Raw genomic sequence first — 57671 nt, 5'->3', positions numbered from 1 at the left:
GTCTTATTTTTTAATAAGTGTTAAATTATACTTTGATGATAAATATTTAAGAGACAGGTGAAATCTTTGGGAGTATATATTTTTTTATTTTCTCTAACCTCTATATTTTATTTAATTAGGAGATCAATTCCTCTAAAATTTCAAAATGGAATTTTGTTTATCTTATTCTTAGTGATATCTGCTATTGAAGGTTTCAGATATAAAGTTGGTACGGATACCCCAATGTATGAGGCAATTTATAATAATTCGTTAAATACAGAATATTCAAGTGCCTTTGTAGAAATTGGGTATCTTTATTTAAATAAATTTTTTGTAATGATGGGTCTTAGTTTTCAAGTATTTTTGTTGGTTACTGCACTTTTTATAAATTTTAATTTTATTAAAGGGTTTATCAAACTTAAACTTGATCCGTTTGCATCGCTTTTCTTTTATGTTACTACTGGCATTTATTTTTCTACATTTAATACATTAAGACAAGCAATAGCAATTTCTATAATTTTTTGTTCTTTAAAACTTGTTATAGAAAAGAAGTATATTAAATTCACTTCATTAGTATTTTTATCATTTTTTATACATAGAAGTGTTTTTGTAGCATTAATTATAATATTACTCAGTCGAGTTATTATTAATCCAATTATATTTATATATTTAATTACGTCATTATTTGTTGTATTAAACAGTCCTATTATTGATGAACTAATTTTATGGTCATTTAATTATTTACCAATAAAATATTCAATGTATATGGATGGAATATTAAATGATAATGGAGTAAAGTTTTTTAATTTAATATTACCTACATTTATTCTGATAATAGTAATATTGGGGTATAAGAAATTTATAAAGTTAAATGAAAATAATAAATTATTTATTAATCTATATTTTATTTTTTATTTATGTTTAATAATATCTACTAAATTCCTACTATTTTATAGGATTTCTAGTTATTTTGAAATCTCTCTCATATTGATATTACCATCAATTGCTTTATTATTTAATTATAAAGATAGACGCATTATTGATATAATTACTGTTTTAATTTTCGTTGTATATATAGTAGGTAAAATCTTGTTAGGTCATTATGGCGTTATTCCATACTCTGTTAACTTTAGTTTGTGAATTTAAGTGAATTTGGGTAAATATCATTTACGAAAAGTTATGACAAAGCTATATTCTTTCACTTTTTATAAGGGGAATACTGATCGCCTTACTAGATTCTTTTGAGAAAAATATCGTTAAAAATAAATGTGTGGAACTTTTAATGAATCTAAATAGTGAGGAGGCATTTTTGTGCACCATATTAAGTATAAAAAGTGGCTAGGAATCTTTTTGATTGTTTTATTAATAGGCGTTATATCTGTATATATGAAATTAGGTAATAATGATACATTAACTGAAGTCAATACATTTAAAACAAATAACAATTTAAGTGATCAAACTCCTATGCCTTATGGTATTGGAGTTGCGTTTCATTTTACCGGAAACCCTCCAGATATCATGATGATGAAAACTGCAGGAATAAATGTAGCAAGAACAGATTTATTTTGGTCAAAAATAGAAAAAGTGCAAGGGAAATATGATTATACAGAATATGACGAGTTAACTGACGGTTTAATTAAATCTGGAATCAAGCCTTATTATATTCTCAATTACAGTAATCAACTCTATGAAAAGAATTTTTCCATTGTAACAAAAGAAGGACAAGAGGCATTTGTAAATTATGTTGATGATGTTACAAAAAGGTATAAGGGGCACGGCATAGTGTGGGAGATTTGGAATGAACCTAATCTTCTTAAATATTGGGACACTCGACCTAACTATGAAGATTACTCTACATTAGTTATAAAGGTATCAAAAGTCATTCGGAAAAATGATCCTAGTGGAATTATTGTGGCTCCTGCTTTAGCAGGATTAAATGATGAAGCATTAATGTGGCTAGATGAAATATTAAAGAAAAAAGTATTGGATAATATAGATGCGATATCGGTTCATCCTTATCGCACCACTTCACCTGAAACAGTGATTCAAGATTACAAAACATTAAGGGATTTGCTGAAAAAATATAAAAAGGATTTTCCTATAATATCTGGTGAATGGGGATATTCAACAGGTAAAGAATGGTATAATTTAAAATTAACTGAAAAGCAACAAGCTCAGTATCTTGTTAGGATGTTCCTGATTAACGAATACCAAGAAATACCAATTAGTATTTGGTATGATTGGAAAAATGATGGCACTGATTCAAATGAAGGAGAACATAATTTTGGAATTCGACAGAATGATGTTTCAAAATCGAAAGAAGCTTTTATTGCTTTAAGCACTATGACTAATATATTGTCTGGTTATGTATTTTCTAATCGAATTGATGTTGGGAACCCAAACGACTTCGTACTTGAATTTTCAAATCTCAAAGGTGAGAATGTTACAGTATTTTGGACAACTGACATAGATCATCAAATAAAATTTTCCGGACAAGGAAAAAGGCAAATAATTTCTATGTATGGGGATAACCTAGGCAATTTTATTTTGGACAATAGTACCACGCTTGAAATTACTGCAAGTCCAAGATACTTAATTCTTCATTAATACCTTATAGCGGTTTTTTAGGTAAACCTTTCACAAAGTGAAAGGTTTAGTAAAATTAGCCGATGAGATGATGTATATTGGTGCAAGTAATATTTAAAATGGTTATATTTTGTTATTGTTAGAATAACTTGGTATAAAAATAATGAGTAGAAAATAATATAAATATTTACATAAGTGAATGAATTTCATCATTCCAATCCTTTGTCTCCCAGGCGTTTCAGACATGAAAAAAGGAGTACCTCCCCAAATTCTTGTATAATGTAAGTGACGAAACGAACAAGTTATATACTCATGACATTAAGAAAAACTTTAAGGAGAAGATAATGGAAGACAAAATGAGTCTCGATTTGGCGCCAATACCTAATGAATTAAAATTGTTGCTTGAAATTCTGAAGAAAGAAACTGACGATGATGTTATTTGGTTAAACCAATCGTTAAATGACATTGATTGGGAATATTTTCTCCAATTAGCAATGCATCATCGTATTTATCCATTAGTTTATTCAAATTTAAAAGAATTAGATAAAACATGGATTCCTCATCACGTAATTAATATTTTATCCCAGAAATATAAAAAAAACACATATAAAATGCTGCAATTATGCGGGGAAATGGATTATATAAGTAAATTATTCGCTGAAAATAAGATACGTCTTCTATTTTTGAAAGGACCGGTAATTGCTGATGATTTGTTCGGTGATATTTCACTACGAACTTCTAGAGATTTAGATATACTAATTCCTATAAATGATTTAGAAAAAGCAGAAAAGGTTCTTCTTAGTTCTGGATATGAAAGAATCGATTCTTATTCATTAAATAATTGGAATTGGAAGCACTACCATATATTATATTCCCATCCTCAGAAGCAAATTCAGATAGAAATTCATTGGAGATTACATCCTCGTCCCACAATAGAACCAAGTTTTCAGGATTTATGGGAGCGAAAAAGAATTAGTAATTTAACAACACATCCTATCTATCTATTGGGGAAAGAGGATTTATTTTTATTTCTTATTACTCATGGTGCCCGACATGGTTGGTCTCGCCTTCGCTGGTTAATAGATATCGATAAAATGATTAGGGATGGTATAGATTTACGGAAAACTACCTTGTTAATGAAAAATTTCCACTACAATCATATAGGGGGTCAAGCGTTTATTTTAGCATCTCAGCTCTTGAATACCCCATTTAACAAAGATAAACAATTTTTGTTAAATGGAGGTGAATCAAGAAAATTAGCTCAAAAAGCTATATACTTTATAAAGGATATCAATGAATTTAATTATCCAAAAGGTTATATGTTTTCATTGAAGTCTAATAATCAAAAAATTCTTTTTATTATGAATTTATTTTATCCTAATTATATAGATGCAGAAACACTTATATTGCCTAAATTTTTAAAATTTTTACATTTTCCTTTGCGTCCTTTTTTATGGATTTGGAGAAAAACAAGGAAAGCTTCCTAATATTTAATGGTTGAAAAGTTTATTGTCTTAAAAATTTCCCACTTGTTTTTATAGATGCTTCAATAGAATTGTATGAATCTATAAATCTTTAATCGATTGCTAACTCCTTGAGTGAGCATGATTTCTTTCTAATCAAACGGGTTTCCCCTTTATTTTGGGAGATGTTACTTGGAGCAGAAGGTTTTTCCTTTCTTCGCGTACTAAATCTCTTGGTTAAAGATTTTAGTAAGTAATCAACTGTTGCTTCGACTTCCTGAAAATGTTCTCTTATCTAACTTAAGCAGCTTGGCAATTCCTGAATCTACCCATTCAATCCAAGTCAGCTCCTTTCAGAACCTGATCATATTGCTGGAGACCTCCTTCAGCCTTCGGCATAGTTGGTAAATGGCATCTTGGGTACTGAGCAAATTCCTCCATCGTTAATGAGCTGGTAGAATAACTGTTTAATCAACTTAGCCGAAGGGTGATCATGATCGGAAGCGATGGTTAGTGCCTCTGTTATTCTTATCATCTTTTTGACCGAATGCCTAGGGAACCCGTAAGATTAAAGTCGAGCTGCACTACTTGAGGATCACTGTGCTCAGACGCCGTATTGGTCGCATTATGAGAACAAGGATTTGTTTCTTCGTATAGGACTGCACTGATAAAATCACAGAAAACTTCATTCAATGAAGTCATGCCAGGAAAAGAATCGAAAGGCAAGCTTCAGCAGGCAGAAGCGGAAAAAGTGATTGTGAGCGATTTATAACATATGTTATCAAAAACATCTGGCATTATGCCCCAAAGTCCACTTGCAGTGAACAAGCCACTGACCCAAGTGGTTAAACTGCCTGATTAGCCTTCATTTATTAGTTCTTTCTTTCGGGTTGATATATAGTTCCGGACCGTACGATCAGAACCTTTGAAATCAACTCTTTTTTTGATTGTTCCCACTTTATCTGGCCGTTCTACGAAACTTCCTTTTTTGTTTAAAAACCTCTAGAATCCATTCATCTAGGATATGTTTGATTAGATCCATTACTGTTATTAAAGAGATATGCCAGTGGCCGAGATTCAGTCAGCTAAAGACCAAACAAGAAAGAACTTCTCCAACTGAAGTGTAATTTCTTTAGGGTTGTTGGAAAGTGTTTTTTTAACCTGCAGCGCCCTACTATAAAAGTTATTGACATAGGCATAAATAAATGGTAATTTTAGCTTATATAATTCGTTATAAAGAACAAAATGTTCGTTAAAAACAAGTTAATTCAACATCTATCTATTTACATAATAGACATGTGTTAATAAAACAATACTATTTATTTTTATTCAAACTATTTAAAAGCATAACTACAAAAAACTAGAATATGTGAATAAAGGAATAATAAAATATTTATAAATTTTTTATTATTATTATTATATCAAAACTCCAAGAAACTTTGGTAGAGAGAGATTAGCAGGGGGAAGTCATGAGCGCTATCACCGGAATTTATGAGATAAATAAAGAATCAGTAAATCTCCAGCATGCCTATGGTTTAATGACGGCTTTACAGAAATACCCTGCTGACTCTATCCAAATATGGTATTCAGAAAAGGTTTTTCTCGGTTGTCACGCTCAATGGATTACTCCCGAATCTGTAGGTGAACAGCTCCCGTTTTACGATTTTGAAAGGCGATGTACAATCACTGCTGATGCTATTATTGATAATCGTGAAGAGTTATATCAGATGTTGCAAGTAAAACCAATACATCAAAAAGGCATGACTGATAGTGAACTGATACTACTTTCTTACTATAAGTGGGAGGAAGATGCCCCTAAGTTCTTAGTAGGAGATTTTGCTTTTGTGATCTGGGACGAAAAAAGACAGAAAATGTTTGGCGCAAGAGATTATGGAGGAAGCCGAACGCTTTATTATTATAGGGATCAACATAGATTTGTTTTCTCTACGACAATAGACCCTTTATTTTCTTTACCGTATGTCCAAAAGACATTGAATGACGATTGGCTTGCAGAACATTTAGCTATACCTGATATGGTCGATGCTGCGAATCCCTCATCAACAGTCTATCGATACATAGAACAAATACCACCTTCTCATACGATTTCAATAGTGGATAAAAGAGTGTCACTATCCAGATTCTCTGCTATAACGATGGGAAAACAGTTAAGACTAAAGTCTAATGGGGAATATGAAGAAGCATTCCGTGAAGTTTTTCAGAAAGCGGTTAATGCTAAAATACGTACACATAAAAACGTTGGTGCTCAACTTAGTGGCGGGTTGGATTCCGGATCTGTCGTCAGTTTTGCTGCGAATACACTTCGTAAAGAAAGGAAACGAGTACATACATTCAGTTATATTCCAACCGATGATTTTGTTGATTTTACACCCAAACATCGAGTGGCAGACGAAAGGCCGTTTATCCAATCCATTGTGCAGCATGTAGGTAATATTAACGATGACTATTTAGATTTTAAAGGGAAAAGCTCTCTTTCAGAAATGGATGAAATGCTTGAAATTATGGAAATGCCTTATAAATTTTTTGAAAACTCCTTTTGGTTAAAGGGTACTTACGAAAAGGCTCACGAGCAAGGAGTAGGCGTGCTTTTAAACGGGGCAGGAGGAAATTTCACCATATCCTGGGGACCGGCAATGGAACATTATGCAGTGTTACTAAAAAAAATAAAGTGGATGCGTCTTTATAAAGAAATGAACCTTTACTCTAAAAATACAGAAATAAAAAAATCTAAAGTTTTTTCTGCAATTAGAAAAACTGCATTTCCAAATTTAACACGAAAATTCCCACTTGAAGATCCATTTAGTTTCCCTATATTGATTAATCAAGATTTCGCAGACAGGACCAAGGTTTTCGCTAAATTAAACGAGAATGGTATTGATCATGTAGGTTCATCTTTAACAAACGCTTATGAAGCTAGGAAAGATTGGTTTGAAAAAGAGCATTTTTGGAATGCTTCTGGGACAGCTTCCGCCAAATTATCGTTGCGGTATGCATTATGGAATCGTGATCCTACCAATGATTTACGAGTGATTAGATATTGCTTATCCGTACCAGAAGAACAGTTCGTCCAACAAGGGTATAATCGATCTCTTATTCGCAGATCAACAAAGGATTATTTGCCCGATAACGTACGTTTGAACCAACGTGTCCGGGGTATACAAGCAGCTGATTGGGTTCACCGCATCACCCCTTCTTGGAAACCTTTAATGGATGAGCTTCAACAGTTGACAAAGGGTTCTGTAGTTGCTGAGTTTCTAAACATCGGATTATTGAATACATTGATTTCAAAATTTAAGGCAGAACCTAGAAGCGAATATGCATTTAATCCAGAATTCAGGGTGTTGATGCGTAGCTTAATCGTCTATCGGTTCATTAAAAACTTGACCTGAAAGGAGGTGAGAATATGAAAAAGGAATGGGAAAAGCCAGTATTAGAAGTACTAGATATTAATATGACAATGTTAGGTTCCAAAAACGGAGGCGTTGATTTTTATGTTAAAGATCCGTTTGATGGCGAAGAAGCAGTATTGCATAGTTAATTGTTTAGAGATATTACTTCCATGCCCTTGTACGGACTCAAATTAGTATAAGGGCTTTGTTAAATTTATTTTTAGAGTTAGGGTGTGAGGTAATGGTTGGAGTTCACAAAAAAGTCCTATACAAAGCTTTTGGGTTAAATGTAGATAGTTCCATCATTCTTCCGGAATTACCAATCATCAATAATTTCAATGACCGGGTGGATGTTGAGATAGAAGTGAAAGATTTATCAACGGTATGGAAAGAACTCGTACCTAAGTCGGATAAATATCTTGTGAAAGACAATATGGTCTTGTTTAGGATCATAAATACCGCCACTTTTTGTATACAAGACGGAAAGAAAATTACTGTTTCCCCAATGAAGGGGGCAGATGAAGATAAAATTCGGCTTTTTATCCTTGGAACTTGTATGGGGGCGCTCTTGATTCAAAGAAAGGTGATTCCTTTACATGGAAGTGCTATAGAAGTTGATGGTAATGCCTATGCCATTATCGGGGAATCAGGAGCTGGAAAATCTACGCTTGCCTCAGCTTTCATAAACATGCGATACAAGCTATTAAGTGATGATGTCATCGCTGTATCTTTTTCTGAAAATAACATTCCTTATGTAACTCCTGCTTATCCACAACAGAAATTATGGGATACAAGTTTAAAAGAGTTTGGAATAAATAGCAACAAATTCCGGCCTATCATTGAAAGAGAGTCAAAGTTTGCAATCCCGGTCCACTCCGAATTTTCTAAGGAAGCACTACCATTGGCTGGTATTTTTGAATTAGTAAAAACAGAGAGCGAATATATTAAACTTCAAAAGATTGAAGGGATTGAACGATTTCGCACACTATTTACCCATACTTACCGGAATTTTTTAATTGAGTTATTAGATGAAATGGAGTGGCACTTTATTTGTTCAACTAGGCTTGTCGAACATCTAGATATCTTCCAACTAAGTCGCCCTGTTTCAGAATTCACAGCAAATAGTTTAGCATCAACCGTTTTACAAACTATACAAAAGGAGAAGATAACATGCTAGATATTCAAAAGATTTCATTACATGCAACCATTGAACAAAGTAAAGGAAACGTTGCGAGCGATATGGACGGAGAAAAAGTTTTAATGAGTATAAAGAACAGCAAATATTATAATTTGGGTCGAATTGGCGGCGTAATATGGGACTTAATTGATAAGCCAATCTCTACTAGTAAGCTGATTAAAACTCTGATGTCCCAATATGCAGTTGAGCAAAGGAAATGTGAGGAACATGTATATTCTTTTCTTGAACTTTTACATAAGGAAGGTTTAATCCAAATCGGGGAGGAAAAATAAACCAACGACGTATTTTACAAAGATTGATCATGGAGGGGCTAATATAATTATGAAAAAAATAAAGGCATTTCTTTTATTGAATTGGGAAACTAAAAGGTTATTCATTGAGGCACTCTTTTTTTTAGGTTGGGCTCGTATCCTAAAGAGCGTACCATTTAACAAGGTTGCTCCATCCCTTGGAGAGCATCTGAGTGAGACTTCCTTTTCCAGCGTGAATGGAAATGTCGCCATTCTAAAGAGTGTATCAAAGTCCATCAATATTATGAGCCGTAATACACTATGGGAAAGCCAGTGTCTAGTTAAGGCAATTGCTGCCATGAAAATGTTGGAAAGGCGAAATATTGAAAGTACCCTTTATTTAGGAACGGGTAAGGATGACGACGGGAAGTTTGCTGCCCATGCTTGGCTACGCAGTGGCCCCTACTACATAACAGGAGCTGATGTTATGGAAAGATTCATTGTTGTAGGGATCTTCGGAAAAAATTCATCTGATGGAAAAAATGAAAACACTAAGGCTACTTGATAAAAGAATAAACTGACGTTAATGACCTTTTCCATTTTGAAAGGACAGTGACAAACTAGAAGTTCATTTTAAAAGGGGTCCTTATAGACTAGTCCATTGACTATGGGAAAATCATTAAGCACCTTTTTTGTTAATTACATACTGAATCTATCTAGAGTAATTGAAAGGCATCCAACGTTATTTATTGGCGAAAATGTCTTTATTTCAAAATTCTTTAATCACGATTAGTTTTTGAATCTTTTGATCCTAACTTTGAAAACTATCTCCTATTAAAAAACTTCATTTCTGCAATGTAGTTCTGCATCCCTAAATTCTTGAGAAAAAAATTGGAACCTTTTCATGCCATAGGAGGATATATATAAATGAAACATGTGTTATTTTTCACAAACAAAATTCATTCCTTTTCAGGTAAAACGCTTTATATCAATCTTTTAGGCATGATTTTAACCAGTTTACTCGAAGGGATTGGGATATTTTTATTGATTCCATTAATCAGCCTTTCCGGAATCATGGTGTTTGATTCAACAAATACCCCAACCATCTCATGGATTTCCTCTTTTTTTCTTAGCATCCCTGAAACACTGAGCCTATCACTCATTTTAGGCATTTATGTAATATTGGTGATCGGACAAAGCTTGTTTCAACGAAGTCAACTTCTATTAAATGCGAAACTTCAACAGAGCTTTGTCCGACATTTAAGGGAACAAACATATAAATCCCTTCTACAAGCGAATTGGAGTTTTTTCTTAAATAAACGAAAATCGGATATTATCAACCTCATGACGACGGAAATTACCCGTGTAGGTGGAGGCATACAACTTTTTTTACAGTTCTTGGCATCTCTTGTTTTCACGTTGATTCAGGTAGGAATAGCATTTTGGTTATCTGCAGAAATGACCCTTATTGTGTTGTTTTTTGGTGTGGCCCTTATGGTTTGTTCGCGGACCTTCGTTCATAAATCAAACTCATTCGGAAAAGAGACCGTTCTTCTATCAAAATCCTATTTAGCTGTTATAACGGACCATTTTAATGGAATAAAAGACATAAAAAGCAATTCTCTTGAAGAACCGCATTTGGACTGGTTTCAAATGTTAAACGAAAAAATTGAAGGGAATATCATGAAATTCGTAAAACTCAAAACCACCTCACAGGCCATTTATAAAGTGTCTTCTGCTTCATTGATTGCGGTGTTAGTATTCTTTTCGGTGAAAATGTTTCAAGCCCAGCCAACCCAATTGATCCTCATTATCGTCATTTTCTCAAGGCTGTGGCCAAAGTTTTCGGGGATTCAGTCGAATCTTGAACAACTGGGAGCCACTGTCCCAAGTTTTAAGGCACTCATGGATTTACAGGATGAATGTTTGGCGGCTAAGGAAATCCATGATAGAGAAGTAGAAGAAATAAAGCCTATGGTCATAAAAAAAGGGATAGACTGCCAAGGAGTCTTTTTCCGTTATAACCCTGAGCAACCTGATTTTGCACTGCAAAATATTAACATTCAGATTCCAGTCAATCAAATGACGGCTATTGTGGGACGGTCTGGAGCGGGTAAAAGTACGTTGATTGATTTATTGATGGGTCTGAATCAGCCTGAAAAAGGAGCCGTCTTGATTGATGGAAACCAATTGGGGAGTGAAAATTTATTATCGCTGAGACGTTCCGTAAGTTATGTACCACAAGATCCGTTTTTGTTTAATGCAACCATTAGGGAAAATCTATTAATCATTGAACGAAGTGCAACTGAAGAGGAAATCTGGGAAGCGCTCGAGTTCTCAGTTGCAGCTGACTTTGTAAGGAAACTTCCTCTAGGTTTAGATACCCTAATAGGAGATAGGGGGATAAAGCTTTCAGGAGGAGAGCGCCAAAGGCTCGTATTAGCCCGTGCTATTTTGAGAAAACCATCCATACTGGTTTTAGATGAAGCGACAAGTGCGTTGGATACCGAAAATGAAGCAAAAATACAATCTGCAATCGAAACATTAAAGGGAACTATGACAATCATCATCATAGCCCATCGATTATCTACCATCCGTAATGCGGACCAAGTGGTCGTAATGGATCAAGGGAAAATCATTCAGTTAGGTGGTTTCAATCAGTTGGCAGTAGAAAAAAAGGGAATGTTTAGGAAACTGCTAAATAACCAGATGGAATCAAGCATGTGAATGTAATAGGTTACCAGATATACTCTTTTCTGAGTTTTTATAATTACACTGGGTCGTATTATGAATAGAATACATCTTATGAGAATCAGCCAACCTAGAATTTTTAGCGAATTTGAGGGGAGGTGGTTTTTCGGTTACTAGTGGGTAAATAGAGCAAGGAAGTTGGGTGCTTAACAGGTTGTAAAATTAGATTAGGGGGTCCCTGATGGATCGGAACTTTGGAATGCGTTTATCTGGTAGTTTATTCGTGGTGTTGGTTTTGTTCATGATGATTCAAAGCGTCGTTTTTGGATCTGAACAGCCAAGCGAAAGTAGTAGGAAAGACACCCCATTCCCTACCCAAGCTCCAAGTAACAGAATGTCTTTGAACGCACTGTATGGTGGAAACATTGGAAATGACTTTGTTAAAGCTCAAGTAGGTTCCGACGGACGATTCAATGCTGGACTAAGAGCCATAGATGAAGAAGACGACTGGTTCAATCTCATCTACAGTTGGCCATCAAGCCCTAGTACGTCTTTTACCTCATTAAAGGTCGATGGAGCGGACCTGATTTATGGAAATCAACCAGATGGACATTTTATCCAAACTCCCACAAACAATGAGGAAAATACAAATAATGAATCCGTTTGGAAAACGGGCGATATTTCAGTCAAGCAAGTTTTGCAGGCTGGAATCAACCCAGCTACAGGGCAACCAGATGCCCTGCAAATTCGTTACATCATAACGAATACGGGCAATGAAAACCATGAAGTTGGCCTGAGAATGATGTTGGATACAATGGTGGATGGAAACGATCGTGCACCATTTAAAGTGCCCGGAGCAAAGGGTGTGGAATCCGTGGATGTCGAAAGAGATTACCGGGGAGAAGAAGTTCCCGCATTCTGGCAGGCTTTTAATAACTTTGATAATCCGGATATCAGTGCCCAATACAGCATGGGTGGACGTGACGCATCGACTCCAGACCGCTTTACGATAGCAAACTGGGGAAGGATAAATGGAACGAAGTGGGATTATAACATTTTGCCTGGGTCTGATACTGGTGACAGTGCAGTAGGCATGTGGTGGAATCCAAAAACACTTGCCCCTGGAGAGCAAAAGATCATCACCACTTATTATGGTAGACCTGGTGTCGGTGGAGAAGAGGCGCTTGTTCTAAGCGGAAGGCAGAAATTAACGTATGATGAATGGTCATCTGCTCCGTTTAATGTCATCTCTTATTTTACTAATAGTACAAGTTCAACGTTAAACAATGTCACACTAAAGATTGAAACGGATCAAGGGGTCTCTCTTGTTGATGCGGATACGGAACAATCTTTAGGAGTGGTTCAAAGTGGGGCAACTGCTCAATCCACGTGGAAGCTTAAACCTAACAGACATGGCAAACATAAGATAACGGTTAAAGCATTTGTGGATGGTTCTGATGAACCTTTTGCATCCGCAGAATATGAAGTCGAGGCACTAGAGCCTGTAATCCCGCCTAACATTACCTTGGGTGGAAGTTATGGAACATCTGCGGATGGAACCCCAATCGCGGGTCGTACAAGTCCTTTAACGGTTAATGCATCTTTTGATAAATCAAAAGCCATAGGGGTCACGTTAATCGCAACGGATGCGGACGGTGATCGTTATGAGAATGATATGAATTCAACGAATGCTGTGGATTGGAAACATACTTTTACACCGAGCGAGGAAGGACTTTGGGAATCACCAATGACTATTAAGGTAATTCCTCGTTATGAAGATGGAACGACGGGGCAAGCACAGGAATTCCCGATTATACTTATAGATCCAAGTGGGTATATCTATAATGAAGACAAGGGGACGGATTGGAAACTTCCTGGAGCAAAAGTGGTCCTTCAATACTTCGATCCACAGATTCAAACGTGGGTGAATATGAGTGAAGAGGCCTACCCAGGTAGAATGTCGCCGATTACTAATCCTCAAACAACTGGTAATGACGGCAAATATGCTTGGGATGCCGCAGCCGGAAAGTACAGAGTAGTTGTCAGCCGTCCTGGATTTGAAACCACAACGAGTCGTGAAGTGGTTGTTCCTCCTCCTGTAACAGATCTGAATGTTGCTTTGGAGCCGACGGACGATGTAAAACCTACTATCACGTCTGATGGAGTTACTGAAGGTCGCACTTATACAGACCCTGTCAGAATCACCTTCTCTTCAAGTGATAATGAAGCTGGAGTACGTTATGTCAGCTATAAAGTTGATGGGAAAGAGGCAGTCAAAACGAACGGGGATAGTGATAGTCTCCCGGCCGTTAATAGTTCGGGTCAACACACTATCATTTTGACTTCTGTAGATCATGCAGGAAATGAAGCTGTAAAGGAAATAAAATTTGAAATCGTAATTCCTGAGCCTGCTGAGGAAATGTTGCCTTTAGCTACTGCTGCTATTGATAAGAGCAATTCCGCTCAAACTAGTATCAAGGCTGCTTTGGATAAAATTAAGCTTAGCAAAGAGGACCTAAATAAAGCTATTACGGCAAATGCCGAAGAAAAAGCGAAAATAGCATCATTAAAAGAACTTCTGGCAGCTTATAATGGAGCGAATATACCTTCTAGCCAATTACAGGTGATTCGTAACTATGTTAAGACTGCAGAAGAACAAAATGCCTTAGCCAAGACAAAATTGGAGCAGGCATTGGCAACGGATTCATTGGCGACAGCTAAGGCCCGTATCGATGATGCACTAAGAGCAAATGGGTTATCGCTTAATTCCGTCACATTTGTTAAATCCAATCTAGTTGCCTATCGTACTGGTGCAGAGTTAGTGGATGCAGCTACTGTTGCGATTAATAAGAGCAATTCTACTCAAACGGGCATAAAGGATGCATCGGACAAAACGAAAGGCATACAAGAAGATGTAAATAAAGCGGTTACCACTAACAATGAAGCAAAAGTGAAAATAACTCGTTTAAAACAACAATTGTTTGTGTATAATGGAACGAAAATTCCCTCAAGCCAGTTACAAGTAATCCGAAACTATGTTAAGACTGCAGAAGAGCAAAACGTCATTGCCAAGACGAAGCTGGAACAGGCATTGGCTAGTGATTCCTTGTCTACCACTAAGGGACGAATTAATGAAGCACTTAGAGCAAATGGATTATCCATTAATTCCGTCACATTTGTTAGATCCAACTTAATTGCCTATCGTGTTAAGTAAAAAGTAACGGTGGGTTAAACAAAGGGAGCCTGAATTTTTTATTAGATTTAGGCTCCCTTGTTTGGATTTGTACTATTTATACAATAATTGCGTCAAACGTGGCGTTTATAATGGCCTTCTATTGCTCTTGAATTTACATGCTTGCACATGCGGATCTAATAACTCATTAAGAAAAACAATAAGGGAGTAAAATGAGTGTTTGCAATTTAATTGCAAAATGTATAAGATTCCTTCCATGATCTCATTATTTATACAAGGTCTGGATACACTCATCGGTGATCGTGGTGTCCGACTATCGGGAGGAGAAAGGCAGCGTCTAGTGTTAGCCAGAGCGATTTTACGCAAACCGGCCATCCTTGTTTTGGATGAAGCGACGAGTGCATTGGATACGGAGAACGAAGCGAAGATTCAATCTGCTATTGAAAGATTAAAAGGAAAAATGACTATCATCGTAATAGCTCATCGATTATCGACGATTCGCAATGCCGATCAAGTGCTGGTCATGGATCAGGGAGAAATTATTTAGGTCGGTGAATATAACCAGTTAGCGAATGAAAAAAGAGGGATGTTTAGCAATTTATTAGGTATCCAAATGGAATCAAGTGTGTAAATATTTATTGAAGTTCACGAACAGTCAGGTTACAGCCATATTATGGTTTGTAATGCTGGCTTTTTCTTAGGGGAAATATTAAAACTGATTCACTTAGTCCACTTGTTTGAAAATATTATTTTCTTGGAATAATAATTGTGGGATTATTATAGCGATTATATCTATATTTTCAATAAAAGTGTTCTAAATAAAATGCATAATACAAGTGTTTTTACATTGTAATGTCACTTTTTGATGAAAGATGTTGAAAAATGATAGAAATGAACGAATAGTATTAAGTACTATTATTACGTTTTAAAGTATAATTAACATTAATATAGTTTTAATTAAGGGGAAATGTTTTAGGGCAAGATGGTTTATTTAGTACCATGGAAATAGGATTCAAGAGATTTATTAATCTTGGTTAATAATAATGGCAAATATTCTTGAGAAAGGCAAACCTATTGAAAAGTAGGGACGCAAAATTACAGGTCTAAGGCTTAATGCTAAGACGGCTGTATTACCACAAGTTGGGTGGGGTTTATCATGGAAGCTAACAATGAACGGGAAGAATGGGTTTATCTAATTTTAGAGGCTAAAAATCTAGGATTATCTATTGAAGATGTGCGAGAGTTCATAAAAGGAAAATGAAATGGAAAACGCAAATCAGGGGATAAAAATTATGTTAGGGGAGGCTGTTATACAGTCTTCTTTTTTTGTTTTCATTAACGTAAAAGGTATCTAGAATATAGAACATGGCGATAATAATAAAAAATGCAACCTTATTGAGGGGGATTTTTATTATGGATGTATCTATTGCCTTTTTGAAGGGATTAATGTGGGGAACTTTATTCAGTGTACCGTTATGGTTGGCATTTTTCGGTTGGATCAAAATTATAATGAATTTTATAAGATAAGAAATTAAAGACTCGAATAAAAAGATGTTTTAACCTCTTCTGTATGGCGGGTAATTCCTTCGTAGTCATTGGACTCTTCCCCTTATAAGTAAAGTCTTTTACCCTTTTATAAATAGTAACTTCTAATACTCCATATTCGCCGCGTAATTCTATCAATTACCCAAGTGATAAAATTACAATGGTCTGGAATTCATTATTATTTCTTCCCTGTATTTTTACGTTCCAAGACGGATACATCCTCTCACAAAACATTGTTAGGACTCAACTAAAATTTATCCAAACTATACTAACCCCATATTGTTGCTTTTTTGTCTGAAATCCGCTCTCTGACGCAATTAAATTTGTTTTCTAAGCTCATTATTGTCTATTCATGAGATTCTCAGCAACATCAATACATGTAAGTTTAAAAACAATTTTTGACGAGTTTCTTCTATTATAATTTTCAATCTTGAAGGGGGGGAATAGAAAGGGAAAAGCATAGTAAAAAAAAGACTTCTTGCCACAATTCTAAGTGAGATTTTAATGTGACCAAGTGAGTAGTAAATTAGCGCATGTGATTATTTCACCAATGATAATGAATAAGGAAGTTCCAGAAGGAAGGGGATTTATAGTAAATATTCAAAACATAATTTCCTGTGGTCAGTATTAATATGGTATGATATACTCATTTATGTTATATAAGGGTAATAATGTAATGTTAGTAAATTGTAAGATATACTATGCTTTTTGGTGTATAATAATAAAATAAAAAGGTGGATTTTTTACTCTTTTCAGCAAAATGTTAGGCGGATATAAGGCTATATTTTTCAACATCTTATTATACTTATATAAATTACATAGAGCTTTGGTTCCTAATTTTTTATTAAAGAAGGGGTACAATGGTCTAACTTTTGTATGCCATGGGCAATCAAAAGTCTAGACTAGTTGAATTAACCCTTCTTTTTTTGTGTGTGGTAAGGTTTATAGTTATTCTGTATAATTCATATTTGCATGTCTACTTTTGAAAACTGGTGGATTAAACGGAGTTTCCCATTTTCAGATATTAGAAACTAGGATATTGGTTAGAGACTATTTATCGAAAGATATTTAGAAGTATATTTATAGAAGGGTGATAGAAATGGATAGACCTATTAAAGTAATGACGATTTTCGGAACTCGGCCTGAGGCCATTAAAATGGCTCCTTTAGTTCTCGAATTAAAAAATCGACCAGAGGAATTTGAAACCATTGTTACAGTAACTGCTCAGCATAGACAAATGTTAGATCAAGTATTAGATGTTTTTGAAATTATACCTGATTATGATTTGAATATTATGAAAGACCGACAGACGTTAACGGATGTTACAACCCGGGGTCTTCAAGGATTAGATGCTGTTATGAAGGAAGTGAGACCGGATATCGTCCTTGTACATGGTGATACGACTACTACATTTATTGCCGGTTTAGCAGCATTTTATAACCAAATTGTAATCGGCCATGTAGAAGCAGGGTTACGAACGTGGAATAAGTATTCCCCTTATCCGGAAGAAATGAACCGTCAGTTGACTGGAGTATTAGCTGACCTACACTTTGCACCAACAAAAAAATCCGCTGAAAACTTACTACAAGAGGATAAAAAGGAAGAAGCTATTTTCATTACTGGGAACACAGCTATCGATGCATTGAAAACAACGGTCCTCAAAGAGTACACACATTCAGTTTTAGAGAAGATCGGTAATGATCGACTAATCCTTTTAACAGCCCATAGACGGGAAAACCTCGGCGAACCAATGCGGAATATGTTCCGAGCGGTAAAGAGAATTATTGAAGAACATGATGATGTACAGGTTGTATATCCTGTTCATCTAAATCCTACTGTGCGTGAGATAGCGGATGAAGTATTAGGGAAGGATCCCCGCATTCATTTAATCGAACCATTGGAAGTGATCGATTTTCATAATTTTGCAGAAAGAGCTTTTATTATATTAACTGATTCTGGTGGAGTGCAAGAAGAAGCTCCTTCACTAGGTGTGCCAGTTTTGGTGCTTCGGGATACAACAGAACGACCAGAAGGTATTGAAGCTGGAACGCTAAAATTAGCTGGTGTAGAAGAAGAAAACATTTACCGGCTGACAAAAGAGCTATTAACTGATGAAGCAGAATATGATCGTATGTCTAAAGCTTCTAATCCATATGGAGATGGACATGCATCTAAACGTATTGGGGATGCAATTAGTTTATATTTCAAATAAATATAAGCTAACATCTATGGCACTATGTACTAATAATTTTACATATAGTGTGGATAGCCACCCATTGTTGAGTATGCGATTGAACCTGAGTAGAGGATATCATTACCTTGTCAGAAAATCAATTTTCTCTATCTTTCTATCAAGAAAGCCTTAAACGAAGCATTAACTGGAGGAGTATTTTGAAGAAAAAGGTTTTAGTTATTTCGCAGAATTTTTATCCTGAACTAGGAAGTGCCGGCAATCGGATTAAAAATATATATAAATTATTAAGAGAAGAAAACTATGATGTAAGGGTTTTGACCACTGAACCTACTTATCCGAATAGAAACATCTATGAGGATGAACAATTCTGGGATGATGATTCACTCAATAGAGAAGAGCATGACATTAAGCGGATTAAAGTATGGAATCGAAAATATTCAAGAAGCATTATAAATCGATTGTTTTACTATTTAGAAATTGCCTTTAAAATGCTGTTTCATATTTTACAAGATCGAAATAAATATGATGTTATTTTTGTTACCTCCCCTCCTATATTTATCGCTTTCGCCGGCTTATTTGCTAAGTATCGATTTAGAAGCAGGTTAATACTGGATATAAGAGATTTGTGGCCAGAAACATTGAAAGGAGTAGGAGTGTTTAATTTTCCGACAATCCTTTCCTTCTTTAGCAAATTGGAAAAATTATTATATATAAAGGCAGACCATATTGTTGTAAACAGTAAAGGATTTATAGACTATATTGCGTACACTCGTGGCATTCCCATTGATAAAATTAAATTTTTACCGAACTCTGCAAGAAAAAAAGAATTGGCTTTAAAGCAAGCAGGAGAAGGGGAATTCACGGTTATCTATGCAGGGAATATTGGTCTTGCACAAGATGTTAAGACACTGATGGACCTAGCTAGGCAGCTTAATGAATATTCTATCAACTTAACAGTTATGGGCTACGGTTTTAACAGGTTAGCATTTATTGATTATATAAAAGAAAATAATCTTACAAATGTTCGATTTGTTAAGCCTTCTACGAGGAAAGAATGCTTGGATGTCATTTCCTCTCATCATGTAGGAATTGTGACGCTTAATGATAAGAAAGTTTTTGAAACGGTGTTGCCCGGAAAAATAGTGGATTATATGACTTGTGGAATCCCTATTGTTGCATCGGTGTCAGGTTATTCCAAAGAAGTAATTGAAAAACATGAAGTAGGCTTTGTGTCAGAATCTCATAATGCGACTAATATGATTAAGCATATTCTTACTTTATCAATGGATTCTGAGGTTAGGGCTAAATTCTCACAAAACGCATTAAAATATGTAGGCCAGCATTTTTTGTGGGAGAAAAATATTCATATATTGATTAGTTTAATAGAGAATAGTGACTCTTTATACCAAGTATCAAAAGGTAAAGATTCAATAGAGAAGGTTGATGGGGTATGAGAAAAAATGTTTGTATGTTCGTTTGGAACCATTTCACAAATGATGCCCGTGTTCTTCGGGAATGCACCACATTATCCGAAGAAAACTACTCCGTGGATTTAATTTGTATACAGGATCCGAAGGATTCCAACTTACCTCTGTATGAGGAGCGCAATCCGAATTTTAGAGTGCATCGGGTAAGGAGATACCCGCTACTATTGGATATGATGAAAATGGGATTTCGATTATGCGTTCAAAAGAAGCAGGTAGGTCTGATTGCACTTGCCCTTTGGTTTGTTATTTGTTATTTGCTTCCCATTCCGGTTATTACTTTAACTATTCTATGTGTTCTCCTTCTGAAAACTAAATTGCAGGTTGTTTGGGTAAGAGGGAGTATTATATTGAATATGATCAAAAAAGGGATGCAAAAAAATTACGATATCTATCATTCAAACGATTTAAATACATTGCCTCAAGGGTTTATGTGTTCAAAAATCAGATTCAAAAAACGTAAGCTAGTCTATGATTCGCATGAGGTCCAAACTAGTCGAACAGGGTATGATAGTGGGATTTATGGCAAGATGGAATCCTTTTTTATCGATAAAATTAATGCGATGATCGTGGAAAATCATACAAGGGCAAAATACAATGAAGATTTATATGGATTTTATCCAAATGTAGTTCATAATTATCCATTTAAACAAGATATAAATGAGAATGAAACTCTTTCCATTCATAAAATACTTGGCTTACCAGAAGGTGAGAAGATATTATTATACCAGGGTGGCATTCAAACTGGTCGAGGATTAGATAAATTGATTCAAGCAGCTCCGTTATTTAATGAAGGAACTCTCGTTTTTATAGGAGACGGAAGAATTAAACCAGAACTTGAGCGAATGGTGAACGAGATGGATTTAAATCATAAAGTTAAATTTCTTCCTAAAGTAAATCTTAGTGATTTACCGAACTATACAAAAAATGCTTATTTAGGATTTCAGGTGCTGAATAATGTATGTTTTAACCATTTCTCTGCTTCTTCAAATAAGCTGTTTGAGTACATTATGAGTCATGTTCCAGTTGTAGCATGTAGCTTTCCAGAGATAAAACGTGTTGTAGAAGGTGAACATGTTGGTTTGTGCGTAGATTCACATAATCATGTGGAGATAGCCAACGCAGTAAATGTTTTATTAGAAAACGAAATTCTCCGGAATGAAATGAGTGAGAATTGTAAACAGGCCAAGCTGAAGTATAATTGGGAAGTTGAAAAAGAGAATTTATTAACTATATATAAAAGAGTGGAGTTGAATGAAGGAAATGCCTGAAAGTAAAGGAACAATATCAAAAAACACTCATAAGGAAAAGGTATATAGTGAAAAGGAATACGTAGAGTTAGAAAAGGAACTTGTTCTTTTTAAAGAAAAAACTTATGAAAATTTGCAACAATATAAAAGACTGTTTGAGATTTTAGAAGAAGAAACAAAAAAGAAGCAAATCGTAGAGAAACAGTTAACAAGTTCTCAAGAGACAATTTCTCAATTGGAAACGAAGATTATCCAGTTAGAGAATAAAAATAAAAAAACCGAGAGAGAGTTGCAAGCGCTCAAAAATTCTAAATTAGGGCGATTGACGAAAAAGTATTGGGCTTTTCGTAAACGCCGGACTTATCGCAAAAGCGTTGTACAAGGAGTTAACAGTTGATGAAAGATATAACGATGTTAAAATCGGAATTATCGAGATTCCAAAAGCAAATCCTTGGAGAGCTAAGACCTTATTTAGTTGATACAAAGTCATTTTTAGATGCTAAGGAATGGTTTTATGACTCTCCAAACATTTTTGTATATAACCAAAATAGTAAATTATATATATCATCAGAAGATAGTGGAAAAGATTATATCTCCTATTTAGAAAAAAATAATAGTTTTAAATACTTACCAAACAATGAGATAAAGATACTGCCTCATGAAGAGTTTGAAGTTGACTTAAAATGTGACCTATTAGGCGATGTTAGTATATGGTTAATGTTGGTTGAGTATTCCAGTCAAGAGAAAATAAAAGTGCACACAATACCGGTTAATAAAAAGATAAAAGTTAGAACAAGTGAGAATACAAGAAAAATACGACTTGCGCTAAGGGTTTCTGGGAGCGGAATAGGAATAATAGAAGATATTCGGATTGAGAGATCTAAAGAGCAAATTAGGCAACCGCAAGTGATTACGAAAAAAGGTACAAAGAAAGAAACTCCTAAACGAATCTCTGATATAAAAATGGCATGCATTTTAGATGAATTCAGCATGACATGTTTTGAGCAAGAAGTGAATCTAATCACGTTTAATAAGGGGAACTGGCAGGAAATATTATCTGAAAATATTCCGGATGTGTTATTCGTAGAATCCGCATGGCGTGGTAATTTTGGAGCATGGGAGAATTTGATTGCTAGATATAACAATCAAGATAAAAGTCCTCTCATCAATTTGTTAAACTGGTGCAAGCAGAATAGCATACCAACTGTGTTTTGGAATAAAGAAGACCCGATTCACTTTGATCGTTTTATTGATACAGCAAAATTGTTCGACTATATCTATACGACCGATGCCAATATGATTGAGAATTATCAAAGAGCTTCAGGTCATAAGAATATTTTTTCTCTTCCTTTTTCTGCTGAGCCGAATTTTCATAATCCCATAAAGATTCAAGAAAGACGTAACGAGAAGATTTGCTTTGCAGGTTCTTTTTATGCCAATCGACATGAGGAAAGAAAACGGGATATGGAAAACATCCTGGATATAGCAGCAAAGTTCGGATTGGATATATTCGATCGTAATTATGAAAAGAATGCTAAAGGAACGACCCACTTTAGTTTTCCGGAACGCTTCAACGAAAATATAGTTGGCAGCCTGAAATATGATGAAATTGATAAAGCCTACAAAGGCTATAAATTCATGCTGAATGTCAACAGCGTCAAGTATTCTCCTACTATGTTTTCAAGGCGTGTCTTTGAAGGTTTAGCAAGCGGAACACCGATTATCAGTAGCTATTCGGAAGGCGTTAAAAAAATCTTTAAAGATATCGTATTAATCTCCGAAAACCAGCAAGAGCTAGAGAGTAATATTAATAAATTAATGAATGATGAAGGATATTACCGACAGAAATCTCTGGAAGGCATTAGGGAAGTATACTTACACCATACGTATAAACACCGAATACAATATATTTTCAAAAATATGGGGATTGACATAAGCCTAAATCCTAAAAAGGTTACTGTTATGTCCATCGTAAAGTCAAAGGAAGAGTTTTTCTATATACTCGATCAATTCAAGGAACAAACTTGGAAGGAAAAAGAACTGGTGGTTTTCGTGGAAATTTTTGACGGATACATTGATCTGTTAAATGAATATAACAAAGACGACCAAATTAGCACCTATGTTTTAAGTTATATGAACGAGTATTCGCGATTATCAGAAGTAATAAAAAATGAATATGTGGCTTATTTAAATCCAATGAACTTCTACGGCGAAAATTATCTACTAGATTTAATGATCGCGACAGACTATAGCCCAGCTGAAATTATCGGTAAAAGCTCGATTTACTCCTATGACCGCAAAAAGAAAACAACCAAAGAGCTAAACAAAAATAAAGAATATGAATATGTTAGTGATTTAGCCATGGATGCTTCTGTAATGAACATGAAGGTTTTCAGCGGAGAAAACGTGTTTTCTATATTAGATAGGATGAGGAATTCTGAAACAACATCTTCTTACTTTAAAAAAGGATTTCGTTTGTTGAGTGTCGATAAATATAACTTCCTGAAAAATGGGTTGAATGCTGAATCGAAAGCACAAAACAAACTTCAAAAATAGGTGAGTACGCAATGACTAGAAAACTGAAAATTCTCCTTTACGGGGATGTAGATATAAATATCATGGATGGTTCAGCTGTATGGCTGACTTCGATGGCAAATGTATTAAATAAAGACGAAAATATTTCAGTGGATGTTCTGTTAAAAGCACGGATTAAAAACAGAAATTTATTATCTGAAATGGACAACCTTCAACAAGTTAATATAATTGATACGTTTACTGACTATAATAGAAAGTTTGCGAATGGAAATAGAATTAATACACAAGAAGCGGTTCAATTGATGGAGGAATTGGATCAAAGGAATGATTATCATTGTGTGATTGTCCGGGGTTTTCAGATTGTCATGAATTTATTAGAAAGCCCCCTTTCTCGAAAAACCATTCCATATATTACGGATATCAATCATGATAAAGATTCGGTTCAAGAGGACGAAAAAGCAACTTTAAAGAAAATCTACGACCTCTTTCCAAACATGTTTGTTCAAACACCAGAAACTAAGGAATTATTAAAAGAAGTTATTGGAGTAGATGGGAAAAAACTTGCTTTATTAACTCCCATGATTCCAGATTTTGACCAAACCCCCGATTTTACAAACAAAAACAATAGCATGGTTTACACTGGTAAATTTGCTAAGGGGTGGTATACAGAAGAAATTATATCTGCCTTTAAAGTACTTAATGGGAAAGATCGGAGTCTCATTTTAAATGTAGCAGGAGATAAATTTCAGGGGGAATTAATCCCTGAAAAAGAGAAAATAACTAATCTTCTGAAAACGCAGGAAGGAATCAATTGGGTAGGAGCCATTCCGCGTTCTAAGTCATTGAAGTTTATAGATCAGTCAGATATCGGTATTGGCTGGCGAAGTGAATCGATTGATAATGACTCGAGTTTGGAGTTGTCCACCAAGTTATTGGAGTATGGACGTTTTGGAAAACCGGTTTTATTGCGGCGTACCAAAATGTATGAAAAGTTACTTGGAGCGGATTATTTCTTGTTTGTTGATAGTGAAGAAGATTTTGTCGAAAAGACCATGGAAATCATGTACAATCGTTCGCTTTACAGAAAAACGGCGAAGAAAGTTTATGAAGCCAGCAAATACTATACATTTTCATCCGCTTATCAGCGACTGAGACCTGTACTATGGAATTTTTATAATGAAAAAATAAAGCTCGTCTTTGCAGGGCATGATTTAAAGTTTATCAACATGGCCATTGAATACTTTAAACCACATCCAGGTTTTGAAGTGAAAATTGATAAATGGCAAGGACATAATAATCATGACGAAATAAAGAGCAAGGAATGTTTAAACTGGGCAGATGTTATTTTTTGCGAATGGGGATTAGGTAATGCAGTTTGGTATTCGCAAAATAAGAAACAAGGTCAAAGACTCATTGTCAGAATGCATGGACAAGAGAGATTAACTGATTACCCTAACCAATTTAAGATGGAAAATATAAATAAAGTTATTGCCGTATCACCTTTTATATTTGAGAAATTCCATCATCTCTTTCAAATTCCTAGAGAAAAAATGACTATGATTTATAACCTTGTGGATACTAACAAGTTTAATAAGCCTAAAGTGAATTCCCAAATCCAGTATAATCTTGGTATTTGCGGAGTGTTACCAAGCCTGAAACGTTTGGACAGAGCGATCAATATTTTTGAAAGACTCTGGGAAACCGATAATAGATATAAATTATTTGTCAAAAGCAAAATGCCGAAAGATCTACCCTGGTTAATGAACAGAGAATCAGAAAAACAATATTATGAGGATTTATTTGAAAGAATAAATAAGGCACCATGGAAAAAGAATCTCGTCTTCGATCAGCACGGATCTAATATGGAAGAGTGGTTTAGAAAAATTGGGTATATCTTATCCACCAGTGATTTTGAGAGTTTTCATTTAGCTCCTATGGAGGGGATGTCTTCTGGGAGTGTACCCTTGGTGCTGCACTGGACAGGTGCGGAAACGATTTATCCGAGAGAATTTTTGTTTGAAAATGAAGAGCAGGTTGTGAAAGCGATTCTTCAGAGAAAAGGCAAAATGGGTTTAAGTGAAAGTATGAAAAAGTATCCTTATGAAAATTTTGATAAAAAGATCATTATAAAAAAACTAGAAAACTGCATCTTGGCTTAATCCATAAAAGTGGAAATCCGGAAGGATTGCCATTTAATAAAGAAAATAGTGAATTTACAACGGACTGGAGGAAAATTAAGGCCTTGAGTATATATATCCCAGCCTCGTTAACATCAGAACAATTAGAAGCCATTATTTCAGCTTTGCCGGGTAGCCGAAACAAAGATGCCATACTCTCTGCGGATCGAATGGTTCTAGACAATTCTTATATGATTCCACCATTTGGGGTGACAAAGTACGAGAACTCTGATTCTATTTCATGGGAGGATGACCAATCCCGAAGCTTTAAACGATTAATTCATGGCCATACATTTTTAGGTTGTTTAACTGAAGCATACCGTCAAACCCATAATGTGAAATATTTACAAAAGGGAATGAACTTAATTCACGATTGGATTTCCAAATATCCCTATTCAAAAAGTAAGAACACGATGGCCTACCATGATGAAACAACTGCGCTTAGGTTGCAATATTGGTTGAAATTTTACACTTACGCCAGAAAAGAATTAGGTGAGCAAGACCGCCTTGTAATCGAAAAACAAATGCGGTTCACTGCTGCCTTATTAGCCGAGGATGATTTTCATTCTACTAATACAAATCATGGAATGTTTCAAGATATTGCTTTACTTCTATTTTCATTTTATTTCGAGAAAGAAATTGATGTATGTCGTCAATTTAAGGAGTTAGCGATAACCCGCTTGAAAAAATACTTTTTGCATATTTTCACATTAGAGGGCGTGCACAAAGAACATTCACCCTCCTATCATTTTCTTGTAGCTAATAATGTTAGGAGAATTGCAGGGTGGCTGAAAGAAATCTCTCCGGATTTAGGTAAAAGTTTTATGGACATTTATCAAGGGAGCGAGAGTTATGCAACACATATCATTCGTCCGGATGGTTACTTGCCTGCGATAGGAGATACAGAGGCCAAACTAGTAAAAACGGCTGGATATGCTAATCTCTATGAAAGTCCAGAATATTTGTATGCTGTGACAAAAGGGGAACAAGGGAAGCCTTCAAAGAAAAATGACTGTGTATTCAAAGAGTCAGGATATGCAATTTTCCGCGATGACTGGACCAAAAAAGAGGAAGCTACGTATGTGCTATTTTCAGCTGCATATCATACTGCATATCATAAGCATAGTGATGATTTGAGCCTTCATATATATTCAAATGGTGATATCATTACAGAAGCGGGACCAAACGGATACAATTATAAAGATCCATATACACAATATGCTTACTCTTCTTTTGCGCACAATACTCTTATCGTAGATGGACAGGGGCTTCCGAGAGTAGATCAACAATATGATAAGGTATATATAGCTGATTATAACCTCTCGCCAGATGAGCCTGAAGCTATGGGAGTCAATGAACGGTTTGAAGGTGTAAAGCATAGTCGTAATGTGAAATATTTGAAAACAGAAAAACGTATTATTGTGACTGATCAAATTCAATCCGAACAAAAACATGAATACAAAATTTTATGGCATGTTGCACCTGATATACAAGTATATGTGCGTGATTCCATAGTTTCACTATTTAGAAACGAGGAAAAGGTGGCTGAAATGGAATTTGAAACCACTTCACCGATACGTGTACAGTCTATTCATGGGCAAACAAAGCCGACATTGCAAGGCTGGTTTTTCCCAAAAATGGAATCAAAGCAAGAAGCAACGGTAATAGAAGTGGAATTAAGCGGCGCTAATGTCACATGTACAACCGAATTCCGTTTATCCTCCTTTAAGATTAATAAAGAAGGAAAAGACTTGTTTAAGAGGGACAACCATTTTAATAGTACGGATAAGGTGAGATATCACTTGGTATCAGCTGAGGATGAAAAGTTAAAAGATCAATTAATTATCATCTTTTCTGCTCTTCCTCCCAAATATGGGTATGTCTATAATTATATGAAAACTTTGGATGGTATAAAAGCCAACAAACTTTTTATACTTGATGACTTTGGTGATCAAGGGGCATATTATCTGGGGAAAGACCGCAATCATTCTATTGAATCAACGGTTGCCTCTTTAATCCAGTATATAATGTCCAAGTATCAAATACCTCACAAAAATGTGACAACTGTGGGATCTTCAAAGGGTGGATATGCGGCTTTATACTATGGGATAAAATACTTTTTGGGTAACATTGTTGCTGGGGCGCCTCAAAGTAAGTTAGGTGATTTTTTAATAAAACAAGCAAAACATCATAATATAGCTGAATACATAGCTGGTGGGACTGAGGAAGGCGATTGTTACTATTTGAACAATGTGTTGTACCGTTTATTAGAGCAGCCTGTAGATGTGTCGCCAAAAATTCATTTATATGTTGGTACTGGAGATCATCATTACAAAAATCATGTTATGCCTTTACAAGAAATGCTTAGCTATAAAGGATATGATGTGAAATTGGATATAGAAGAAAATATAACACACGAAGATTTAAAGACATATTTTCCCCACTATCTTAAGAAAACATTAAGTAGTATTCTTAATATCCGATTTGTTGAAGAAAAGACCCCAGAAATTAAAAGCACTACTATTCAACAAAGAGATCAAGAGCTAATAGTAAATTGTGAAGCAAAAGGCTTAGGATTAGAATACGCTTATTATTTTTATAAAGATGGAGATATAATAGAAAAATTCTTTTACAGAAAACCATCTCAGCTCACCTATCGAGTCACAGAACCAGGATCTTATAAATGCCGTGTCTTTGTAAGAGATTCAAGGATGCAAAAAACTTCTCAGTATACAGACAATATCTATATTTGAAAAATTGCTAGATTATAAACTCATTTTCGTATTTTTAGGAGGAAATATTTATGAAACTTTGTACAGTAGGATTAGGATATATCGGATTACCAACTTCAATTATGTTCGCAAAACATGGTGTTGATGTAGTAGGTGTCGACATCAGTCCAAGAGTGATCGATTCATTAAATTCAGGAAAAATTCATATCGAAGAACCAGGATTGCAAGAAGCTTTAAATGAAGTGGTTGAGAAAGGGTTGTTCCGTGCAGCTTTACAGCCTGAAAAATCAGATGTTTTTATTGTAGCAGTTCCAACACCAAACCACGATGATGAATATAAATCATGCGACCTTTCTTATGTGTTAAGTGCCGTTAAAAATGTAATACCGTATTTAGAAAAAGGTAATGTATTAATTGTAGAGTCAACGATTGCACCTAGAAGTATGGATGATGAAGTAAAACCATTAGTAGAACAATCTGGTTTTAAAGTAGGAGAAGACATCTATTTAGTACATTGTCCTGAGCGTGTTCTACCGGGTCAAATTCTACATGAACTAATTCATAATAACCGAATTGTCGGCGGAATAACACCTAACTGCACGGAAGCTGGTGCCAAGGTATACAGCACATTTGTACAAGGTGAAATTATTAAAACGAATGCCAAAACAGCAGAAATGTCCAAATTAATGGAGAACACTTTTAGAGATGTAAATATCGCTTTAGCAAATGAACTAGCAAAAGTTTGTAATAATTTAGAGATTAATGCCTTAGATGTAATCCAAATGGCTAATAAACATCCAAGAGTAAATCTTCACACTCCAGGACCAGGTGTAGGAGGACACTGTTTAGCAGTTGATCCTTATTTCATCGTTGCAAAAGAACCGGAAACAGCTCAGCTCATTAATTTAGCTAGGAACATTAACACATCCATGCCTGAATATGTAGTTGAGAATGTGAATACATTAATGGAAAATGTCCAAGGAAAGGTCGTAACTGTGTTTGGTTTAACTTACAAAGGAAATGTCGATGATGTACGTGAAAGTCCGGCAATGGAAATTTTAGAAATACTGAAAAACCAAGACAAATATAAAGTCAGAGCATTTGATCCGCATGTGGAAAAAGAGTGGGTTATTTCTAACCTTGAAGAAGCGGTAAATGATTCTGATTTAGTTTTAATTTTATCAGACCACAGTGAATTCAAAAACCTGGATTGGAATCAATTTACGGGCATGGCTACTAAGCGGATTTTTGATACAAAGAATGTGGTTGAAAATCGCTCATTAGATTTTGATTATATTCACTACGGTAACTTATACGAGTTCACTAAGAAAGCTACCGTAATGGCATGAGTTTCGTTTGGAGAGTTTTGAAAGAGCAATACTCGAACTTTCATCTTATTGTTCGTTTATCTTCATATGATGTAAAAAGTACTTACCAAATGCATTATTTAGGTGTTCTATGGCAATTTTTAGTTCCTGCAATACAAATTTTTCTTTACTGGTTTGTTTTTGGCTTAGGTATCCGTGGCGGTCAACCAGTAGAGGGAGTGCCATTCTTTATTTGGTTAATTGTTGGGCTTATACCTTGGTTTTTTATCAGCCCTTCAATTATCCAAGGATCAAATAGTATTTATTCAAGAGTTAATTTAGTATCGAAAATGAAGTTTCCTGTAAGCTTGCTGCCATCAATTACAATCATGAGTAATGCTTTCCAATTTCTTATGATGATGGCTGTATTAGTTCTTATTCTTTTCATTTATCATATAAATCTAGGTATTTATTTTATTCAATTACCTTATTATATGCTCTGTTTATTTACTTTTTTATTTGCTATTACTCTGTTATGTTCGACGATTTCAACAATTGTACGTGATTTTCAGTTGGTCTTGCAGGCTCTCATGAGAATGTTGTTGTATTTATCTCCTGTTTTATGGGATACGAGTCAGCTTAACAATGTTCTTCAGTTCATTTTAAAATTAAATCCTCTTTATTATATAATTGAAGGATTTCGTAATACGTTCTTGGGATATGGATGGTTCTATGAAGACTGGGCATATACGTTGTATTTTTGGGCGTTTACGCTTTTTATCCTATCGATAGGGTCTGCTGCACATATAAAGTTTAGGAATAAATTTGTTGACTACTTGTAGTCTAGGAGTTTAAGTTATGACGCTAAAAGTTCAATTTAAGAATGTTACGAAAAAGTATTCATTATATAAGAAAAAATCGGATAAGCTCAGGGAAATTTTTTTTTCCAATAAGAAAAATGAAGATTTTTATGCGTTAAACAATATTTCTTTTGAAGTATTTAAAGGAGAAACCATTGGGATAGTCGGGGTGAATGGATCCGGTAAATCTACTCTTTCTAACCTCTTAGCTCAAGTAGTTCCACCAACGTCAGGTACCATAAAAATCGACGGGGAAACTTCTCTCATTGCCATTTCTGTTGGCCTAAATAATCATTTAACAGGAATGGAAAATATCAAACTGAAATGTTTAATGCAAGGTTTTACTAAAAATGAAATTAAGGAGATTACTCCAAAAATCATAGAATTTGCAGATATTGGAAAGTTTATTCATCAACCTGTTAAAAACTATTCTAGCGGTATGAAATCAAGATTGGGATTTGCTATCTCTGCGCATACAAATCCTGATATTTTAGTTGTAGATGAAGCTTTGTCTGTAGGCGATCAAACCTTTTATCAAAAGTGCTTACAGAAGTTCGATGAATTTAAGGCTTCTGGAAAAACCATCTTCTTTATTAGTCACTCTTTATCCCAAATAAGCTCTATTTCCGATAAAGTTTTATGGCTGCACTTTGGTCAACTTAAAGAATTTGGAGAGACGAAGACGGTCCTGGAAAATTACCAAGCCTTTATTAAATGGTTTAATGCTTTGAGTGAAGAAGAAAAAAAGCAATATAAAGTGGAGATGCATCAAGCACAATCATTCGAAAACCAAGGCACCTCAAATTTGTCTGAAGCACAGCAAATTAAAAGGACCGACAAAGCAAGAAAGAAGAAACAATATCCGTTCTTGTTTTTATTTCAAATTGGCTTTTTATTAATGGGTATGTTCCTCAGCGCGTTGTTTATGTTTAACGAAACGTCCAGTGCTTCCATTCTTGGCAAAATACCGGACCTTTTTGCAGAAAAGCAAGCAATAAAGAAAGAACAGGTAAACATTAAGAAAGTTGACAGTAAGGGTATAGTTAAGGAGCGGACAGCCGTTATTTACAGTGATCAAGCTTTAACAAATAAAGCATTAGAGGTTCCGTTTACAACAACTCTTTTTGTAGAAGAAAAAGCCAATGATGTTTATAAAATAAAGGTGAATGATTCGATAGGATATACGAGCGTTAAAAACGTTGAATTAGTTGACAACAGCAAAGATATAACCGTTGAGTTAACAACAGAGGATTTAAAAACGCTCTTTCCTTTAGCTGTAGCAAATTCTTATCAATATTTTCTTGCACAATTAGACCTTGATTATGGAGAAATTGGTGATAAATTAAGGGGCCTTACTAATAGAGGATTTGATGAATTCGGGAATAAAATTCTATTTTATGATACAGATCACATCTCTATTCTTTTTAATGAGGATAATGTATCAGAGGCCATAACCATTCACGATATAGTACTAGACGAGCAATTGCTAAAAGATATCCAAAGTAGGGCGGAAGTCAAATCAGATGATAAAAGTCTTTACTATATCTCAATCCAAAATTATTACGTAACATTAAACATTAAGGACAGAACACTATCTTTTGTAAAACATGACTAAGCATTGATTATTGCAGAAATCTCTTATTCCTCCAAAGGAATAAGAGATAAGACCGTAGAAAACCCAGGCTCCAATCCTTAGATTGGGGCCTGGGTTTTTCTTAAATAGATGATGATCACTTATTATTACGCTGGACATCGTTTCTTACATTCCAGTTTGCCGGTTTCTTACATTCCAGTTTGCCGGTTTCTTGAGGTTCATGGCAGCAATTTAAGTAAGCATCGCCTGCATGGGCCATTTAAAGTTGTTTCCATTTTATTATTTTCTAAAGTAATTTTGGTATTTCTCCATATCGGTACTAACAATTTTCGCTGGTACACCTGCAACGACACAGTTATCAGGAATCTCTTTAGTCACTACTGAGTTTGCACCGATCACTACATTGTTACCTATTTGCCCTCCTATACATTTTGATCCAGGGGCTATATATACATTATCTCCTATAATAGGGAGGGGCCCTTTGGATCCAATTGTTACATTCTGAGATATAACACAGTTTTTCCCTATCTTTGCTTTCTTGTGAATAATCATCCCTACAGCCCCATAACCAAATCTTGTCCCCTCAGCAATCTCTGCAGTGTAGGGGATAAATGAATTAAACTTGAATTGGATAAAGCTTTGGATGAATTCGGCTTCATCCTTCAAACCGTTTAGATAACAGAACCTCGATATTCTATACAATTCAATTGCGGACTGATCATACATAGTTTTGATAACTAAATTATTAGGAGCTAAACTAAAATTGAAAAATTCATAGTTATTTATCCCGTGACTCATTAAACTTTTTTCAAGTTGAGCTGAATAGGGATTGCTAATTATAACATTTACATCTCCTAGATCTTTTATAGAAACTAGATTACTAACTTTTAATCCAAAAAATTCATCACCAAATTTATTTACATCGTCGTCCACAAAACAAAGAACCTTGTATCGTTTCTCTAAAATGGATTTAATAAATATACTGTTTTTAGAAACTCCATATATTACTATCTGTAAAGGTTCCTCTTGGATACTTGTTTGATCAAACCCTATAAAATCAATGGTTTTACTTGTCTTGGCTATTTTATTCCCGTTTTTGTCTCTAATATAAGTTCTTACTCTATAGCTGCCTTCTTCAGATAAGTTATATAGAAAAGATGAGTTACCATCATAGGGAAACTTCTCTATGACCTCATCATCTTTGTATACATAGTAGGCAAATTCCAAGTCTTCTCCTTGCGCATTACAAGTTAATTTGATTTGGTAATAGTTTTCTAGTTTTGCATTAACACTTTTAAAGATAATAGACACTTTTAATTCCCTTCCTTGCAAGATATTTTTACCCATTAAGGGTGAATTAGTAAATATTTCTTCTCTAAGAAGAGCTATTGTGATTTCATTTTATTTGCTTCTAATTTTATGTCACTTAGTTGATTGATATTTCCTTTTAGAAATAGACCATTTTGGTCAGCTGCTATATTTTCTGTGGCAATTATTGAACCCAGGTAACTGACGCGGAGCAAAATAAAACTCTCCAACTGATTTCCATTCTTACTCTTATATACATTATTTAGAAGTTTTAAATTATCTCCATAAGAAGCAAATACAAACCTTGAGCTAATTCCCTGAAGTGTATTCTGTTTAATTGTAATATAATTCCCTCTTGCCACAAAAGCTTGATCAAAATTCTCTATATAGTTTTTTTCGAAGGTGATGTACTCAGCAGTCGAATGTGTACCGAATCCACTATTGCCCAATGCAAGTGTACCTTTACCCGACCCATATGCTCTAGAATTTTTCACTATGCCATAGCGCGAAGGAATATCACCTGAAAAATCCACTCCCCGCCGGACTTTTTTAAACGTACTTTTCGTAATTAGGGTTCCCGTACCTCCGTAATCCTGTATACCATAACCAGTTGATATCTCCTTTGTAGTTCCTAATTCTACTCGGACATTGCTTATGCTAGTCCCATAGGTTTTGTTAAGAAAGATACCGGTTTCTTTTGAATTCAATATTGAAACATTATCAATTTTAGTATCACTGGCATAGTTAACCTTTACCATGACTGTATTAGAAGGATTGGGATGTTTGAAGATGATATTATGTAGCCTCAAATAATGGCTTTTGAAGGTAGCAGCTTTAACTGTCTCACCCTCATGAATATTATAATTGTCATGAGCAGGACGATCTAAGTAAACTTTATTTCCTTCAATTTTAGTAATCTTGTGGAGTTCTCCTTTATGTAATACACTTCGGTTATCCCAATACCAAAGCTTTTTTGATTTCAAATGAAATAAATCTCCTGGTTCCATATCATTTGTACTTTTCACTACTACATAAGATTGTTTCTTAGAAACATTCTCCGTGACATAGGTAGAATTAATTCGTTTATTATTAAAAATAAGGGCACTTTGATTATTCTTTTGCAAAATAATTGCCGATTTTTTAGCCCCTTTCTCTGTAGAGATTGTAATAGAATGATTGCTTATTAAAGGTTTATCAATGATATAGGTCGCACCATCTTTCAATTTTATAGAGGAGCTATTATCAATAGCTTTTTGTAATGATTGAGTATCTGGTATATTATCAAATCCATTCGCACCAAATTCTTCAGGCGTTTTAACAACTTCCTTATTATTTCTATTACCAATTTCAGGTGTTTTTACATTTTGTTTTGTATAAAGACTCCAAACAGCTACAGCCATTAGTAATAAAATAGCAATATAAGGCCATATTTTTTTTCGGTATTTCAGCATAACGTTTCTCCTTTGTTTAATTCCAGTTATAGCTTAGAGGAGTATAAATGAAATTCATATTAAGCTATTATACTATTTTCACTTGTTTTACTTCTGTATTAATATAGCAGAGTGTGGACAAAACGTATAGACAACAAATAGTCTGGGCGTAAAAGACTTAGTACCATGGGATTAATTGCTCTTATACCCTAAGATGACATGTAATATGCTGAAAATGAAAAAGGATATATGTTTTTATTCAATGCATAAAAATACTTAGGTTATATTTTTGTTAATATGAACCCCTTTCTTATCATTTATTAACTTTTTTTGTTATAATTTTAGCAGTGGAAAATTAGGGGATAAATCAAAATACATAAGAGTTACTATGGAGAAAAGAGGGTAAAAAAGGCCGCAGAGTGAGTAATTATGACAGTGATTGTACATAGGTGGTTTTTAAGTAGGAATCTTTAGCCGCTGTTTGTTTGAATTTCAGGAGGGAAAAATCTATGAAAAGAAGTCTAATTATGTTATTGGTAATGTTATCACTAGTGGTAGCTGGTTGTGGGAAGGATACATCCAAAGAAACAACAAACGAAGATTCAAAAACAGTATCAAGTAGTGAGTCTAAGGAAAAACCACCAAGGATTAAAGGAGTCACTTTAGAGCAAATTAATGCTAAAACACTTGAAGTTAAAAGTGAAGCAATAGGAGAAAATCTGCAATATTCTTTTTATATTTTTAAGGATGGTGAAATACTAGAGAAACTCCCATATAAATCAACTAATCACTTATCATATACCGTAAAAGAACCAGGTGAATATATGGTGAGAGTATATGTGAAAAATAGTGAGAAAAAAATTGTTACAGCAAATACGGATAAAATCGACTTTGATTTAAAATAAGGTGGAAGTGGGTCATTTAAAGGAGAAGAGTTACATTAGGCAGACTCTTTTATTCATAGTGTTGCCTGTAGGTCCCGAACTGTAGTGAAGACATTAGTAACCGGATCTTAAGACCAAGGGGAAGGTTGGGTGACCTTCATATCTTAAGGAAGTCGGCGGCAAAAATTCGCTCCTGGTAACACGAATCTCTTAAATACGGTTTTCTTGAAGACCTTAAAAAAAGTTGCCTAAATAAGTGTAGCCCATCCATTTGTAGAGAGTAAGAATGAGAGAGAAAACATTGACAAAATCCAAGGTTTAATATTAAGAAAATGGCAGGCATCACACAAAGATAATTGTTTTTGTGGGGTGCCTGCCATTTTTATCCTGATTTAGCTTAATCACTTCAAATTTTAGTTGGGTAAGCACCAATAAAACAGGCTAGACAGCGGCTGCTAGTTTCTCCAATATCCACATCTACTATCTCTAATAACCCTTTGGTACTAAAAAAGGCTAATGAATTTGCCCCAATAACCTGTCCCATAGCATGTTCGTGTTTGTTGGTAAATAGTTATGCCCATAACAATTATCGACTAACACTACACTTTTTTCTTTCAAATTCTTGCACAGTCCTTAATATCAGTCGAACAGCTAAGTCGCTCAATTTTTACGTAAACTTCATAAATGAACGCCCAGTATTAGGATTTTCATAATTCACATGTTATATGGAGTTCCTGATAGTTGAGAAAATCCAATCGGCAGGGACTTGATTTGGAAACTGCAGCCTCAACATCATCTTAAATCAGATTTTATTTTACATATTTCACCCAATACTTCCGTATTGTAAAGACATACTTCCTTGAATAACGGACGGGCAAAATAGACAAATTCAAAGGAACAAAGGGAACCTTACATTTTTTTCGCAAATCCTCCAGATTGAATTCCATTTTCATCTATAAGAAACCATTTACTCGGTTCAACATTCCTCCCAACCTTAGCATTAACCGCATTTAATGCCCATGTTTTTGAGGAGACGATGATTGGTTCACCAATTATTCTAAGGTTAAGCGGAGGTTACCCAAGAAGATCTAAGGCAATTAGCATTTGTTTTTCAGTCTTAATAATCAAATCAAGATAATGTCGATACGTTTAAGAATATCAGGGCCGCTTCGGCGAAATGCTTTTTTCTTGAATGAGCTATTAAGTGGACAATAATTTAGTATCTGTTTAGTTGTAACACATCCCGTTCTATCCATCCTTGCATTTACGAGGTTGCCATTATGAGCAACAAAGTCCCCGTCGCAACGAGGGGGGTATGCCTTTGTAGTAAATTTTCACCAGAAGCTGAATATTGTATATGACCAATAGTCATATTTCCGCTTAGTCCTTCAAGGATGTCCCGTGAAAAAACTTGGGTGACTAATCCCATTCCTGTGAGTCCTGAATGATTTCCTTCACTAGCCACAAATCGTGTACTCTCCTGACCACGGAGTAGAAGTGCATGAAGTCCGTAATAAGTTATTTCGGCTGCTTTGGGGTGATTAAATACTCCATATACCCCGCATTTCTCCTGCATTTCTGAATCCATTTATTTCTTCCTCTCGTTGATATCATTTTTGGCAAAAGGTTTTCTTTCCTTTTTATTTACTAATCGGTAAATGGATATGGATTAAACAAATTGCAACCATAAGAACAGTTCTATGCAACAGGTAGGAATGATTGCTTTGCATTATTAGATGAATACCTAGGAATAAAAGATTTTTTGGTATCATGGAATATTTTAAATAATGTACTTTGTATGATTAGACTATATAGTTAGAAACAGATGTTAATTTTTAAAATCTAGCTCATTATAAAAATAGTTAATAATACCTAAAAGTTTTTGGTTATGTGCCGATACTAAATTATAGAGATCAAGCAAAGGGACTTCGTATAAGGCGATGTCAGATAGCTGCCATCAAAATATAAGGAGACTATTTGATGACAAAAAACAAATTCATTACGTTCGAGGAAGTTTATGAAAAGAAACAGAGAAGTAAGAAAATTTTTATTGGCACTTATATTACCATTACATTAGTTTTGATTTCATTAATGACATATTTTATGGGACAATCATAATATGGGTATCGAAAGGACTGAAGAATCGGTCCTTTTTTGTTTTTTATCTATACATATTGACAAGTAGTATTCCTTCCCTTGAATATTAAAGGAATGTTAAACTTTAGTTACTTTTCTTATAATATAGTAGAATCCGCTTGCCAATCCCTACTATATATGTGATTATCAAATAAATGAGCTATATTCCTTATTTTTGAAAAAAGGATTAGGACAACAGTATGAAATGGTGGCTCAATTAAATATTGGAGTGGAAATTTCGAATGGATTTTTTTGATATTTTAAAAGACACTTTTGCCAAGGGTGAGTCTGGACAAGATGTTACTGTAAATGAACTTGTGGAAGAGATTAAGGAGAAACTAAGCGGGATCATTGAACAACCTGATAGTATATGATCGTAGATATACATATTGAACATTTTGCTCGTGTCATGGGCAATGGTCACCTTCTTTTCTTTTATCGATGGAGGATGCGTCAATGAATCTAAGAAATCATTATTGATACATATACTTAAGGAGCATGTTTCACAACATGCTTCTTTTTTATGGTTTTCCATTAAATAGATTAATGATACATAAGAGGGTGATGAGGGGGAGGAAACAAAATTGGATTCCAATAGGAGTATTGACGGCTATTCTTATGGTTTTAGGTATAGGAGTGCCTCAAAAAGCGTGGTTGAAGATTTCTATCAGTATGAAAGTGAAGCGGAGTTCGGGAAGTCCTGGGAATTGATAAGTTCTGAAATAAAGCAGCGGTTTCCGAATCGTGCAGATTATGTGCAATATCGGGAGCATGTATTTTTACAGCATATGGCTGTGCAGATGTTTCAGTATGATAATGTAGATCGTTATTTAAGAAAGTGAAAAACTAGTGTCTGGATTAGGTTGGGAGGCAGCATTAACCGGCCTATGAAATACCAGAGCTACACAGGTCTTCAAATCTCGCTATGGGGTGTTTACTTTGGAACAAAATTGCTATGTCGTCAAAGAAAAAGGCGAATGGTGTTTGTATGGGTTACCAGTTTAAATAGGTTCCTCTCCTTTTTCAGGCTCAAGTTCGTTTTATTGAAAAGGGAGAGGCAATGCTCTCATATAATGCCGAAAAGATCTACTTCTCATGAAACATATTTCATTCTTGAACGGTCACTGATGGCTTTCAGAATAAACATTTTGTCCTGTTTGCTTAGCATAGCCCAGCTGCCTGCTTTGATTTTCATTTAAATCCACTCCTTTTGTTTAGGATCATTTATTATAGTTGGTGAATGATGGTTGATGGAATTCCGGGTCCAAAGAATAATAGTGTCAAGTGATGAAAGGGGCAAGGGGAAGATATAATTGTCAGCTCATATTAGATTATACCGTCTTTTCATGCCTAATAAACAACAAAAATTCCAACAAATCTCTACAATTGGTGTTCGTTTTTTGTCAGATTATTGGACGGGCAAAATGAAAAAGCTGTCAGGATGCGGGTCCGTACAGCTCTTTTCATTTTTTCTTATTTGATGGATAATTGTTCTTTTAATTCGGATTGAACCTTTTCTTTTTCTTCATCCGACACGATATTATAGTAGACTCCGTCGATTTTCGTTCCATTTCCTGGAATGGTTGCTTGCGTTATGCTTTTGCTTGCGTCCCTGTAGTTCTTTTGGATGTCCATCATGTCATCAAACGTCAAATTCGTCTGGATATTTTTACTTAATGCATCGAATACATCATCGTATTTCGTCAGGGATGAAAGGCTAGCGCCTTCCTTAATGACAGCCTCAATGATGGAACGTTGTCTGGATTGACGGCCATAATCACCATTCGGATCATCATATCTCATTCGTGAATATTTAAGCGCATCTTCTCCATTAAGATTAATGCTTCCCTTTGCAAAATGGACGCCTTCATAAGTGAAGTCCAAATCGTTTTGAACGGTTACACCGCCGACTGCGTCAACGATATCCTTAAAGCCTTCCATATTGATCTTCATATAATAGTCGATTGGGATATCCAGGAAGTTTTCAACGGTATCCATGGACATTTTCGCGCCCCCGAAGGCAAATGCATGGTTGATTTTATCCTGTGTCCCATGACCGACGATCTCGGTCCGTGTATCACGCGGAATGCTTAGCATTTTGACCGATTTCTTTTGTGGATTGACTGTCAAGACGATCATAGTATCTGAACGGCCTTTGTCGCCATCACGTTCATCGACACCAAGCATGAGCATCGAGAATGGCTCCTGATCTGACAGTGCAAGGTCTTTCGTTCGTTTATCCGTGGTACGGTCTATTGGTGTATGCATCGTGTCAACGGTTTTTGTCAGTGAATTCCATACGGAGTAGGCAAAGGCTCCCCCAGCTAGTATAAAAAGTAGGACAATTATCCCAACTACTTTCAGCCATGTCCGTTTCTTTTTCTTCTTTTTTTCATGTCTCATAGTTTACTTCCTTCCTCTTTTTGTAACCACTTCATCTATTATATTTAATTTCATAGTAAAAGAATAGTATATTTTGCTATTTTATAATACCTTTGGCATATTTTGGTGTGACTCAACTAGAACAATTCTTCATTTAAAGGTTTAATGCTAAAAGGTGTGACTAATCGGAAAAACTACACTACTTTCGTTCTTGGGTGTGCAATTTGGCCTAGTGTATCTTTTTGATCGATATATTTAGAGGCTGCAAGTCTTTTACATAAGTATTGTCGTTGCCGTGCTGATAACTATTTGCCTTTCAAATTTGATATATGACAGCAAGCTCCGTACAATCGACTCCTGGACCATAACATCCAAGCCTGAGAATGGTTCAGCCATTAAAACGACTGATGTCTTCCGAGACAGAGCTAGCACTAATTAGGGGAAATCATAAAGTAGCTTCGGAAAAGAGTCCGAGGTTCTTTTTTTGTTGCAAGAAAAACTATGACTCTAATGAATTTGATCAGGTGAAATGGATTATCCAAATATATCTAGGTGTATGAAGTTTTACTTCAAAATGGGTGATAAGCAAAGTCCCTCCAAGAAAGAAGGTGCATATATATGCAATACGGATATCCTTAAAGAATAAATAAATCTTGGAGGCTAAGCACAATGGAATATTTAACTGATAGTTCATCATACGAAGAAAGTAATTCAACGGAAAGTTCATCATACGAAAGTGATTCAGCGGAAAGCTCATCGTACGAGGGTGATTCAACGGAAAGCTTATCGGACGAGGGTGATTCAACGGAAAGCTCATCAGACGAGGGTGATTCAACGGAAAGCTTATCAGAAGATGAAAGTAGTTCAACTGAAAGCTAAACAGATTTAACAACTAGTTAAATTAGAATGAAGATTTACTTTAAAATGGGTGATAAGCAAAGTCCCTATTAGAAAGTAGGAACATATATATGCAGTACGGATATCCCTAAAGGATAAATAAATTTTGGAGGTTAAAGAATAAATGGAATATACAACGGAAAGTTCCTCGTACGAAAGCGATTCAACGGAAAGCTCATCGTACGAGAGTAATTCAACGGAAAGCTCATCGTACGAGAGTGATTCAACGGAAAGCTCATCGTACGAAATTGATTCAACGGAAAGTCCATCAGATGTAAGCGACTCAACGGAAAGTTCATCAGATGAAAGCGACTCAACGGAAAGTTCATCAGATGAAAGCAGCTCAACGGAGAGTTCATCAGATGAAAGCGACTCAACGGAAAGCTCATCAGATGAAAGCAGTTCAACGGAAAGTTCATCAGATGAAAGCAGTTCAACGGAAAGTTCATCAGATGAAGGCAATTCAAATGAAATCCTTTCCGAGGCTGCAGAAGAAGCAGAAGAAGAAGAAACTGAAAATTCAGCCGAGGGTGAGGAGAATGGCAGTCCTCGTCGTGTGAATATATTTAAGAAAATGTGGCTGGATAATATGATTAAAGCATCGAAGGGGATCTATAAAGACGAAGAGTGACCATACAGGTGCAGCAACCAAAGAGTTGTTGTGCCTTCTTTTGTAAAGGGACATGCCGCTAGACTCTTAATTGACGCTAGGATTGTAATCCATTTAGTAGATACGAGAAGCCTGTTTTTTTTTGCGGGGAAAATTGGCCAAGCAAGGCAATTCAAAAGGAATGTAGCTTAAGCGGTTTCTTAAGAAAGGAACCAGCCGGATTGTTTGGCTGACAATTGTACATATTGCCTGGAACACAATTGGTTTACTGGTGGTTTTTTCAATATATTGAAAGCATGTTGAAAGTTTTCAATAAAAAAACTCCGGATTTGAAGTGATCCGGAGTTATTTCTTTTTCTCGATATTTTCATAGACCGAGGCAAGGGCTTGTTCAAATTTCCCGCTCTTTTTCGGTTTGTAATATTTTTTGCTGCGCAGTTTGTCCGGTAAGTATTGCTGTTTCACCCAGCCATTCTCGTAGTCATGCGGATAAAGGTAGTCGATGCCGCGGCCTAGTTCTGTGGCCCCTTTGTAATGGGCATCCTTAAGGTGATCTGGTACATCGCCGCTATGGCCGCTGCGAATGTCTGATAGAGCTGCATCGATTGCGACAATGGCCGTGTTCGATTTTGGTGATAGGCATAACTCGATGACTGAGTTGGCAAGTGGGATCCGGGCTTCAGGGAAACCGAGTCGTTCAGCGGCTTCGACGGCAGCGAGGGCCCTGGGGCCAGCCTGGGGATTGGCCAGAGCTATGTCTTCGTAAGCGATGACTACCAAGCGGCGGGCGATGCTTACAAGGTCGCCGGCTTCGACTAAGCGACCCAAATAATGAAGGGCTGCATTCACATCACTGCCGCGAATGGATTTTTGGAAAGCCGACAGGACATCATAATGGGCATCTCCATCCTTGTCATGCGAGAAGCTTTTTTTCTGCATGCATTCCTCGGCAATTTGCAGATCTATATGAATGGATCCGGACTCATCGGGTTCTGTGGAAATGACGGCGAGCTCAAGTGCGTTAAGGGCACTGCGGACATCCCCGTTCGAAGCAGTCGCGAAATGGGTAAGGGCATCATAGCTGACCTCGGTTTTATACGCACCAAGTCCCCGCTCTTCATCATGAAGTGCCCGTTCCAGCGCTTTGGTTATATCATCGGTTACCAATGATTTGAGTTCGAAAATCTGGCACCGGCTTCTGATGGCCGGGTTGATGGCATGATAGGGATTGCTGGTCGTTGCACCGATCAGGGTGATCATCCCGTTTTCAAGATAAGGCAATAGGAAATCCTGCTTCGCCTTATCGAGTCGATGAACCTCATCAAGCAGCAGAATCACTTTACCGGACATTTTAGCTTCGGCTGCCACGATTTCCATATCCTTTTTATTATTGGTCACCGCGTTCAGCGTCCGGAACGCAAACTTCGTGCTTCCGGCAATCGCACTTGCTATAGATGTCTTGCCAATTCCCGGGGGACCATACAGGATCATGGAAGAAAGCTGCTTGGCTTTCACCATCCTTGCGATAATTTTTCCTTCACCGACCAGATGCTCCTGCCCGATGATCTCATCAATCGATCGAGGCCGCATCCGGAAAGCAAGCGGTTTAATATTCATTGCGCACCTCTCCTTTTTATATAAGGTATCACAACTGATGGGGGAAATGCGCTGATTATGCTATAAAAAGAGGGTGATTTCCTATTATGGCAGTCTCTTTGGGAATTTAATGTGTGCTGTAGGGTTATCAATCGAGCTAGCCTCACGAGCGAATAATTCGATCATGCCCCTCGAACGGTTTTCTTTATTTTCACTTTTCCTACCTCTCCAATTAGGATAATTTGACAAAGGAAGGGCGGGTGAATGCATTTCCGGCGGGAATATGCTATAATTTCAAAAGAATTTAGAAACGGATAAATAATTTGAGGTGTATATGTATGAAGATATCTACTAAAGGCCGTTATGGTTTGACGATCATGATCGAGCTTGCTAAACATTATGGAGAAGGCCCGAAGAGTTTGAAGTCGATTGCCCAGACGCATAATCTGTCGGAGCATTATTTGGAGCAGTTGATTGCGCCGCTTCGTAATGCGGGGTTGGTGAAGAGTGTCCGCGGTGCTTATGGCGGGTATGTCCTGTCTAAAGATCCTCAGGAGATTACTTCGGGTGATGTCATTCGTGTATTGGAAGGGCCGATTACGCCTGTTGAGGGAATCGAGGATGAAGAGCCGGTGAAGCGTCAGCTTTGGATCAGGATTCGCGATGCCGTGAAGGATGTATTGGATAATACGACGCTTATGGATTTGGCGAGCTACAAGGATACGGGTGAAATCGATTCTTATATGTACTATATTTAATTGATCAGCAATGCGCCTCTTATGTAGGCGCTTGCGTTTTTTAATGGAGGCGACAAAAAAGTGGACAGAATATATTTAGATCATGCTGCGACTTCACCGATGCATCCGAATGTGATCGATACGATGATGAGGGTCATGAGCAATGATTTCGGAAATCCGTCGAGCATTCATGCTTTCGGACGGGAGGCGCGGCATGTTTTGGATGAGGCGCGGTCGAGTATTGCAGCGAGCATCGGTGCCGGGCGGAATGAAATCATTTTCACGAGCGGCGGAACCGAGGCTGATAATACGGCGATCATTGGTGTTGCGAATGCTTATAAAGAACAAGGGAAGCACATCATTACGACGGAGATTGAGCATCATGCGGTCTTGCATACTTGCCAATACCTAGAGAAGTCTGGCTTTGAGGTCACATATTTACCTGTGAATGAGGCGGGGCTTATTTCAATTGCCGATTTAAAGGCGGCATTGAGGGATGACACGATTTTGGTTTCGGTCATGTTCGGCAATAATGAGGTGGGTACGATCCAGCCGATTGCTGAAATAGGGCAGGTGCTCAAGGGTCATCAAGCCATTTTCCATACGGATGCGGTTCAGGCATATGGTTTGATCTCCATCGACGTTCGTGAGTTGGGTGTGGATTTGCTGAGTGTATCCGCTCATAAAATCAACGGTCCCAAGGGAATCGGCTTTCTTTACATTCGTGAAGGATTGAAGCTGAATCCGCATTTATATGGCGGGGAACAAGAACGCAAGCGCCGTGCTGGTACGGAGAGTGTGCCGGCAATTGCCGGTTTTTCAGAAGCTGTTTTAATTGCACAGAGCACGATGGAAAAGAAAAAGGAGCAATACAAGCGATTCAAAGACGTATTGCTTGCCGTCTTTGATGAGGCGGATGTACAATATGAAATTAACGGATCCATGGAACAGTCGCTGCCGCATTTGCTGAATGTCAGTTTTCCGGGTACGAATGTGGAATCGATGCTCGTAAATATGGACTTGGCAGGTGTTGCTGTATCGAGCGGATCCGCTTGTACTGCCGGGTCAATCGATCCGTCGCATGTGCTTGTGGCGATGTTCGGGAAAGATTCGGAGCGGACGAAGAATTCGATTCGTTTCAGCTTCGGTCTGAACAACACGGAAGAGGAAGTAAGGCAGGCGGCTGAAACCACCGTTAAAATCGTTAATAGATTAGTGAGAAGATAATTCTTACTTTAAATAAATGAGGTGACAGAATGAGAAAAGCACCACAGGACACCCGCGTCGTCGTGGGTATGTCAGGAGGCGTGGATTCTTCTGTGTCAGCCCTGCTATTGAAGAATCAAGGCTATGATGTGGTCGGGATTTTCATGAAGAACTGGGATGATACAGATGAAAACGGAGTCTGTACGGCAACGGAAGATTACAATGATGTAATTGCCGTTTGTAATCAAATCGGCATCCCTTATTATGCGGTCAATTTTGAAAAGCAGTATTGGGATAAAGTTTTCACTTATTTCCTGGATGAGTATAAAGCGGGCCGTACCCCGAATCCGGATGTAATGTGCAATAAGGAAATCAAGTTCAAGGCTTTTCTTGAACATGCGGTAAGCCTTGGTGCCGACTATGTGGCTACAGGTCATTACGCACAGGTTGAATACCGGGATGGCGAATACAAAATGCTGCGCGGTGTCGATAATAATAAAGATCAAACGTACTTCTTGAACCAGCTTACTCAAGAACAGTTGGAAAAAGTCATGTTTCCGCTTGGACATATTGATAAGAAGGAAGTCCGTGAAATGGCGAAAGAAGCGGGTCTTGCCACGGCAACGAAAAAAGATTCTACAGGGATCTGTTTTATCGGTGAACGCAATTTCAAAGAGTTTTTAAGCAATTACCTCCCAGCTCAGCCCGGTGATATGGTCACGATGGATGGCAAGGTTATGGGCAAGCATGACGGTTTGATGTATTACACGATCGGTCAGCGTCACGGTCTGGGAATTGGCGGCAGCGGCGATCCTTGGTTTGTTGCGGGAAAAGACTTGAAGCGCAATGTACTGTATGTGTGTCAAGGCTTTGATAATGATGTGCTGTATTCCAATTCCCTTCGTGCAGTGAATGTCAGCTGGGTAGCGGAACATGCGCCTGCTGATGAATTTACATGCACGGCAAAATTCAGGTACCGTCAAGACGATAGCGGTGTTAAGGTGAAGGTCTTGGACAATGGTGATGTCGAAGTCATCTTTGACGAGCCAGTCCGTGCGATCACACCTGGACAAGCAGTCGTCTTCTATGATGGTGAAGTGTGCCTTGGCGGCGGTACGATTGATGAAGTATTTAAAAAAGGTGAAAAACTGACTTACGTAGGGTAAAATAATCATGTCCCCAGCTGTGTTTGCGGTTGGGGACTTCTTTTGGATTGCGGGTGACCGCCTGAATTCGACCACTGGCTTATGCTATACTTTTTAATATAAAAATGGAGTGTGAATGGATATGGATAAGAATCAACAAGGTATTGAATTTATGCAGCAAGGGAAATACGAAGAAGCGGCGAAAGTTTTTAATGAGGCGATCGAGGAAAATCCGAATGAGCCTGTTGCTTACATAAACTTTGGGAATGTATTGACTGCCGTGGGTGAAACGGATAAAGCGGTCAAGTTTTACAAAAAGGCGATCGAGCTGGATGAAAATGCAGCAGCGGCGTACTATTCATTAGGAAACTTATATTATGAATCCGATTCTAAACTGGTCGAAGCGAAGGATATGTTTGAAAAGGCCATCCGTCTGGGACTGGATAACAGCGATGCTTACTTCATGCTTGGATTGACATTGATGGCATTGGATCAACCGAAATTGGCGATGCCTTATCTGCAGAGAACGGTGGAGCTGAGCCCTGAGGATGTTGATGCGAGATTCCAATATGCGTTATGTCTTGCTAATGCGGAATTGTATGATGAATTGATCAATCAACTGAATTTAGTTGTGGAACAGGATCCGGGCCATGCGGATGCTTATTATAATTTAGGCGTTGCGTTTGCAGGGTATCGTGAGGATGCGAAAGCCGCGATGGTTTATTTTGATAAGGCTTTGGAAGCACAGCCTGACCATATGCTTGCTGCGCACGGTAAGAAACTGTTGGAAGAGATGAATGCTGAGTAAATAAAAAGCATATGCATGGAAAGGTGGGGAGAAGCGTTGAGCCAGCAAGATTCGTTGGATTTGTTTTCAGAAGAGAAAAAGTTCATGAAAGGCAGTCATTTAGTGACGATCTTTCATAATGAAGAAAATATGTACTCGGTTGTTAGAATTCGTGTGCATGAAACGAATCTGAATTATGAAGAGAAGGAAGCGGTCGTAACAGGTTATTTTCCAAGGATGCATGAGGATGAAATCTATATTTTTTATGGGGCCATGAAGGAACATCCGCGTTTTGGCCTTCAATTCCATGTAAAGCATTTTCGCAAGGATTTGCCTCAATCCAAGGAAGGCATCGTCAGTTATTTATCAGGTGACCTTTTCAAGGGCATTGGGAAAAAAACAGCTGAAAGCATTGTTGAGACACTGGGTGAAAAGGCCATTTCAAAAATTCTGGCTCAGCCTTCGCTGCTTGATGATATCCCGAAGCTATCAGGGGAAAAGGCAAAGGGCCTCTATGATACATTAGTCGAACATCAAGGTCTGGAGCAGGTGATGATCGCCCTGAATCAATATGGCTTCGGTCCGCAGCTGTCGATGAAAATTTATCAAATGTATAAGCAGGATACAATCACGATGGTTCAGGGAAATCCGTATAAGCTCGTCGAGGATATTGAAGGGATTGGGTTTGGACGGGCGGATGAGCTTGGGCATCAGCTGGGCATTTCCGGCAGCCACCCCGACCGAATCAAGGCTGCGTGCTTGTATACACTTGAATCCCAATGCCTCCAGGACGGAAATATCTACATAGAAGCCGAGCAGCTATTGGAAGCGGTCAAACGGCTGCTGGAGGAAAATAAACGGGATCGCATTGAGTTCACCAACATTTCCTCGGAAATAATCGAATTGACGCAAGAGGGGAAAATAGTTGTCGAGGATCAACGAATTTATCCGCCTTCGCTTTTCTATTCGGAAAAGGGAATCGTGATGAACATCAAGCGGCTGCTTGCTCAAACCGAGTATGAGGACCAGTTCCCCGAATCTGAGTTCTTGCTGGCACTTGGTGAGCTGGAAGAGCGGCTGGATGTTTCCTATGCCCCGGCTCAAAAGGAAGCGATCCAGACAGCCCTGCAATCACCGATGTTAATCTTGACGGGGGGACCGGGTACCGGTAAGACGACAGTCATCAAAGGCATCGTTGAGCTATATGCAGAGCTGCATGGTGTATCCATGGACATTAACGATTATAAAAAAGAAGGAAGCGATCCCTTTCCATTCGTACTTGCGGCTCCTACCGGGCGTGCGGCGAAACGGATGGCTGAATCGACCGGGCTCCCCGCAGTCACGATTCACCGTTTGCTGGGGTGGAACGGGAGTGAGGGCTTTTCCCATGATGAGGATAATCAGCTGGATGGCCGTATCGTGATCATCGATGAGGTTTCGATGGTGGATACGTGGCTGGCCCATCAATTGTTTAAAGCTCTGCCGGAAAATGTCCAAGTGATATTGGTTGGTGATGAAGATCAGCTTCCATCTGTTGGCCCTGGGCAGGTTTTAAAGGATTTGCTTGCATCGAATTGTGTACCGACTGTCAGTCTCGAACATATATATCGTCAAGCTGATGGGTCATCGATCATTGAATTGGCCCATGAAATCAAAAAAGGAAGGCTTCCGGATGATGTCACGAAACAGCAGGAAGATCGATCGTTCATTCGCTGCCAAACCAATCAAATCCCCCAAGTAATCGAGAAAGTGGTTGCCAATGCCAGGACGAAAGGCTTCACGGCCAAAGATATACAGGTGCTGGCTCCCATGTATAGAGGGCCTGCCGGAATTGATGCACTGAATAAAATGCTTCAGGAAGTGTTCAATAGCAATGCGAATGAAAAGCGGCGGGAAATAAAATTCGGAGATGTGATATATAGAACCGGAGATAAGGTGCTTCAACTGGTGAACCAGCCAGAGGAGGGTGTCTTTAATGGCGATATGGGGGAAATCGTGTCCATATTGTTCGCTAAAGAAAATACCGATTCTGTCGATAAAGTGATCATATCGTTCGAAGGCATCGAAGTGACTTACACGAAACAGGATTTGAACCAGATTACACATGCCTATTGCTGCTCCATCCATAAATCGCAGGGAAGCGAATTCCCCATTGTCATCTTACCTGTAGTGAAAAGTTATTACCGGATGCTCCGCCGTAATTTATTGTATACGGCGATTACCCGCAGTAAAAATTTCTTGATCCTATGTGGTGAAGAAGATGCATTCCGTTTAGGTATCGAGCGTAATGATGAGATGCGCCGGAAAACGACTTTGCGTGAAAAGCTGCGGGAGATCTTGAGTGAGGAAGAAATGCCGGTTGAAAAGGGAGAGGTACATCAAGAGGCAAGTTATCTTGATATTCTTATGCATGCTGACCCGATGATCGGGATGGAGAATGTCACGCCATATGATTTCATGTAGGTTCTTTTTGATTAATTTTGTTTAAAATTCATGGTTTTGGTAGAACTAATAAGGATATAACTTATATGTGAGCAGGGGGGATTTGATGAAAAAAGGTTGGATAATCGGGATAGTCGTTGTCGTTTTACTGGTCATTTATGGCGCATCTTCGTACAACGGACTTGTTAGTGCCAGTGAAGACGTCGATAATAAATGGTCACAGGTGGATAACCAATTAAAACGAAGAGCGGATTTGATTCCGAATCTTGTTGAAACGGTGAAGGGTTATGCCTCGCATGAAACGGAAGCCATTAAAGCGGTGAGTGATGCACGCTCGAAGCTGGCAGGTGCCAATTCGACCGAAGATGCGATTGAAGCCGATCAAGAATTGAGCGGGGCCTTGAGCCGTCTTTTGGTTGTTGTCGAGAACTATCCGGACTTAAAGGCCAATGAGAACTTTAAGGGTCTCATGGATAGTTTGGAAGGAACGGAAAATCGGCTGACGGTAGCACGAAAAGACTATAATGATGAAGTTACCAACTATAATAAGATGATTAAACGCTTTCCGAAGAATATGATGGCAGGAGCGTTCGGGTTTGATGCCAAACCGTATTTTGAAGTGACCGATCAAGAAAAAGAAACGCCAAAGGTTGATTTCGGGAGCGATAAATAATGAAAAAACTTGCTGTGTTTGCGCTATTCTTCATTCTTACGTTCAGTTTAGCAAACGTGGCCGCAGCACAACCTAACATTCCTGAACCAGTTGGGGATATATATGTTCAGGACTTCGCCGGAGTCCTGGATGAACAGGGAAAATCCGAACTCATCGAACTTGGGAAACGATTGGATGATGCCACAAAAGCACAAATTTCCGTTTTGACGGTTGATTCGATGGAAGGATCCGAGATCGAGGAGTACTCGGTCGAAGCATTGAGATCATTCAAGCTTGGTGATGCCGAGCTGAATAATGGAGTCCTCATCGTGCTGGCCATGGAAGAACAGAAAATCCGTATTGAAGTGGGGTACGGTTTGGAAGGGGCCATTACCGATATAAAATCTGGACAGATTTTGGATGATGTGGCTATCCCCGCGCTGAAAGAGGGTAAATATGATGTTGCCCTGACGGAGACCTATAAGGCTGTATATAACGACGTCACGAAAGAATACAACCTAGGTGACGAGTTTTATCAAGATCTCTCCGTTCAGCCCGAGTCAGAAACCTTTCAGCCATCAGGTTTACAGATTTTCCTCATTATCATCGTCGTCATCATCGTATTCATCCTCGATGCCAAGTTCTTTAAAGGGTTTTTCCTTCAAACGCTCATCAATATCCTTTTGATATTCATAAGTCGCGGAGGCGGCGGCGGCCGTGGAGGCGGCAGCGGCGGTCCACGGGGCGGCGGCGGAGGAAGTTCCGGTGGCGGAGGTGCCAGCAGGGGCTGGTGAAAACAGGTGGATCTGACCGGGAAACCGGTCTTTTTTTATGTATGGCCCCCTGTGTTGGACCAACAATGGAAAACCTTTCAGCACATCTATTTTCAGTAGTAAAGAGATAATAAAAATGTTCGGAAAGGCGGGATGACCTTGCGGACGTTTTCTTTATTGAAAGGAATGCCGGTTTTTACAATCAAAGGAGATAGAATCGGCACGGTCCACGATTTATCAATTTCTGAAATGGGACAGGTAACGGGGTTGGTCGTTCATCAGCAAGCATTGTTCAAAAGAGCTTTTCATTTGAAACTTGACGATATTTCTTCATTCGGTCCAGATGGGATCGTTATCAGCCAGCAAGATTCAACCTTAAGGAAAGTGCCTGCGGATTCCATTTGCCTATCGAAGGACGAATTATTGGGACGCATGCTGCTTTCAGAAATGGGCGAAGAACTTGGTTTACTGCAGGATGTATATTTCAAGGAAAAAATGGGCACGATTATAGCGTATGAAACAACGGATGGGTTTTTCTCGGAGTCGACAGTGATAGAATCAAAACAGCCGCCTGCATTAGGGAAGGACACCATCATTGTTTCAGTTTATGAACAGTGAGGTGTCCATTTTGGAAATTAAATGTCCGAATTGCCGAAGTAAAGATGTTGGGAAGATTGGCGTAAATCAATATTATTGTTGGAATTGCTTTATTGAAATGACTCTGTCCGAAGGGCTCATCAATACGCACCAAGTCGAGGAAGATGGAAGTTTAAGCTCATTGGACGATTTGTTTGAGGAAAACGACCGCCGCTTCGGTATGTAAATAACGGAAGAGGTGTTTGCAATGGCTAGACGTTCACGCAATACTCTAATGAATATGGGTTCGGACTTGATGAACTCGAAGATGATCAAACGGAACATGAAGAAAATACGCAAAAGATTAAAGTCATTATTATAGCAGGAATGGGTGTCCTGATAATGAGGGCACTCTTTTTTATGTATGAAAACCTTCCGCCTTTCGAAGAATAAATGAGCGGGGGGTGTTTATTGTGAGTATTCGGCTAAAGTGGTTTTATCGCCTGGGTTTTTTATTGCTCTTATTTTTCGTCATCTATATTTTTATGAAACTTAAGCCCATGTGGGGACCTGCCGTTACTGTATGTGTGACGGTGCTGCTGCCCTTTTTGATCGGTGCGTTCATCAGCTACTTGCTGCACCCTGTAGTGGAATATTTGAATGAGAAAGGGATGCGTCGCTGGCTTTCGATCACAATCATTTATTTGTTGTTTTTCGGTGGGATCGGTTTTGCCGTTTATAAAGGGATTCCGGTGATCGTCAGCCAGGTTCGCGAGCTGTCGGAAAGCGTGCCGGAACTGGTTGAACAGTACCGGGGCAGGATTGATAAGCTCAATCATCAAACGGCGGCCTGGCCGTTCGGAATTCATGAAAGATTCGAAGAGGGTGTCACCCTTTTCGAAGGCTGGCTGAAGCGTATACCGGAAAAGGCGATGGAGTATGCAATGAAGATGATTGATTTCATCGTTCTGATTGCGTTGATTCCATTCGTTGCTTTCTATATCCTGAAAGATTTCACCGTTTTAAAAAAAATGGCATGGTATATGACCCCGAAAAAATGGCGCAATCAGGGACGGGCATTCGTTCGTGATGTCGATGCGTCGCTTGGCGGCTATATCCGCGGACAAATCATCGTCTGTGTCGTGATCGGTTTGATTTCCTCGCTGCTCTTCTGGATAGCCGGAATGAAATATCCGCTTCTTTTGGGGGCGATAATCGGAATAACGAATGTCATTCCGTATTTCGGGCCGATTATTGGGGCCATTCCTGCGGTGGTCATCGCCGCGACAATGTCAGTTAAAATGGTGTTGATCATCGCGGTCATCGTGCTTGTCCTTCAATTTCTTGAAGGAAATATCCTGTCGCCGCTAATAGTCGGTAAAAGCCTTCATATGCATCCGCTGTTCATCATGCTTGCATTATTGGCCGGAGGAGAAATAGGCGGTATCGTCGGCATGGTCCTTTCGATTCCCATCTTGGCTGTGTTGAAAGTTTTTGTACTTCATGCCCGCGTTCACTTTAGAAAGAAGCCGCCTCTTATTGACAAATAAAAGTCTTGTGAATATAATCCATAACATAAGATAATTCGTTGAAGGATGAAGTATGCTGAAGTCCATCTAAAGAGAGGGGTCCCCCAGGCTGAAAGGGACTGCCAGGTGAAGAGCAGCAGAAAGCTAGTCCTGAGAGCAGCTAATACCTGCCGTCACGCCGCGTTAAGGCTTTTATGAAGGTGATGGGCCTGGGATGAATTCCTGCGTCCATAATCAGGGTGGTACCGCGAGTCAACTCTCGTCCCTGTTTTTGGGATGGGGGTTTTTTGTGTGCTCAAAATTACATAATTTTTAAAAGGAGGATATATATATGAAGTATTTAACTGGTGCTCAAATCCGCCAAATGTATTTAGACTTTTTTAGTGAAAAAGGACATAACATCGAACCAAGTGCGTCATTGGTTCCTCATGAAGATCCATCATTGCTTTGGATCAATTCCGGGGTGGCGACGTTAAAGAAATATTTTGATGGACGGGTGATTCCTGAAAATCCAAGGATTACGAATGCTCAAAAGGCGATCCGAACAAACGATATTGAAAACGTGGGGAAAACGGCACGTCATCATACGTTTTTCGAAATGCTCGGAAACTTCTCCATTGGTGAATATTTCAAAGAAGAAGCCATCACATGGGCATGGGAATTTTTGACCGATGAAAAATGGATTGGGTTCGACAAAGATAAATTGGCTGTGACGATCCATCCTGAAGATGATGAAGCATTCGAACTTTGGAATAAAAAAATCGGTGTACCTGCTGAAAGGATCATTCGCCTGGAAGAAAACTTCTGGGATATCGGGGAAGGTCCAAGCGGTCCGAATACGGAGATTTTCTATGACCGCGGACCAGCATATGGCGATGATCCGAATGATCCGGAACTATATCCGGGTGGGGAAAATGAACGTCATCTGGAAGTATGGAATCTTGTATTTTCTCAATTCAACCATAATCCGGACGGTTCATACACACCGCTTCCAAAGAAAAATATCGATACAGGGATGGGCCTTGAGCGTATGGCTTCCGTCGTTCAAGATGTGGCGACGAACTATGATACAGATTTATTCATGCCAATCATCCGCGCAGTCGAAGAGATATCCGATGTGAAATATGGTGTTGATACAGAAAAAGATGTGGCATTCAAAGTCATTGCCGACCATATTCGTACGGTAGCCTTTGCAGTAGGTGACGGGGCTCTTCCATCCAACGAAGGCCGAGGTTATGTATTGCGCCGTTTACTTCGCAGAGCGGTTCGATATGCTAAGCAAATCAACATCAACCGACCATTCATGTTCGAGCTTGTGACGGTCGTCGGTGAAATCATGAAAGACTTCTATCCTGAAGTCCTCAAGAATAAAGAATTCATTGCAAAAGTAATCAAAAATGAAGAGGAACGCTTCCATGAAACCCTGAATGATGGACTGTCCATCCTTTCTGAGGTCATTAAAAAGGAAAAGGAAAAAGGCAATACGACCATTCCGGGCAGCGATGCATTCCGTTTATATGACACATATGGTTTCCCGATTGAGTTAACGGAAGAATATGCAGAAGAAGAAGGCATGACGGTCGATCAAGCTGGATTTGAAAAAGAGATGGATGCACAGCGTGAACGTGCACGTTCAGCGCGTCAAGATGTTGATTCCATGCAAATCCAAGGCGGGGTATTGGGCGATATTAAAGTTGAAAGTGAATTTGTCGGATATGATCAAGTTGCTGTCGAAGCCAAAGTTGCGGCCATCATACAAAATGGCGAGCTTGTAACGGAGGCACAAGAAGGAGAAGAAGTTCAAGTGATATTGGACAAGACTCCTTTCTACGCGGAAAGCGGCGGACAAATAGCCGATATAGGAACGATGGCAAGTGAATCGGTGAAGGTCGATGTCCTTGATGTCCAAAAAGCTCCTAATGGCCAAAATCTGCACCGTGTAACAGTTACTGCCGGCACATTAACATCAGATTCCCATATCGTTGCTGCGGTAAATCAAGAAAATCGCATCCATATCACGAAAAACCATACAGCGACGCACCTTCTGCATCAGGCGTTGAAAGATGTGCTTGGTACACATGTCAACCAAGCGGGTTCACTCGTACAGGCTGAGCGCCTTCGCTTCGATTTCTCTCATTTTGGCCAGATAACGGCGGAAGAGATTGAACAAATCGAAACGATTGTAAATGAAAAGATTTGGCAAAGCTTACAAGTGAATACGGACTATAAAAACATCGAAGAAGCCAAGGCTATGGGCGCAATGGCCTTGTTCGGCGAAAAATACGGCAAGATTGTACGTGTCGTTCAAATAGGCGATTACAGCTTGGAACTTTGCGGCGGTGTCCACGTTCCGAATACAGCGGTGATCGGCTTATTCAAAATCGTTTCCGAAAGCGGCATCGGTGCAGGGACTCGCCGTATAGAAGCGGTAACGGGTGCCGGGGCGTACAAATTGATGACCGATCAAATCGGTGTCCTGAAAGATGCGGCTGCTAAATTGAAAACGAACTTGAAAGACGTACCTTCAAGAATTGAAACGGTACTGGCTGAAGTGAAGGATCTTCATCGTGAGAATGAAAGCCTTACTGCAAAATTAAGTAATATTGAAGCAAGCAGCCTTGTTTCTAACGTAAAAGACGTAAATGGTGTTCAAGTATTGGTGGCGAAGGTTCAAGCTACCGACATGAATAATCTGCGTGCCATGGCGGATGATTTGAAACAAAAGCTCGATTCTGTCATTATCGTATTAGGTTCTGCCCAAGGCGATAAAGTCAATTTGATTGCCGGGGTGACCAAGGATTACATCGACCGCGGTTTCCATGCCGGTAAATTGGTCAAAGAAGTTGCTTCCCGTTGCGGCGGCGGCGGTGGCGGACGTCCAGATATGGCCCAAGCCGGCGGAAAAGACCCTGAAAAATTGGACGCAGCACTTAATTTTGTTGAAGAATGGGTCTTATCGATTTCATAATCAATGGAAAGTGTTGTACAATGTAGGTAATAGTGGATTTGGACGCTGAGGAGAGGTGCATGTTAATGAGTTCCTTTGATAAAACGATGAAATTTAATTTTCCCGAAGAACCATTCGAAAGAGATGTACAAGAAGTATTGTCTCAAGTGTATGTTGCACTTCAGGAAAAAGGTTATAACCCGATAAACCAGATTGTCGGTTATCTATTATCTGGTGACCCGGCCTACATCCCGCGCCATATGGATGCTCGAAACATTATTCGTAAGCTTGAACGCGATGAAATCATCGAAGAATTGGTTAAATCGTATCTTAAGAACCATCGAGAGGAATACTAATGCGCACAATGGGACTTGATTTAGGTTCAAAAACCATCGGCGTCGCCCTGAGTGACGCGATGGGCTGGACTGCACAAGGATTGGAAACGATCAAAATTAACGAAGCTGGAAATGACTTCGGCTTTAAACGCCTCAATGAAATAATAAAAGAGCATGATGTTTCTAAAATTGTCCTCGGTTTACCTAAGAACATGAATGGGACTGTTGGACCGCGAGGCGAGATCAGCCAAGATTTCGCTAAACGATTAGAAAACAAATTCAAGCTGCCGGTGTTTCTCTGGGATGAACGGTTGACAACTATGGCGGCTGAACGTGTCCTTCTTGAGGCGGACGTGAGCCGAAGCAAACGCAAGAAAGTCATTGATAAAATGGCAGCTGTCATGATTCTGCAAGGATTCTTGGACAGACAAACAAATTCAATATGAGGTGAATACAAATGGAACACGGCGAAAACAACATTACAGTAGTAGATGAAAACGGAAACGAGCAGCTTTGCGAAATCCTTTTCACATTCGACTCAGATAAATTCAACAAATCTTATGTACTTTACTATCCGATGTCTGCAGAAGATGAAGAGGAAGAAATTGAAATCCACGCTTCATCATTCGTACCGAGCGAAGATAATAAAGATGGTGAACTTACACCGATCGAAACAGAAGAAGAGTGGGATCTTGTCGAAGAAATGTTAAATACATTCCTTGACCAAGAAGAAGCTGAAGAAGAATAAAAGAAAAAAACCGGCCCCTAGAGGTCGGTTTTTTTTTTTGAAAAGAGACTCAATCTAAAATGTAATAACAAAATTGATTGGAGCGGGTGTGCGAGAATCCTGCGGGAAAAGCGTGTCTAAGGAGAC

Annotated in this window: 46 protein-coding genes, 2 pseudogenes and 1 riboswitch; of the genes and pseudogenes, 42 read left to right on the top strand and 6 right to left on the bottom strand. The window is 37.9% G+C overall.

Annotation, left to right across the window (positions count from 1 at the left end):
- The first annotated feature begins 66 nt into the window (after positions 1–66).
- From ADA55_RS07415 to tagH, 22 genes and pseudogenes are all read left to right on the top strand, one after another.
- Positions 67–1119 (top strand): EpsG family protein, encoded by a 1053-nt coding sequence (locus ADA55_RS07415; protein ID WP_048681371.1) that lies wholly within the window; start codon positions 67–69, stop codon positions 1117–1119.
- 171 nt (positions 1120–1290) lie between these two features.
- Positions 1291–2586 (top strand): beta-galactosidase, encoded by a 1296-nt coding sequence (locus ADA55_RS07410; RefSeq protein WP_105718778.1) that lies wholly within the window; start codon positions 1291–1293, stop codon positions 2584–2586.
- Positions 2587–2909: 323 nt separating this feature from the next.
- Positions 2910–4052: a nucleotidyltransferase domain-containing protein gene (locus ADA55_RS07405; protein ID WP_048681437.1), complete on the top strand. Its 1143-nt coding sequence runs from the start codon at positions 2910–2912 to the stop codon at positions 4050–4052.
- Positions 4053–5497: 1445 nt separating this feature from the next.
- A complete protein-coding gene (locus ADA55_RS07400; RefSeq protein ID WP_048681367.1) occupies positions 5498–7435 on the top strand; it encodes a lasso peptide isopeptide bond-forming cyclase in 1938 nt (645 codons plus the stop codon).
- Positions 7436–7449: 14 nt separating this feature from the next.
- A complete protein-coding gene (locus ADA55_RS29225) occupies positions 7450–7584 on the top strand; it encodes a paeninodin family lasso peptide (RefSeq protein ID WP_105718777.1) in 135 nt (44 codons plus the stop codon).
- A gap of 92 nt (positions 7585–7676) precedes the next feature.
- Positions 7677–8612, top strand: coding sequence for an aldolase (locus ADA55_RS07395; RefSeq protein ID WP_048681364.1), 936 nt, complete (start codon positions 7677–7679; stop codon positions 8610–8612).
- A complete protein-coding gene (locus ADA55_RS07390) occupies positions 8606–8905 on the top strand; it encodes a lasso peptide biosynthesis PqqD family chaperone (RefSeq protein WP_048681361.1) in 300 nt (99 codons plus the stop codon). The genes ADA55_RS07395 and ADA55_RS07390 overlap by 7 nt, the downstream gene beginning before the upstream one ends.
- Before the next feature lie 49 nt (positions 8906–8954).
- Positions 8955–9428: a lasso peptide biosynthesis B2 protein gene (locus ADA55_RS07385; protein WP_048681359.1), complete on the top strand. Its 474-nt coding sequence runs from the start codon at positions 8955–8957 to the stop codon at positions 9426–9428.
- Between the two features lie 362 nt (positions 9429–9790).
- Positions 9791–11590, top strand: a complete 1800-nt coding sequence (locus ADA55_RS07380) for an ABC transporter ATP-binding protein (protein WP_048681356.1) — start codon at positions 9791–9793, stop codon at positions 11588–11590.
- Between the two features lie 205 nt (positions 11591–11795).
- Positions 11796–14768, top strand: coding sequence for a hypothetical protein (locus tag ADA55_RS07375; RefSeq protein WP_048681352.1), 2973 nt, complete (start codon positions 11796–11798; stop codon positions 14766–14768).
- Between the two features lie 253 nt (positions 14769–15021).
- Positions 15022–15378: pseudogene (locus tag ADA55_RS07370) on the top strand (ATP-binding cassette domain-containing protein); the annotation flags it as partial.
- A 423-nt stretch (positions 15379–15801) separates the two neighbouring features.
- A riboswitch (cyclic di-GMP riboswitch) is annotated at positions 15802–15885 on the top strand.
- 18 nt (positions 15886–15903) lie between these two features.
- Positions 15904–16008, top strand: a complete 105-nt coding sequence (locus tag ADA55_RS28335; protein ID WP_082162823.1) for an anti-repressor SinI family protein — start codon at positions 15904–15906, stop codon at positions 16006–16008.
- Positions 16009–17391: 1383 nt separating this feature from the next.
- Positions 17392–18504, top strand: a complete 1113-nt coding sequence (gene wecB / locus ADA55_RS07365; protein ID WP_048681347.1) for a non-hydrolyzing UDP-N-acetylglucosamine 2-epimerase — start codon at positions 17392–17394, stop codon at positions 18502–18504.
- Between the two features lie 179 nt (positions 18505–18683).
- Positions 18684–19940: a glycosyltransferase family 4 protein gene (locus ADA55_RS07360; protein WP_048681339.1), complete on the top strand. Its 1257-nt coding sequence runs from the start codon at positions 18684–18686 to the stop codon at positions 19938–19940.
- Positions 19937–21241, top strand: coding sequence for a glycosyltransferase (locus ADA55_RS07355; protein ID WP_048681334.1), 1305 nt, complete (start codon positions 19937–19939; stop codon positions 21239–21241). The genes ADA55_RS07360 and ADA55_RS07355 overlap by 4 nt, the downstream gene beginning before the upstream one ends.
- On the top strand, positions 21225–21617 hold the full coding sequence (locus ADA55_RS07350) for a hypothetical protein (protein ID WP_048681331.1): 393 nt from the start codon (positions 21225–21227) through the stop codon (positions 21615–21617). The genes ADA55_RS07355 and ADA55_RS07350 overlap by 17 nt, the downstream gene beginning before the upstream one ends.
- The gene (locus tag ADA55_RS07345) at positions 21617–23776 is read left to right on the top strand and encodes a CgeB family protein (RefSeq protein WP_048681327.1); all 2160 of its coding nucleotides are present in this window, start codon (positions 21617–21619) and stop codon (positions 23774–23776) included. Before ADA55_RS07350 ends, ADA55_RS07345 begins: the two co-directional genes overlap by 1 nt.
- Before the next feature lie 11 nt (positions 23777–23787).
- The gene (locus tag ADA55_RS30365; protein ID WP_048681323.1) at positions 23788–25914 is read left to right on the top strand and encodes a glycosyltransferase; all 2127 of its coding nucleotides are present in this window, start codon (positions 23788–23790) and stop codon (positions 25912–25914) included.
- A gap of 26 nt (positions 25915–25940) precedes the next feature.
- The gene (locus tag ADA55_RS07335) at positions 25941–28685 is read left to right on the top strand and encodes a heparinase II/III domain-containing protein (RefSeq protein ID WP_226990429.1); all 2745 of its coding nucleotides are present in this window, start codon (positions 25941–25943) and stop codon (positions 28683–28685) included.
- A gap of 50 nt (positions 28686–28735) precedes the next feature.
- Positions 28736–30013 (top strand): nucleotide sugar dehydrogenase, encoded by a 1278-nt coding sequence (locus ADA55_RS07330; protein WP_048681319.1) that lies wholly within the window; start codon positions 28736–28738, stop codon positions 30011–30013.
- Complete coding sequence (locus ADA55_RS07325) at positions 30010–30813, top strand: ABC transporter permease (RefSeq protein ID WP_048681316.1); 804 nt, start codon at positions 30010–30012, stop codon at positions 30811–30813. Before ADA55_RS07330 ends, ADA55_RS07325 begins: the two co-directional genes overlap by 4 nt.
- Before the next feature lie 16 nt (positions 30814–30829).
- Positions 30830–32446 (top strand): teichoic acids export ABC transporter ATP-binding subunit TagH, encoded by a 1617-nt coding sequence (tagH, locus tag ADA55_RS07320; protein WP_048681313.1) that lies wholly within the window; start codon positions 30830–30832, stop codon positions 32444–32446.
- Positions 32447–32704: 258 nt separating this feature from the next.
- On the opposite strand, the gene ADA55_RS28330 is transcribed toward tagH, so the two are convergent.
- Together ADA55_RS28330 and ADA55_RS07310 are read right to left on the bottom strand one after the other, a co-directional pair.
- Positions 32705–33736, bottom strand: a complete 1032-nt coding sequence (locus tag ADA55_RS28330) for a triple tyrosine motif-containing protein (protein WP_048681311.1) — start codon at positions 33734–33736, stop codon at positions 32705–32707.
- Positions 33737–33810: 74 nt separating this feature from the next.
- Complete coding sequence (locus ADA55_RS07310) at positions 33811–35184, bottom strand: right-handed parallel beta-helix repeat-containing protein (RefSeq protein ID WP_048681308.1); 1374 nt, start codon at positions 35182–35184, stop codon at positions 33811–33813.
- A gap of 488 nt (positions 35185–35672) precedes the next feature.
- On the opposite strand from ADA55_RS07310, the gene ADA55_RS07305 reads away from it, so the two are divergent.
- Positions 35673–36068, top strand: coding sequence for a triple tyrosine motif-containing protein (locus tag ADA55_RS07305; RefSeq protein WP_048681303.1), 396 nt, complete (start codon positions 35673–35675; stop codon positions 36066–36068).
- A gap of 1243 nt (positions 36069–37311) precedes the next feature.
- On the opposite strand, the gene ADA55_RS07300 is transcribed toward ADA55_RS07305, so the two are convergent.
- Positions 37312–37635, bottom strand: coding sequence for a hypothetical protein (locus ADA55_RS07300; protein WP_048681298.1), 324 nt, complete (start codon positions 37633–37635; stop codon positions 37312–37314).
- Between the two features lie 392 nt (positions 37636–38027).
- On the opposite strand from ADA55_RS07300, the gene ADA55_RS29220 reads away from it, so the two are divergent.
- The 3 genes from ADA55_RS29220 (at position 38028) to ADA55_RS07295 (ending at position 39025) form a co-directional block, all read left to right on the top strand.
- Entirely contained in the window at positions 38028–38165 is a 138-nt protein-coding gene (locus ADA55_RS29220) for a hypothetical protein (RefSeq protein WP_153246104.1), read from the top strand.
- Positions 38166–38425: 260 nt separating this feature from the next.
- Positions 38426–38557, top strand: coding sequence for a hypothetical protein (locus tag ADA55_RS30960; RefSeq protein ID WP_255294649.1), 132 nt, complete (start codon positions 38426–38428; stop codon positions 38555–38557).
- 210 nt (positions 38558–38767) lie between these two features.
- On the top strand, positions 38768–39025 hold the full coding sequence (locus ADA55_RS07295) for a hypothetical protein (protein ID WP_048681295.1): 258 nt from the start codon (positions 38768–38770) through the stop codon (positions 39023–39025).
- A 631-nt stretch (positions 39026–39656) separates the two neighbouring features.
- On the opposite strand, the gene ADA55_RS07290 is transcribed toward ADA55_RS07295, so the two are convergent.
- Both ADA55_RS07290 and ADA55_RS30360 read right to left on the bottom strand, forming a co-directional pair.
- Positions 39657–40586: a LytR family transcriptional regulator gene (locus tag ADA55_RS07290; protein WP_048681289.1), complete on the bottom strand. Its 930-nt coding sequence runs from the start codon at positions 40584–40586 to the stop codon at positions 39657–39659.
- Positions 40587–40865: 279 nt separating this feature from the next.
- Positions 40866–41000, bottom strand: a pseudogene (locus tag ADA55_RS30360) (ABC transporter ATP-binding protein); the annotation flags it as partial.
- A gap of 234 nt (positions 41001–41234) precedes the next feature.
- Here ADA55_RS30360 and ADA55_RS07285 point away from each other — a divergent pair.
- Together ADA55_RS07285 and ADA55_RS07280 are read left to right on the top strand one after the other, a co-directional pair.
- Positions 41235–41444 (top strand): hypothetical protein, encoded by a 210-nt coding sequence (locus ADA55_RS07285; RefSeq protein WP_048681284.1) that lies wholly within the window; start codon positions 41235–41237, stop codon positions 41442–41444.
- Positions 41445–41586: 142 nt separating this feature from the next.
- Entirely contained in the window at positions 41587–42093 is a 507-nt protein-coding gene (locus ADA55_RS07280; protein WP_048681281.1) for a hypothetical protein, read from the top strand.
- A gap of 324 nt (positions 42094–42417) precedes the next feature.
- Here ADA55_RS07280 and ADA55_RS07275 read toward each other — a convergent pair whose 3' ends face one another.
- The gene (locus ADA55_RS07275) at positions 42418–43683 is read right to left on the bottom strand and encodes a replication-associated recombination protein A (protein WP_161798616.1); all 1266 of its coding nucleotides are present in this window, start codon (positions 43681–43683) and stop codon (positions 42418–42420) included.
- A gap of 323 nt (positions 43684–44006) precedes the next feature.
- Between ADA55_RS07275 and cymR the strand changes: the two genes are divergently transcribed.
- The 14 genes from cymR to ADA55_RS07205 all read left to right on the top strand — a co-directional run bounded on the left by cymR (position 44007) and on the right by ADA55_RS07205 (position 57545).
- Positions 44007–44426, top strand: coding sequence for a cysteine metabolism transcriptional regulator CymR (gene cymR / locus ADA55_RS07270; RefSeq protein ID WP_034308657.1), 420 nt, complete (start codon positions 44007–44009; stop codon positions 44424–44426).
- Positions 44427–44486: 60 nt separating this feature from the next.
- Positions 44487–45632: a cysteine desulfurase family protein gene (locus tag ADA55_RS07265; RefSeq protein WP_048681270.1), complete on the top strand. Its 1146-nt coding sequence runs from the start codon at positions 44487–44489 to the stop codon at positions 45630–45632.
- 29 nt (positions 45633–45661) lie between these two features.
- On the top strand, positions 45662–46777 hold the full coding sequence (gene mnmA / locus ADA55_RS07260; protein WP_048681267.1) for a tRNA 2-thiouridine(34) synthase MnmA: 1116 nt from the start codon (positions 45662–45664) through the stop codon (positions 46775–46777).
- Positions 46778–46898: 121 nt separating this feature from the next.
- Complete coding sequence (locus ADA55_RS07255) at positions 46899–47564, top strand: tetratricopeptide repeat protein (protein ID WP_048681430.1); 666 nt, start codon at positions 46899–46901, stop codon at positions 47562–47564.
- 36 nt (positions 47565–47600) lie between these two features.
- Positions 47601–50006, top strand: coding sequence for an ATP-dependent RecD-like DNA helicase (locus ADA55_RS07250; protein WP_048681263.1), 2406 nt, complete (start codon positions 47601–47603; stop codon positions 50004–50006).
- A gap of 82 nt (positions 50007–50088) precedes the next feature.
- Positions 50089–50658, top strand: coding sequence for a LemA family protein (locus ADA55_RS07245; RefSeq protein WP_372464783.1), 570 nt, complete (start codon positions 50089–50091; stop codon positions 50656–50658).
- Complete coding sequence (locus ADA55_RS07240; protein ID WP_048681254.1) at positions 50658–51431, top strand: TPM domain-containing protein; 774 nt, start codon at positions 50658–50660, stop codon at positions 51429–51431. Before ADA55_RS07245 ends, ADA55_RS07240 begins: the two co-directional genes overlap by 1 nt.
- A gap of 138 nt (positions 51432–51569) precedes the next feature.
- A complete protein-coding gene (locus ADA55_RS07235) occupies positions 51570–52028 on the top strand; it encodes a PRC-barrel domain-containing protein (protein ID WP_048681252.1) in 459 nt (152 codons plus the stop codon).
- The gene (locus tag ADA55_RS07230; protein ID WP_034311361.1) at positions 52018–52233 is read left to right on the top strand and encodes a hypothetical protein; all 216 of its coding nucleotides are present in this window, start codon (positions 52018–52020) and stop codon (positions 52231–52233) included. Before ADA55_RS07235 ends, ADA55_RS07230 begins: the two co-directional genes overlap by 11 nt.
- 226 nt (positions 52234–52459) lie before the next feature.
- Positions 52460–53536 carry an AI-2E family transporter gene (locus ADA55_RS07225; protein WP_048681249.1) on the top strand — a complete coding sequence of 359 codons (1077 nt, stop codon included), beginning with the start codon at positions 52460–52462 and terminating at the stop codon, positions 53534–53536.
- Positions 53537–53846: 310 nt separating this feature from the next.
- On the top strand, positions 53847–56483 hold the full coding sequence (gene alaS, locus ADA55_RS07220) for an alanine--tRNA ligase (protein ID WP_048681246.1): 2637 nt from the start codon (positions 53847–53849) through the stop codon (positions 56481–56483).
- A 65-nt stretch (positions 56484–56548) separates the two neighbouring features.
- Positions 56549–56818 (top strand): IreB family regulatory phosphoprotein, encoded by a 270-nt coding sequence (locus ADA55_RS07215; RefSeq protein ID WP_034311358.1) that lies wholly within the window; start codon positions 56549–56551, stop codon positions 56816–56818.
- Positions 56818–57243 (top strand): Holliday junction resolvase RuvX, encoded by a 426-nt coding sequence (gene ruvX, locus ADA55_RS07210; RefSeq protein ID WP_034308633.1) that lies wholly within the window; start codon positions 56818–56820, stop codon positions 57241–57243. Before ADA55_RS07215 ends, ruvX begins: the two co-directional genes overlap by 1 nt.
- A gap of 11 nt (positions 57244–57254) precedes the next feature.
- On the top strand, positions 57255–57545 hold the full coding sequence (locus ADA55_RS07205; RefSeq protein ID WP_034308630.1) for a DUF1292 domain-containing protein: 291 nt from the start codon (positions 57255–57257) through the stop codon (positions 57543–57545).
- The last annotated feature ends 126 nt before the right edge of the window (positions 57546–57671 follow it).

The sequence above is a fragment of the Bacillus sp. 220_BSPC genome (assembly GCF_001054655.1).
Taxonomy (GTDB): Bacteria; Bacillota; Bacilli; order Bacillales; family DSM-1321; genus Peribacillus; species Peribacillus frigoritolerans.
Note: the sequence above shows the minus strand (reverse complement) of the source record. Positions and strands in the feature narration are given on the sequence as shown.

Coding starts and splice junctions, on each gene's coding strand:
- ADA55_RS07405 (WP_048681437.1), top strand. CDS start 2,910: ATGGAAGACAAAATGAGTCTCGATTTGGCGCCAATACCTAATGAATTA.
- ADA55_RS07400 (WP_048681367.1), top strand. CDS start 5,498: ATGAGCGCTATCACCGGAATTTATGAGATAAATAAAGAATCAGTAAAT.
- ADA55_RS29225 (WP_105718777.1), top strand. CDS start 7,450: ATGAAAAAGGAATGGGAAAAGCCAGTATTAGAAGTACTAGATATTAAT.
- ADA55_RS07395 (WP_048681364.1), top strand. CDS start 7,677: ATGGTTGGAGTTCACAAAAAAGTCCTATACAAAGCTTTTGGGTTAAAT.
- ADA55_RS07390 (WP_048681361.1), top strand. CDS start 8,606: ATGCTAGATATTCAAAAGATTTCATTACATGCAACCATTGAACAAAGT.
- ADA55_RS07385 (WP_048681359.1), top strand. CDS start 8,955: ATGAAAAAAATAAAGGCATTTCTTTTATTGAATTGGGAAACTAAAAGG.
- ADA55_RS07380 (WP_048681356.1), top strand. CDS start 9,791: ATGAAACATGTGTTATTTTTCACAAACAAAATTCATTCCTTTTCAGGT.
- ADA55_RS07375 (WP_048681352.1), top strand. CDS start 11,796: ATGGATCGGAACTTTGGAATGCGTTTATCTGGTAGTTTATTCGTGGTG.
- ADA55_RS28335 (WP_082162823.1), top strand. CDS start 15,904: ATGGAAGCTAACAATGAACGGGAAGAATGGGTTTATCTAATTTTAGAG.
- wecB (WP_048681347.1), top strand. CDS start 17,392: ATGGATAGACCTATTAAAGTAATGACGATTTTCGGAACTCGGCCTGAG.
- ADA55_RS07355 (WP_048681334.1), top strand. CDS start 19,937: ATGAGAAAAAATGTTTGTATGTTCGTTTGGAACCATTTCACAAATGAT.
- ADA55_RS07350 (WP_048681331.1), top strand. CDS start 21,225: ATGAAGGAAATGCCTGAAAGTAAAGGAACAATATCAAAAAACACTCAT.
- ADA55_RS07345 (WP_048681327.1), top strand. CDS start 21,617: ATGAAAGATATAACGATGTTAAAATCGGAATTATCGAGATTCCAAAAG.
- ADA55_RS30365 (WP_048681323.1), top strand. CDS start 23,788: ATGACTAGAAAACTGAAAATTCTCCTTTACGGGGATGTAGATATAAAT.
- ADA55_RS07330 (WP_048681319.1), top strand. CDS start 28,736: ATGAAACTTTGTACAGTAGGATTAGGATATATCGGATTACCAACTTCA.
- ADA55_RS07325 (WP_048681316.1), top strand. CDS start 30,010: ATGAGTTTCGTTTGGAGAGTTTTGAAAGAGCAATACTCGAACTTTCAT.
- tagH (WP_048681313.1), top strand. CDS start 30,830: ATGACGCTAAAAGTTCAATTTAAGAATGTTACGAAAAAGTATTCATTA.
- ADA55_RS07310 (WP_048681308.1), bottom strand. CDS start 35,184: ATGCTGAAATACCGAAAAAAAATATGGCCTTATATTGCTATTTTATTA.
- ADA55_RS07305 (WP_048681303.1), top strand. CDS start 35,673: ATGAAAAGAAGTCTAATTATGTTATTGGTAATGTTATCACTAGTGGTA.
- ADA55_RS07300 (WP_048681298.1), bottom strand. CDS start 37,635: ATGGATTCAGAAATGCAGGAGAAATGCGGGGTATATGGAGTATTTAAT.
- ADA55_RS29220 (WP_153246104.1), top strand. CDS start 38,028: ATGACAAAAAACAAATTCATTACGTTCGAGGAAGTTTATGAAAAGAAA.
- ADA55_RS30960 (WP_255294649.1), top strand. CDS start 38,426: ATGGATTTTTTTGATATTTTAAAAGACACTTTTGCCAAGGGTGAGTCT.
- ADA55_RS07290 (WP_048681289.1), bottom strand. CDS start 40,586: ATGAGACATGAAAAAAAGAAGAAAAAGAAACGGACATGGCTGAAAGTA.
- ADA55_RS07285 (WP_048681284.1), top strand. CDS start 41,235: ATGGAATATTTAACTGATAGTTCATCATACGAAGAAAGTAATTCAACG.
- ADA55_RS07280 (WP_048681281.1), top strand. CDS start 41,587: ATGGAATATACAACGGAAAGTTCCTCGTACGAAAGCGATTCAACGGAA.
- cymR (WP_034308657.1), top strand. CDS start 44,007: ATGAAGATATCTACTAAAGGCCGTTATGGTTTGACGATCATGATCGAG.
- mnmA (WP_048681267.1), top strand. CDS start 45,662: ATGAGAAAAGCACCACAGGACACCCGCGTCGTCGTGGGTATGTCAGGA.
- ADA55_RS07255 (WP_048681430.1), top strand. CDS start 46,899: ATGGATAAGAATCAACAAGGTATTGAATTTATGCAGCAAGGGAAATAC.
- ADA55_RS07240 (WP_048681254.1), top strand. CDS start 50,658: ATGAAAAAACTTGCTGTGTTTGCGCTATTCTTCATTCTTACGTTCAGT.
- ADA55_RS07230 (WP_034311361.1), top strand. CDS start 52,018: ATGAACAGTGAGGTGTCCATTTTGGAAATTAAATGTCCGAATTGCCGA.
- alaS (WP_048681246.1), top strand. CDS start 53,847: ATGAAGTATTTAACTGGTGCTCAAATCCGCCAAATGTATTTAGACTTT.
- ADA55_RS07215 (WP_034311358.1), top strand. CDS start 56,549: ATGAGTTCCTTTGATAAAACGATGAAATTTAATTTTCCCGAAGAACCA.
- ruvX (WP_034308633.1), top strand. CDS start 56,818: ATGCGCACAATGGGACTTGATTTAGGTTCAAAAACCATCGGCGTCGCC.
- ADA55_RS07205 (WP_034308630.1), top strand. CDS start 57,255: ATGGAACACGGCGAAAACAACATTACAGTAGTAGATGAAAACGGAAAC.